General features: G+C 61.7%; 53 protein-coding genes and 1 tRNA gene (2 of these 54 running past the window's edge). 31 read left to right on the top strand and 23 right to left on the bottom strand.

Features of this window, described 5'->3' with window-relative positions; genetic code table 11:
* The 3 genes from JF539_RS00550 to JF539_RS00540 all read left to right on the top strand — a co-directional run.
* On the top strand, window positions 1-741 hold the 3' portion of the coding sequence (locus JF539_RS00550; protein ID WP_207138058.1) for a tetratricopeptide repeat protein. Its footprint begins 573 nt before the window's first position; the window shows 741 of its 1,314 coding nt (coding positions 574-1,314); its start codon lies off the left edge, out of view; it ends in the stop codon at window positions 739-741.
* Window positions 742-767: 26 nt separating this feature from the next.
* A complete protein-coding gene (locus JF539_RS00545; RefSeq protein WP_328809180.1) occupies window positions 768-1,439 on the top strand; it encodes an alpha/beta hydrolase in 672 nt (223 codons plus the stop codon).
* Window positions 1,440-1,542: 103 nt separating this feature from the next.
* Complete coding sequence (locus JF539_RS00540; protein ID WP_207138056.1) at window positions 1,543-2,196, top strand: hypothetical protein; 654 nt, start codon at window positions 1,543-1,545, stop codon at window positions 2,194-2,196.
* A 325-nt stretch (window positions 2,197-2,521) separates the two neighbouring features.
* Here JF539_RS00540 and JF539_RS00535 read toward each other — a convergent pair whose 3' ends face one another.
* Window positions 2,522-3,565 (bottom strand): M42 family metallopeptidase, encoded by a 1,044-nt coding sequence (locus JF539_RS00535; protein WP_207138054.1) that lies wholly within the window; start codon window positions 3,563-3,565, stop codon window positions 2,522-2,524.
* Window positions 3,566-3,879: 314 nt separating this feature from the next.
* Between JF539_RS00535 and JF539_RS00530 the strand changes: the two genes are divergently transcribed.
* The gene (locus JF539_RS00530; protein WP_207138052.1) at window positions 3,880-4,965 is read left to right on the top strand and encodes a patatin-like phospholipase family protein; all 1,086 of its coding nucleotides are present in this window, start codon (window positions 3,880-3,882) and stop codon (window positions 4,963-4,965) included.
* A 139-nt stretch (window positions 4,966-5,104) separates the two neighbouring features.
* Window positions 5,105-6,136 (top strand): penicillin-insensitive murein endopeptidase, encoded by a 1,032-nt coding sequence (mepA, locus tag JF539_RS00525; RefSeq protein WP_207138050.1) that lies wholly within the window; start codon window positions 5,105-5,107, stop codon window positions 6,134-6,136.
* A 21-nt stretch (window positions 6,137-6,157) separates the two neighbouring features.
* Here mepA and JF539_RS00520 read toward each other — a convergent pair whose 3' ends face one another.
* Window positions 6,158-6,799, bottom strand: coding sequence for a TetR/AcrR family transcriptional regulator (locus JF539_RS00520; RefSeq protein ID WP_207138048.1), 642 nt, complete (start codon window positions 6,797-6,799; stop codon window positions 6,158-6,160).
* A 251-nt stretch (window positions 6,800-7,050) separates the two neighbouring features.
* On the opposite strand from JF539_RS00520, the gene JF539_RS00515 reads away from it, so the two are divergent.
* A complete protein-coding gene (locus JF539_RS00515) occupies window positions 7,051-8,007 on the top strand; it encodes a homocysteine S-methyltransferase family protein (RefSeq protein WP_209016937.1) in 957 nt (318 codons plus the stop codon).
* 42 nt (window positions 8,008-8,049) lie between these two features.
* Here JF539_RS00515 and JF539_RS00510 read toward each other — a convergent pair whose 3' ends face one another.
* Entirely contained in the window at window positions 8,050-8,574 is a 525-nt protein-coding gene (locus JF539_RS00510) for a GNAT family N-acetyltransferase (RefSeq protein WP_207138037.1), read from the bottom strand.
* Window positions 8,575-8,809: 235 nt separating this feature from the next.
* On the opposite strand from JF539_RS00510, the gene lepA reads away from it, so the two are divergent.
* Window positions 8,810-10,615: a translation elongation factor 4 gene (gene lepA / locus JF539_RS00505; protein ID WP_207138035.1), complete on the top strand. Its 1,806-nt coding sequence runs from the start codon at window positions 8,810-8,812 to the stop codon at window positions 10,613-10,615.
* Window positions 10,616-10,769: 154 nt separating this feature from the next.
* Window positions 10,770-11,354 carry a PhnA domain-containing protein gene (locus JF539_RS27540; RefSeq protein WP_207138032.1) on the top strand — a complete coding sequence of 195 codons (585 nt, stop codon included), beginning with the start codon at window positions 10,770-10,772 and terminating at the stop codon, window positions 11,352-11,354.
* Between the two features lie 17 nt (window positions 11,355-11,371).
* Here the strand turns inward: JF539_RS27540 and JF539_RS00495 are convergent, their stop codons facing one another.
* From JF539_RS00495 to JF539_RS00485, 3 genes are all read right to left on the bottom strand, one after another.
* A complete protein-coding gene (locus JF539_RS00495) occupies window positions 11,372-11,971 on the bottom strand; it encodes a short chain dehydrogenase (RefSeq protein WP_207138029.1) in 600 nt (199 codons plus the stop codon).
* On the bottom strand, window positions 11,968-12,330 hold the full coding sequence (locus JF539_RS00490) for a MerR family transcriptional regulator (protein WP_207138027.1): 363 nt from the start codon (window positions 12,328-12,330) through the stop codon (window positions 11,968-11,970). The genes JF539_RS00495 and JF539_RS00490 overlap by 4 nt, the downstream gene beginning before the upstream one ends.
* Window positions 12,331-12,391: 61 nt before the next feature.
* Window positions 12,392-13,228: a LysR family transcriptional regulator gene (locus JF539_RS00485; RefSeq protein WP_207138025.1), complete on the bottom strand. Its 837-nt coding sequence runs from the start codon at window positions 13,226-13,228 to the stop codon at window positions 12,392-12,394.
* A gap of 104 nt (window positions 13,229-13,332) precedes the next feature.
* On the opposite strand from JF539_RS00485, the gene JF539_RS00480 reads away from it, so the two are divergent.
* The gene (locus JF539_RS00480; protein WP_207138023.1) at window positions 13,333-13,737 is read left to right on the top strand and encodes a tautomerase family protein; all 405 of its coding nucleotides are present in this window, start codon (window positions 13,333-13,335) and stop codon (window positions 13,735-13,737) included.
* A gap of 165 nt (window positions 13,738-13,902) precedes the next feature.
* Here JF539_RS00480 and JF539_RS00475 read toward each other — a convergent pair whose 3' ends face one another.
* Entirely contained in the window at window positions 13,903-14,040 is a 138-nt protein-coding gene (locus tag JF539_RS00475) for a hypothetical protein (RefSeq protein ID WP_207138021.1), read from the bottom strand.
* Window positions 14,041-14,174: 134 nt separating this feature from the next.
* Between JF539_RS00475 and JF539_RS00470 the strand changes: the two genes are divergently transcribed.
* The 4 genes from JF539_RS00470 to pheT all read left to right on the top strand — a co-directional run bounded on the left by JF539_RS00470 (window position 14,175) and on the right by pheT (window position 19,762).
* Window positions 14,175-15,107, top strand: coding sequence for a LysR substrate-binding domain-containing protein (locus tag JF539_RS00470; protein ID WP_207138019.1), 933 nt, complete (start codon window positions 14,175-14,177; stop codon window positions 15,105-15,107).
* Window positions 15,108-15,453: 346 nt separating this feature from the next.
* Window positions 15,454-16,536 (top strand): phenylalanine--tRNA ligase subunit alpha, encoded by a 1,083-nt coding sequence (pheS, locus tag JF539_RS00465; protein WP_207138017.1) that lies wholly within the window; start codon window positions 15,454-15,456, stop codon window positions 16,534-16,536.
* A 39-nt stretch (window positions 16,537-16,575) separates the two neighbouring features.
* Entirely contained in the window at window positions 16,576-17,286 is a 711-nt protein-coding gene (locus JF539_RS00460; protein WP_209016936.1) for a hypothetical protein, read from the top strand.
* Window positions 17,287-17,344: 58 nt separating this feature from the next.
* Window positions 17,345-19,762 carry a phenylalanine--tRNA ligase subunit beta gene (gene pheT, locus JF539_RS00455; protein ID WP_207138013.1) on the top strand — a complete coding sequence of 806 codons (2,418 nt, stop codon included), beginning with the start codon at window positions 17,345-17,347 and terminating at the stop codon, window positions 19,760-19,762.
* 33 nt (window positions 19,763-19,795) lie between these two features.
* Here the strand turns inward: pheT and JF539_RS00450 are convergent, their stop codons facing one another.
* On the bottom strand, window positions 19,796-20,134 hold the full coding sequence (locus JF539_RS00450; RefSeq protein ID WP_207138011.1) for a hypothetical protein: 339 nt from the start codon (window positions 20,132-20,134) through the stop codon (window positions 19,796-19,798).
* 218 nt (window positions 20,135-20,352) lie between these two features.
* Here JF539_RS00450 and JF539_RS00445 point away from each other — a divergent pair, with 218 nt between their 5' ends.
* Window positions 20,353-21,009 (top strand): nucleotidyltransferase family protein, encoded by a 657-nt coding sequence (locus JF539_RS00445; RefSeq protein ID WP_207138009.1) that lies wholly within the window; start codon window positions 20,353-20,355, stop codon window positions 21,007-21,009.
* Window positions 21,010-21,024: 15 nt separating this feature from the next.
* Here JF539_RS00445 and JF539_RS00440 read toward each other — a convergent pair whose 3' ends face one another.
* The 5 genes from JF539_RS00440 to msrA form a co-directional block, all read right to left on the bottom strand.
* The gene (locus tag JF539_RS00440; RefSeq protein WP_207138007.1) at window positions 21,025-21,699 is read right to left on the bottom strand and encodes a DUF2161 domain-containing phosphodiesterase; all 675 of its coding nucleotides are present in this window, start codon (window positions 21,697-21,699) and stop codon (window positions 21,025-21,027) included.
* Window positions 21,700-21,736: 37 nt separating this feature from the next.
* Window positions 21,737-23,644 carry an aminodeoxychorismate synthase component I gene (gene pabB / locus JF539_RS00435; protein WP_209016935.1) on the bottom strand — a complete coding sequence of 636 codons (1,908 nt, stop codon included), beginning with the start codon at window positions 23,642-23,644 and terminating at the stop codon, window positions 21,737-21,739.
* 80 nt (window positions 23,645-23,724) lie between these two features.
* A complete protein-coding gene (locus JF539_RS00430; RefSeq protein ID WP_209016934.1) occupies window positions 23,725-25,215 on the bottom strand; it encodes a methyl-accepting chemotaxis protein in 1,491 nt (496 codons plus the stop codon).
* A complete protein-coding gene (locus JF539_RS00425; RefSeq protein WP_209016933.1) occupies window positions 25,212-25,535 on the bottom strand; it encodes a hypothetical protein in 324 nt (107 codons plus the stop codon). The genes JF539_RS00430 and JF539_RS00425 overlap by 4 nt, the downstream gene beginning before the upstream one ends.
* 345 nt (window positions 25,536-25,880) lie before the next feature.
* Window positions 25,881-26,537 carry a peptide-methionine (S)-S-oxide reductase MsrA gene (msrA, locus tag JF539_RS00420; RefSeq protein WP_419247670.1) on the bottom strand — a complete coding sequence of 219 codons (657 nt, stop codon included), beginning with the start codon at window positions 26,535-26,537 and terminating at the stop codon, window positions 25,881-25,883.
* A gap of 874 nt (window positions 26,538-27,411) precedes the next feature.
* On the opposite strand from msrA, the gene JF539_RS00415 reads away from it, so the two are divergent.
* Window positions 27,412-27,501: transfer RNA gene (locus JF539_RS00415), tRNA-Ser, on the top strand.
* Window positions 27,502-27,604: 103 nt separating this feature from the next.
* Window positions 27,605-28,894, top strand: a complete 1,290-nt coding sequence (locus tag JF539_RS00410; protein ID WP_207138003.1) for an Hsp70 family protein — start codon at window positions 27,605-27,607, stop codon at window positions 28,892-28,894.
* Window positions 28,895-28,918: 24 nt separating this feature from the next.
* Here the strand turns inward: JF539_RS00410 and JF539_RS00405 are convergent, their stop codons facing one another.
* Window positions 28,919-29,437 carry a glycine cleavage system protein R gene (locus tag JF539_RS00405; protein WP_207138001.1) on the bottom strand — a complete coding sequence of 173 codons (519 nt, stop codon included), beginning with the start codon at window positions 29,435-29,437 and terminating at the stop codon, window positions 28,919-28,921.
* Between the two features lie 449 nt (window positions 29,438-29,886).
* On the opposite strand from JF539_RS00405, the gene JF539_RS00400 reads away from it, so the two are divergent.
* The 8 genes from JF539_RS00400 to cobM are packed head-to-tail and all read left to right on the top strand — an operon-like array spanning window position 29,887 to window position 36,728.
* A complete protein-coding gene (locus JF539_RS00400; RefSeq protein WP_207137994.1) occupies window positions 29,887-30,138 on the top strand; it encodes a DUF6732 family protein in 252 nt (83 codons plus the stop codon).
* On the top strand, window positions 30,138-31,283 hold the full coding sequence (locus JF539_RS00395) for a sirohydrochlorin chelatase (protein ID WP_207137992.1): 1,146 nt from the start codon (window positions 30,138-30,140) through the stop codon (window positions 31,281-31,283). The genes JF539_RS00400 and JF539_RS00395 overlap by 1 nt, the downstream gene beginning before the upstream one ends.
* Window positions 31,284-31,304: 21 nt before the next feature.
* Window positions 31,305-31,961, top strand: a complete 657-nt coding sequence (locus JF539_RS00390) for a precorrin-8X methylmutase (protein ID WP_207140720.1) — start codon at window positions 31,305-31,307, stop codon at window positions 31,959-31,961.
* The gene (locus tag JF539_RS00385) at window positions 31,951-32,199 is read left to right on the top strand and encodes a hypothetical protein (protein WP_207137990.1); all 249 of its coding nucleotides are present in this window, start codon (window positions 31,951-31,953) and stop codon (window positions 32,197-32,199) included. The genes JF539_RS00390 and JF539_RS00385 overlap by 11 nt, the downstream gene beginning before the upstream one ends.
* Complete coding sequence (cbiE, locus tag JF539_RS00380; protein WP_207137988.1) at window positions 32,196-33,395, top strand: precorrin-6y C5,15-methyltransferase (decarboxylating) subunit CbiE; 1,200 nt, start codon at window positions 32,196-32,198, stop codon at window positions 33,393-33,395. The genes JF539_RS00385 and cbiE overlap by 4 nt, the downstream gene beginning before the upstream one ends.
* A complete protein-coding gene (gene cobI, locus JF539_RS00375) occupies window positions 33,392-34,117 on the top strand; it encodes a precorrin-2 C(20)-methyltransferase (protein ID WP_207137986.1) in 726 nt (241 codons plus the stop codon). Before cbiE ends, cobI begins: the two co-directional genes overlap by 4 nt.
* Window positions 34,087-35,958, top strand: a complete 1,872-nt coding sequence (cobJ, locus tag JF539_RS00370) for a precorrin-3B C(17)-methyltransferase (protein WP_207137984.1) — start codon at window positions 34,087-34,089, stop codon at window positions 35,956-35,958. The genes cobI and cobJ overlap by 31 nt, the downstream gene beginning before the upstream one ends.
* Entirely contained in the window at window positions 35,955-36,728 is a 774-nt protein-coding gene (gene cobM, locus JF539_RS00365; protein ID WP_207137982.1) for a precorrin-4 C(11)-methyltransferase, read from the top strand. The genes cobJ and cobM overlap by 4 nt, the downstream gene beginning before the upstream one ends.
* Before the next feature lie 281 nt (window positions 36,729-37,009).
* Here cobM and JF539_RS00360 read toward each other — a convergent pair whose 3' ends face one another.
* Window positions 37,010-37,396, bottom strand: a complete 387-nt coding sequence (locus tag JF539_RS00360) for a hypothetical protein (protein WP_207137973.1) — start codon at window positions 37,394-37,396, stop codon at window positions 37,010-37,012.
* Between the two features lie 293 nt (window positions 37,397-37,689).
* On the opposite strand from JF539_RS00360, the gene JF539_RS00355 reads away from it, so the two are divergent.
* Window positions 37,690-38,289 carry a Crp/Fnr family transcriptional regulator gene (locus tag JF539_RS00355; protein WP_207137971.1) on the top strand — a complete coding sequence of 200 codons (600 nt, stop codon included), beginning with the start codon at window positions 37,690-37,692 and terminating at the stop codon, window positions 38,287-38,289.
* A gap of 34 nt (window positions 38,290-38,323) precedes the next feature.
* On the opposite strand, the gene JF539_RS00350 is transcribed toward JF539_RS00355, so the two are convergent.
* Both JF539_RS00350 and cobA read right to left on the bottom strand, forming a co-directional pair.
* Window positions 38,324-39,643, bottom strand: a complete 1,320-nt coding sequence (locus JF539_RS00350; protein WP_207137969.1) for a cobyrinate a,c-diamide synthase — start codon at window positions 39,641-39,643, stop codon at window positions 38,324-38,326.
* Window positions 39,633-40,499 carry a uroporphyrinogen-III C-methyltransferase gene (gene cobA / locus JF539_RS00345; protein ID WP_207137967.1) on the bottom strand — a complete coding sequence of 289 codons (867 nt, stop codon included), beginning with the start codon at window positions 40,497-40,499 and terminating at the stop codon, window positions 39,633-39,635. Before cobA ends, JF539_RS00350 begins: the two co-directional genes overlap by 11 nt.
* A 211-nt stretch (window positions 40,500-40,710) precedes the next feature.
* On the opposite strand from cobA, the gene JF539_RS00340 reads away from it, so the two are divergent.
* Window positions 40,711-41,490 (top strand): cobalt-precorrin-6A reductase, encoded by a 780-nt coding sequence (locus JF539_RS00340; protein WP_209016932.1) that lies wholly within the window; start codon window positions 40,711-40,713, stop codon window positions 41,488-41,490.
* Here the strand turns inward: JF539_RS00340 and JF539_RS00335 are convergent.
* Entirely contained in the window at window positions 41,477-42,196 is a 720-nt protein-coding gene (locus JF539_RS00335) for a WecB/TagA/CpsF family glycosyltransferase (protein WP_209016931.1), read from the bottom strand. The two genes, JF539_RS00340 and JF539_RS00335, sit on opposite strands and share 14 nt — an antisense overlap.
* A gap of 440 nt (window positions 42,197-42,636) precedes the next feature.
* Here JF539_RS00335 and JF539_RS00330 point away from each other — a divergent pair, with 440 nt between their 5' ends.
* Window positions 42,637-44,724, top strand: a complete 2,088-nt coding sequence (locus JF539_RS00330) for an exopolysaccharide transport family protein (protein ID WP_207137965.1) — start codon at window positions 42,637-42,639, stop codon at window positions 44,722-44,724.
* Window positions 44,702-46,012: a UDP-phosphate alpha N-acetylglucosaminyltransferase gene (locus JF539_RS00325; protein WP_207137963.1), complete on the top strand. Its 1,311-nt coding sequence runs from the start codon at window positions 44,702-44,704 to the stop codon at window positions 46,010-46,012. The genes JF539_RS00330 and JF539_RS00325 overlap by 23 nt, the downstream gene beginning before the upstream one ends.
* 13 nt (window positions 46,013-46,025) lie before the next feature.
* Here JF539_RS00325 and JF539_RS00320 read toward each other — a convergent pair whose 3' ends face one another.
* Window positions 46,026-47,192: a glycosyltransferase family 4 protein gene (locus tag JF539_RS00320; RefSeq protein WP_207137961.1), complete on the bottom strand. Its 1,167-nt coding sequence runs from the start codon at window positions 47,190-47,192 to the stop codon at window positions 46,026-46,028.
* Between the two features lie 74 nt (window positions 47,193-47,266).
* On the opposite strand from JF539_RS00320, the gene JF539_RS00315 reads away from it, so the two are divergent.
* Window positions 47,267-48,358 carry a glycoside hydrolase family 5 protein gene (locus JF539_RS00315; protein ID WP_207137959.1) on the top strand — a complete coding sequence of 364 codons (1,092 nt, stop codon included), beginning with the start codon at window positions 47,267-47,269 and terminating at the stop codon, window positions 48,356-48,358.
* Here JF539_RS00315 and JF539_RS00310 read toward each other — a convergent pair.
* Window positions 48,355-49,359 carry a glycosyltransferase family 4 protein gene (locus JF539_RS00310; RefSeq protein ID WP_207137957.1) on the bottom strand — a complete coding sequence of 335 codons (1,005 nt, stop codon included), beginning with the start codon at window positions 49,357-49,359 and terminating at the stop codon, window positions 48,355-48,357. The genes JF539_RS00315 and JF539_RS00310 overlap by 4 nt on opposite strands.
* 183 nt (window positions 49,360-49,542) lie before the next feature.
* On the opposite strand from JF539_RS00310, the gene JF539_RS00305 reads away from it, so the two are divergent.
* Both JF539_RS00305 and JF539_RS00300 read left to right on the top strand, forming a co-directional pair.
* Window positions 49,543-51,030, top strand: coding sequence for a lipopolysaccharide biosynthesis protein (locus JF539_RS00305; RefSeq protein WP_207137955.1), 1,488 nt, complete (start codon window positions 49,543-49,545; stop codon window positions 51,028-51,030).
* Between the two features lie 220 nt (window positions 51,031-51,250).
* A complete protein-coding gene (locus JF539_RS00300; protein ID WP_207137953.1) occupies window positions 51,251-53,086 on the top strand; it encodes a serine aminopeptidase domain-containing protein in 1,836 nt (611 codons plus the stop codon).
* Here the strand turns inward: JF539_RS00300 and JF539_RS00295 are convergent.
* The 3 genes from JF539_RS00295 to JF539_RS00285 form a co-directional block, all read right to left on the bottom strand.
* On the bottom strand, window positions 53,054-55,501 hold the full coding sequence (locus JF539_RS00295; protein ID WP_207137951.1) for a glycoside hydrolase family 2 protein: 2,448 nt from the start codon (window positions 55,499-55,501) through the stop codon (window positions 53,054-53,056). The genes JF539_RS00300 and JF539_RS00295 overlap by 33 nt on opposite strands.
* Complete coding sequence (locus JF539_RS00290) at window positions 55,502-56,518, bottom strand: DUF1839 family protein (RefSeq protein ID WP_207137949.1); 1,017 nt, start codon at window positions 56,516-56,518, stop codon at window positions 55,502-55,504. It abuts the gene before it with no gap.
* A 120-nt stretch (window positions 56,519-56,638) separates the two neighbouring features.
* A protein-coding gene (locus JF539_RS00285; protein WP_207137946.1) for an acyl-CoA dehydrogenase family protein crosses the window boundary here: on the bottom strand, window positions 56,639-56,849 show its 3' portion. The gene runs 971 nt beyond the window's last position; 211 of the gene's 1,182 nt are visible here — the last part of the coding sequence; the start codon falls outside the window, past its right edge; its stop codon occupies window positions 56,639-56,641.

Genomic DNA, 56,849 nt, shown 5'->3' with positions numbered 1-56,849 from the left:
GCCCAGTCGCATCTGGAAAAAATCGTCGAGCTTTTCCCGGACAACAAAGTTGCCCGCTATCAGCTTGCCGCCGTGCGCGGCGACAATCTCGACATCGCGCCCGAAGATTACGTGAAAACCCACTTTGACAGTTTCTCCTCAACATTCGACGAGGTCCTCGGCCGGCTTGGATACAAGGCCCCGGAGCTTGTGGCCGAGGAGGTGGTCAACCATGCAAAGGCCAACGGGGCGCCGTTTCAGGACGTGGTCGACCTGGGCTGTGGAACAGGTCTCTGCGGCCCGCTTGTCCGGGACCATTGCACGCGATTGACGGGCATCGATCTTTCCCCCGGCATGCTGAAGAAGGCAGGCGGGCTGAAGGTCTATGACTTCCTTCTGGAAGGCGAACTGGTTGCCTTTCTGAAAGCCGATCTGCCAACCCAGTTCGATCTCGCGCTCTGTGTCGACACTCTTTGCTATATCGGCGACCTTCACCCCTTCATGACCGCCCTTGCCCAGGCTCTCAAGCCGGGCGGGCTGCTCGTTGCCAGTGTCGAGCATCTGGAGAACGACCCGGAGACGGACTACCGCGTCGACGCGACCGGCCGCTATGCTCATTCGCCGGAGTATCTGCGCCGCTGCTCGGAAACCGCCGGGTTGATCTATGTCGAGGAAAAACGCGCCGTTTTACGTCATGAACTTGGGGAGAAAGTCCACGGGCTTGTTTTTCAGCTTCGAAAACCTCACACAGACAGCGCCTGATCCTCGAACCCCCGGCAGACGAAATCGTGACCCTACCCCTGAACGGACCCCGGCTGGCACCGGCGTCCGGTGAGCCCGCCAGACAGCTTGTGGTGATCCTGCACGGATACGGCGCGGACGGGGCCGACCTGATCGATCTCGGCCGCGCCTGGCAGAGTGTTCTTCCCGACGCGGCCTTCGTCGCCCCGGACGCACCGGAAGCCCTGCCTTTCGAGATGTTCGGCGGACGGCAATGGTTCGCCCTGGAGACGCGTACGCCGGCAGAGTACCGGATCGGCGCGGAAGCCGCTCAAGCGGACCTCGACCGCTTTCTCGACAACGAGCTTGAGAAACTGGGCCTCGATGAGCGGTCCCTGGCACTTGTCGGGTTCAGCCAGGGTGCGATGATGACATTTCAGGCCGGTCTCAGACGCAAGATCCCGCCTGCAGGGTTGCTCGGCTTTTCCGGACTGCTCCCCGGCGCCGAACGGCTTTCGGACATCATGACGGAAAGCCCCGTTCTGATCGTGCATGGCACGGAAGACGATGTCGTTCCCTGCTATCACGCCGAAGCCGCTTACAACGCACTCAGCCGCGCCGGTGTGGAAACGGAGCTTCATGAGGTTCCGGGCCTCGGTCATTCGATCGACGAACGCGGCATGGTTCTGGCCGGCCGGTTTCTCAAGGCCATCTTCCATGGCCGTGACGGCGACATCTAGATGTGGAGCCTCAATAGGTTAATCGCCTGTTAACCGGCTTGCATTATGGTAGGCGGACTTTTTCAGGACCAGGAAGGTCCGTTGACTGCCAGGAAGCAAGACCATGCAGATCTCCATCGAGACGACGACTCAAAGCACGAGTCTCTATTCGGCGTCCATTTCCAGTTCCGATACCGAACGAGAGCATCGCGGCCCCAAAGGCCACGGGCATGCGCACGGCCACGGTCATGGACGCGGGCATGAAATCGGCCGCGGCAACGGGCATCACAAGGACGCCCAGGGCTCGCCCGCCGTCAGCCTCCTGGAAGCCGCCAGCGACAAGGCCGAAAAGGATGCGGTGGTCATCGCCGCCCTTCAGGACGCCGTCGCCAAGGGCAAAGGCGAAGACGGCGACGACGACAAGCCCGGCGCGCTGGCGACCGTCGAGGATTACCAGAAAGCCGCCAGCCAGCTGAAAGCCGCCCTCGGTGAAGACGACGACACGGGATCCGCTGCTTCCATTTCGTATGAAAGCGCGACGATTTCGACGACCACCATCGAGGCGGAAATCGGCGGTGAAACGCTTACCGCGCAGTTCGTCTCCTTCGAGCGGGTGTCCTACGACAACGACACCGGCCTGTCCGTGAGCACCGCCAGCGCCTCGGACATCGAGGGAACCTTCGGCAACGGGTCGTTCAGCTACGAAAGCAGTTCCGTCAGCGAACTTTACGTGGGAACCGGCGAGCAGGTGTCGAGCCTGTTGGGTTTGACGGCCTAGGACCGCCGAAACCAAACATCGCCTGCCGTCCCGGCCTTGTGCTTGTGGCCGCTAACTTTGGCTCCCTTGCCGCTATCGCCTCTCAGCGTCATCCCGGCCCAGCGGAGCGCGAGCCGGGATCTGAAGCCAAACCCCTTTGCGTTTGCTTTGGTTTCCCCATCCGCATCTTGGCAGCCCGTCCGGGAAGACTGTGGAGAGTGGGAAACTAACGGCCAAAGTTAACGCCAATTAGCCCTAAGCCGGGGCCAATCGATTTCCTTTACAAACTGCCCCGGCAGAAGGCCGGGGCTGCGCAAGGTCGGGGAGGCCGGTGATACAGCCGACCTCAAGCCTTTTTCAGATAAGCCACCAGAATGTCCAGGGCCGCCTGGAGGTCGGTCTTGTGGATCATCTCCGTCACAGTGTGAATGTAGCGCGTGCCGACAACGATCCCGACCGCCTTGGCGCCGGCGGCAGCCTGTTGAGCGGCGGCGCCGTCCTGGCCTCCGGCGGCCAGCATGGTGCGCTGGAACGGGATCTTTTCCTTTTCCGCCAGTGTCTCGATTTCCTTGACCAGCTCACGGTCGGCGATGAAGCTTGAATCCTTCACGTGAAGACCGAAGCCAGCACCCTGAACCGTGGTGCGGTCCTGTTCGGGAACGCCCGGCGTATCACAGGACAGCGTCGTGTCGATGCCAAGGCCGATATCCGGCGCGATCGCGAAGGACGCCGTGCGCGCACCGCGCAGGCCCACTTCCTCCTGACAGGTGAAGGCGACATGGATTTCGGCTTCGTGTTTCGACCTGCCGAGGCCTTTGAGCGCCTCGATGCCGAGCCAGCAGGCAATGCGGTTGTCGAGCGCCTTGGAAACGACCTTGTCGCCGATTTCAATCAGCGGCTCGTCCATGGTCACCATGTCGCCGACCCTGACGATGTCCTTCGCCTTCTCGCCGAGGCCGAGATCGACGACGAAGTCCTTCGGCTCGGGGACCTTCTTGCGTTCTTCGGGAGAGGAAATATGGATCGGCTTGCCACCCGGGTTCATCACTCCCTTCAGATCGCCCTCGTCGGTGGTGACCAGAACCCGGCGGGAAAACAGGTTGCGCGCATCGAAGCCGCCGACCGGCTGGACATGCAGGAATCCCTTGTCGGTGACATGAGAGACCAGAAAACCGATCTCATCCATGTGGCACAGAAGCATGATCTTTTTCGGATCGCCCTTCTTCGGCGCCTTGCGGCTGTCGCGCCGGCACAGGAGCGAGCCCATCGGATCGACTGTCACCTCATCGAACAAGCCCTTGATCTCGGTCTCAATCAAGTCGCGCACGCGATGTTCGTGGCCGGGTACTCCCGGAGTTTCGCAAAGACGGCGAAGCAGATCGATATTCATGAATGGTTCCGTTTTCGTATTTAAGTCGCAGCGATCCTATTCTGAAACCGCCCTCGGGATAAAGGGCTCTCAGCGGAGCGCTCCACGGTCAACCATCCCTGTCAAAAATGACAGAGGACAGAATTCCGGTTAACGACTTGGATGCCAACTTTGCAGATTCAGCAACGACTTTGTTTTTCTGCCATTGCCATGTCGCATTTGGTAGCAAACATTTAATCACCGCATAATCATTAGAACCAGAGCGAGGATGGGGGGCTTAACTCGCCATTCAAAAGCTCTGCCCTTCCAGAATTGACCAGTTCCGGGGACGAACCATGGCCCAGAAAAAGCGTTTCATTCTTTCCATTGACGGCGGCGGCGTGCGCGGCCTGATACCTTTGCGTGTACTCGAAGCCCTTGAAAGCCGGCTGAGCATTCGAGGCGTCGATCTGCCGATGCACCAGGCCTTCGACCTGATGGCCGGCACCTCGACCGGCGGCCTGATCGCCGCGGGCCTGAGTGCGCCGCGCCCCGGCGGAACAAGCGGTGAAGCGGCCGCGACCATTGCCGAATTGCGCCTGTTCTACGAGCGGGAGGCGCGCGAGATCTTCAAGCATTCCATCAGCGCAAGGCTCGCCCGCGCCGTCACCAATCCACTTGGGCTTTTCGACGAAACCTACGATGCCCGTCCTCTGGAAAAGCTGCTCAAGGAGCGCTTCGGCTGGACCTCGATGGCCAGTGCGCTCACAAAACTGGTTCTGACCGCCTATGACATCGAACAGCGCCGCGCCGTCTTCATGACCAACGGTCTGGAAGAAAACGGCAGCCGGCCGGACGATTACTACTTCTGGCAGGCCGTGCGCGCGACCACGGCGGCCCCCTCCTACTTCGAACCGGCGCGGATCGAGAACCTCAGCCGGAAACGCGAGGAAGCGCTTGTCGACGGTGGCGTCTTCATGAACGACCCGGCGATCGCCGCCTATCTGGAAGCCCGCAAGCTCGGCTGGGGCGAAGACGAGATCGTGATCCTGTCGCTCGGCACCGGACGGGCGCCGGAACGGTCCTTTTCCTATCGGGACGCGGTCGGCTGGGGTGCGCTCGGCTGGATGCAGCCTTCCAAGGGCGTTCCGATCCTGTCGATCTTCTCCGACGGTCAGACCCAGACGGCGGCCTACCAGGCGAGCCACCTGTTCAACGAACTGCCAGGCGTCACCTATCACCGCCTGGATACGACGCTAGCGCCGGAGGCCGAGGACATGGACAATGCCCGCCCCGGCAATATCATCGCGCTGAACGGTGCTGCCGACCGGATCATCCGCGACAACACGGTCCTTCTGGATAACCTGGCCGATTTGTTGACATCTCAGCTGGAGAGCGAAGAAGCGGATGCGCCGGCAGCCGAATTGGTGCATGCTGCTTGAGACTTTTCCGCCGGCCTTTGCCGGCGGAAAACCCGAAGGCACCGGTACATGAGGGTTCCAGGTGAACAATCGGTCCAAACCGGCGCGGACAGGCGCATCTGACACCGGAAAGAGATTTCTCGCCGGACTGGTTTGCGTCATGGCCTTTGTCTTTTGCCTGCCCGAAGGCGTCGCGGCCACCCTGCCCGTTCCCCAGTCCAAGCCGGGCGACTTCCGGGGTACGATAGTTGAGGCCGCACCGGAAAACGAACCTGTGGCCGGCGTTCCCGTACCAGCCAAGAAACGAGCTGTGCCAGAGGGGTATATTGCCGAAAAGCCGAAGCTGGTGCTTTACGCCAATCTTCCTGCCAAGGACTATTTCGGCGCCGCCGCCGGACCCGCGCCATTGAAGGCGCGTTCGATCGGCTCCTATGCCAAGGGCTGTCTGGCCGGAGGTGCCGCCCTGCCGGTGGACGGCCCCAACTGGCAGGCCATGCGGCTGTCCCGCAACCGCAACTGGGGCCATCCCGCGCTGATCGACTATCTGAAGGATCTGGCCGCCGATGCACCCAAGGTGGGCTGGAACGGCCTTCTGGTCGGCGACCTCGCCCAACCGCGCGGCGGGCCCATGCTCTCCGGCCATGCCAGCCATCAGATCGGCCTCGACGCCGATATCTGGCTGACGGAAATGCCGGAAAAACGTCTGACACCGGAAGAGCGCGAGAAGATCTCCGCGATCTCCATGCTGATCGGGCCCCTGGATGTCAAAGGCGCCGACCGGCGGGTCGACCCCAAGAAATGGTCCGACACCCACGCCCGGCTGATCCGCCGGGCCGCGTCGGACAAGCGGGTCGCGCGGATCTTCGTCAACCCGACGATCAAGAAGGCGCTTTGCAAGTTCGAGACGGGCCGGGACCGCGCCTGGCTGCGCAAGGTTCGCCCCTGGTGGGGGCACCATTATCATTTCCACGTCCGGCTTTCCTGCCCGAAAGGCAGCGTCGGCTGCAAGGACCAGAACCCGCCGCCGGCCGGCGACGGCTGCGGCCAACACCTGACCTACTGGCTGTCTGACGAACCCTGGGTTCCCAAGAACCCGCCCAAGCCGGGTGAAAAGAAGAAGGTGGTCAAGAAGCGCCCCATGGCCCTGTCCGCCCTGCCGAAGGACTGCCGGACGGTTCTGGCTGCCGATTAGAGCGTCGGACCACAGAGACCCCTATGCTCCGGCGGCGGCTCGCGAAAGCTGGGCATCGGGCAGGAACATCGCTCTCATCATGTTGCGGAACAACAGCACCTGCTGAGGCAGAACACTTGGAACCGCCAGCGCTTTCGACATGACGATGCCGCCTTCGAGAATGGTCGACACCATGTCGGCCAGGGCATCCAGATCGATCTCCTCCTTGGGTGGATACCGCTCCGCGATTTCGTCGAGCGCGGCGCGGAAACGCGCGCGCCACGACAGAACCGCCTTGCGGTTCAGTTCGCGCACCTGACGATCGAACAGCCGTTCCTGGTAACAATAGGTGGCGACAAGGCAGCCCGGATGACCCGCGGGCAGATCCTCGACCATGCGCGCAAGCAGTTTCAGACTGGTCAGAAAGGCCTGGAGAGGATCGTCGGCGAGTTCCTTTCCCTGATCGAAGAGCCGGTCGAACAACCGTTCCTCCTCCTCGATATACTCTTCCAAAAGGGCCCTCGCCAGTTCGCCCTTGTCCTTGAAATGATAGAAGAACCCGCTCTTGGTTATTTTCACTTCGGCGCAAAGCTCCTCGATTGAGGTCGCTCCGAACCCTTTTTCCAGAACCGCGTTCCGCGCGGCTTCGATGATCCGCTTTCTCGCGCCGGTATTCCTGTCCATTTTCCTGTCTCCCGGAGCCTTCTTCCGACCTTCGCGGAGTGCACTGCATCATCTTCCGCTGCGAAGCTCAGCTGATAACGGAGCGATCCGGGAAGAAGTGTGACCGACATCACTTCCCGTGATCTTATCCCGCCAACTATACCGCAAGTACTGTAGACCCCGCCGGCTCAAACCAACACATTCCGGGCACTTCGCGTTTACGCAAAGAGAACGCGGGGGATTTTTTCTCTTTCACAAGATTGGATAAAAAGTTGAGTACGTCACAGAATCTACTTCCCCATCTGTCCGACAAGATATTTCTGACCGATGGCGGGATCGAGACGAGCCTGATTTTCCTGGAGGGCATCGACCTTCCCTACTTCGCCTCTTTCACGCTTCTCGAGACGCGGGATGGACGCGCGAAGCTTCTCGACTATTACCGGCCCTACGCGAAAATCGCGGCCCTGAACGGCACCGGTTTCGTTCTGGAAAGCCCGACATGGCGCTCGAATCCGGACTGGGCGGAGAAGCTTGGATACTCCGCCGAAGCGTTGGATAACGCCAACCGTGACGCAATCGGAGCCATGAAGGAGCTTGCCCTGGAATTTCAGACCGGAGTCAGCCCGTTCGCCATCAGCGGCTGCATCGGCCCTCGCGGCGACGGGTATGTCGCAGGAAACGTCATGAGCACGGGTGAAGCCTGCGACTACCACGCCCGGCAGATCGAAGTCTTCTGCGAGAGCGGCGCGGACCTGGTCACCGCGGTCACAATGACAAATGTTCCGGAGGCCACAGGCGTCGCGATCGCCGCCAAGGCCATCGGCATTCCCTGCGTCATCTCGTTCACCGTCGAGACCGACGGCCGCCTGCCGTCCGGTGTCGATCTCGGCGACGCCATTCAGGCCGTCGACGCTGCGACGGACGGTTCGGTCGCCTACTACATGATCAACTGCGCGCATCCCGCACACTTCGCCGAGGTCCTTGACCAGGGCGGCGAATGGGTCAAGCGCATCTGCGGGATCCGGGCGAACGCCTCGCAGATGAGCCATGAAGAACTGGATGCCGCCGAAGAGCTGGACAGCGGCGATCCGGAAGACCTGGCGATCCGATATGCCGCGATACTGGACGCCATGCCCTGGGTCCGCGTCGTCGGCGGCTGCTGCGGGACCGATCACAGGCACATTTCGGCAATCTGCACCACCTGCTGCGGGCACAGCCAAGCAGCATAGGCAGCGGTGTGATCCCCCGCCGTTTGATCGGGCAAGGCTCGTTCAGTCCGGTCGGCCGGCGGGGGCTGCAGCTTCGGGGTTCAAGACCCTGGTCAGAAAAACCAGATCCAGCCAGCGGCCGAATTTGGTGCCCGCCTGCGGCAGGCGGCCGGAGACTTCGAAGCCGAGTTTTTCATGCAAGGCAATGGATGCGTCGTTTGCGCCGTCGACCACGCCGACCATCAGATGAAAGTTCCGGGCTTCCGCGATCTGGACCAGATGTTCCAGCAAGCTGCGCCCGATGCCCTGGCGACGGGCTGAAGGGGCGACGTAGACCGAATGCTCGACCGTGAACCGGTACCCTTCCCGCGGGCGAAACGGTCCGTAGCTTGCAAATCCCAGCACGCTGTCGCCATCTGCGGCGACCAGTACGGGAAGGTCCTGTTTTTGCCGGTCTTCGAACCAGGTCAGGCGCTCGTCGAGCGTTTCCTCTTTACTTGTCCAGGCAGCAGTCGTGTCCCGGACCGCACCATTGTAAATGGCGAGGATCGAAGGAACGTCTTGCGGGGCGGCGTCGCGAACAACCATAAAGTTATCCATCGTTATTTTTTACAATACACAGATACCATGCCCGGTGATTCATTTCGAGCGAACATTCGCCGGGAAACCATAGATTTACGACATCCCACCCGGGACAGTCTCCTGCTCGCCCATTTGCCGTATGCGGCACCGCAACCGTCAACGGACGAAAACCACCAGATTTCCGCCGTGCCGACGCGCAATTTTCTGGTGGAAACCGAAATGCGGTGGTAAACGGGCGGCCATGACGACGCAGAAGCTTTCCAACATCAGAAATTTCTCCATCGTTGCCCATATCGATCACGGCAAGTCGACCCTGGCCGACCGGCTGATCCAGATGACCGGCACGATGACCGACCGCGAGATGACCGAACAGGTGCTCGATTCGATGGATATCGAGCGCGAGCGCGGCATCACGATCAAGGCCCAGACCGTACGCCTGATCTATAACGCCAAGGACGGCCAGCAGTATACGCTGAACCTGATCGACACGCCGGGCCACGTGGACTTCGCCTATGAGGTGTCCCGCTCGCTGGCGGCCTGTGAAGGCTCGCTTCTGGTGGTGGACGCCTCGCAAGGGGTGGAAGCCCAGACGCTCGCCAACGTCTATCAGGCCATCGACAACGACCACGAGATCGTCACCGTCCTGAACAAGATCGACCTGCCGGCGGCGGAACCGGACCGGATCAAGGAACAGATCGAGGATGTGATCGGCATCGACGCGTCCGAGGCCTGCATGATCTCGGCAAAGACCGGCCTCGGCGTGGACGACGTGCTGGAAGCCATCGTCGAGAAGCTGCCCGCGCCTGAAGGCGATCCGGAGAACACGCTGAAAGCCATGCTGGTCGACAGCTGGTACGACACCTACCTCGGCGTCATGGTTCTGGTGCGCATCATCGACGGCTCCCTGAAGAAGGGCCAGAAGATCAAGATGATGGGAACAGGCGCTTCCTACGACGTCGACCGGGTCGGCGTCATGACGCCGAAATTCCTGCAGGTCGACGAACTGCACGCCGGCGAGATCGGCGTGATCACCGGGTCGATCAAGGAAGTGGCCGACACCCGCGTCGGCGACACGATCACGCTCGACAAGAAACCCTGCGCCGAGCCGCTGCCGGGCTTCAAACCGGCCCAGCCGGTCGTGTTCTGCGGTCTCTTTCCGGTCGATGCCAACGACTTCGAGGACCTGCGCGCCGCAATGGGCAAGCTGCGCCTCAACGACGCCAGCTTCTCCTTCGAGATGGAAACCTCCGCCGCGCTCGGTTTCGGTTTCCGCTGCGGCTTCCTCGGGCTTCTGCACCTGGAAATCATCCAGGAGCGGCTGTCGCGCGAATTCGATCTGGACCTGATCGCCACCGCGCCTTCCGTTGTCTACCAGATGACCATGACCGACGGATCGGATATCGACCTGCACAATCCGGCTGACATGCCGGACGTGGTCAAGATCTCCGAAATCCGCGAGCCGTGGATCCGCGCAACCATCATGACGCCGGACGAATACCTCGGCGGCATCCTGAAGCTGTGCCAGGAACGGCGCGGCATCCAGGTCGAGCTGTCCTATGTCGGCTCGCGGGCCATGGTTGCCTACGACCTGCCGCTCAACGAAGTGGTCTTCGACTTCTACGACCGGCTGAAGTCAATCTCCAAGGGCTACGCCTCCTTCGACTACCAGATTTCCGACTATCGGGCCGGCGATCTGGTCAAGATGTCGATCCTGGTCAACGAGGAACCGGTGGACGCGCTGTCTGTGCTGGTGCACCGCAGCCAGGCGGAGCGCCGGGGCCGGGCCATGTGCGAGAAGCTGAAGGACCTGATCCCGCGGCACATGTTCAAGATCCCGATCCAGGCGGCCATCGGCGGCCGGGTGATCGCGCGCGAGACAATCGCCGCGCTGCGCAAGGACGTGACGGCGAAGTGTTACGGCGGCGACGCCACCCGTAAACGCAAGCTTCTGGAAAAGCAGAAGGCCGGCAAGAAGAAGATGCGCCAGTTCGGCAAGGTCGAGATCCCGCAAGAGGCGTTTATTCAAGCCCTGAAGATGGATGAGTGAGACGCGGTCCGACTTCGCCCGACGCAAAGGTCCGGTGGACCTTTGCGAGCGTCGAACGCACGCTAGAGTAAGGCCCGAAGGGCCGTCGAGCGGGCTGACCCACTAGAGACCAGATCGAACCGTCCAGCCCACGCTTCAAGCAGAAAGCAAGACCATGACCGTTGAACAGGACGTCCGCGACCGCGCGGGAGATATCTGCGAACTCAGCGGCGCAACCGACGCCCTCGTTCTCCTGGAGGTCGGCCCGGACGCGGACGGAACGGCGGCCACGTCGATCCTCGTCAGCACCGAATGCGCCGATCAGATCACCGGCGCGACAGAGATCGATCCGAGCCAATGGCACTGCCTCAACGAGAGCGCCTGGAGCCAGGTACCCCCCGTTCAGGTTACCGCCTACCGCCTTCTTTCAAGAATGCCGGGAGAAGCCTGGGCCCGAGATCTTCTCGACATGCTTTACCTGGAAGACGAGGTTCTCGCCTGGGCGAAGGCCGGGCTGGACGCTCCCGCATCCGCCGAGGACGCCGAAGTCGTTCACAAGGACACCCATGGCGCCGTGCTCAGTTCCGGCGACACGGTCACCCTGATCAAGGACCTGAAGGTCAAGGGCGCCAATTTCACCGCCAAGCGTGGCACCGCCGTGCGCAACATCAGCCTGGTCGCCGACAACCCGGCGCAGATCGAGGGCCGGGTCAACGACCAGCGGATCGTCATTCTCACGGAATATGTGAAGAAGGCCTGAGCCAGGCAGCCTGAGCGTCAGTCCACCGGCACCATCTGTCCGGTCAGACCGCCTTCGATGCATTTGGCGTAGGCGAGGCCGACGCGTCTCGACGACACCGGGTCGTGTCCCGGAAAGATCGCGCCGTAGCGGTCGGCGGAGACTTCGAGAAGGCCGGGGCTGACGACATTGATCCGAAGGCTGCGCGGCATGTCGATGGCGGCGGCTTTGACGAAGCCTGCCAGTGCGCCATTCGCGGTTGCCGAACCGGACCCGACCCGGATCGGATCCCGGTCCAGAATACCGCTGGTCAAGGTGAAGGATCCGCCGTCGTTCAGCGCTTTCAGGCCCTTTAGAACGAGATTGATCTGGGTCAGCACCTTGTTCTTCAGACCGAAGAGATACTTCTCTCCGGTCATTTCGGCGAGGCGGCCGAATTCGACTTCGCCTGCCGCGCAGACGACCGCGTCCAACGGCCCTGCTTGGCGGTAAATCGCCTCGATGCTTGCCTCATCCACCAGGTCGACCCTCAAATCGCCGGACGTGCGGCCCGCGGTGATAACCTTGTGGCGGCCGGACAGTTCGGCGCAAACCGCCTGCCCGATCGCGCCCGCGGCGCCGATGACGACTATGTTCATGGTTGGTCTCCTTCGATCCTGTCATAAGCCGCGAGTTTCACGGCAAGCACATCCGCGCACCGGTCGAGGTCGTCCCGCCGCCGCCGCAGGCGCTTTTCATGCTCAAGAAGCACGGCCCTGCGTTGCGGCAGGGTTTGCGCTCCCTGCCGGTAGAGCAACGCGAAATGCTGCATTTCCTGCATCGGCATGCCGGTCTTGCGGAGCCAGTACAAAAGGGTCAGCCACTCGACGTTCTCAGGTGAAAAACGGCGCAACCCATCCGGCCCGCGCGCGATTGCCGGGACGAGACCGGTTTTCTCGTAAAAGCGAATGGTATCGGCGCTGAGGCCGCTTTTGCTGGAGGCTTCCGATATCCGCATGAGCGCTTCTTTCCCGTTGAGAAGAAGACTTTAGGAGCCTGGAGCAACTCCAGGTCAAGTCTTATGAATGATGCTGAAACGCCTTCAGGATCGCCGACGCAATATCGTCCTCGCGGCAAAACAAGACCATCATCGTTTTCGGCAGATCGGGCAGCGCATAGAGACCGCCGACATCGCGGCTGCCGGGCGGGATGTTGCGGCGGTCGAGGCAGGCGATGCCGAGGCCGGCGGAAACGGCGGCCTGGACGGCACCGACGCCCGTGCCGGTGAAGACGTCCTCGAAGTCGATGTTTGCCTCCTTCAGGCCCCGGAGCGCAAAACGTCTCAACGCGCAGCCGTCCGGCAAGGCGACGAACGGAAAGGGATCGCCCATTTCCCAGTGAAAGTCCCGCGACGCCGTCCAGACGAGATCGTCCTCGAAAGCGACGCGTCCCTGAACGCCGACATCCTCCGAGCGGATCATGACCGCCGTGAAAAGGCCGGCCCGGAAATCCCGGTAGAGCAGATCCGACAGGCCGACGGACACATGAAGGCGATACTCTGGCAGGGATTGCCCGAGTGCCGCGACGATGCCGGGCAGGCCGGCGCCCGCGGCATGATCGCTGATGCCGAGAAGAAGCTGCTTTCGGGTTTCCGCCCCCAAGGCGCGCGACGCGACCCGGTCGTGCAGGTCGATGAGGCTGCGGGCGTCGTTCAGAAAGCGGGCCCCGAAACTGGTCAGCCGGACTGAACGCGGCGAACGGCTCAGGAGCATATCCCCCAAGCGGTCTTCCAGTTTCTTGATCTTCAGGCTGACGGCGGACTGGCTGGCACCGGTCAACTGCCCGGCTTTGGTGAAGCTGCCGGTTTCGGCGACGCGCACAAAGACGCGCAGAAGGTCCATGTCGAGATCGCTCATCTCATCATTTGTAATTCGAATTTTTGAAATATCAAAGATTTGTTTTTCTAATTTAAGGACCCGCCGTATCGTTCTCCCATCAACCCCGACCGATGGAGGACGACATGCCGCTTACCCAGGTATCCCTGATGAAGGGATCGAAGAGCCCCGCGCAGAAAGCCGCGATCCTGGACGAGATCTACCAGGCCATGCGCGAGACCTTCGACGTGCCCCAGGACGACAAGTTCATGACGATCACCGAACATGCGCGGGAGGATTTCTTGTTCGGCCGCCACTATATGAACATTCCCCGCTCCGACGATCTCATGATCATCCAGCTGACCGTCAGCGACACCCGCAGCCAGGAGAAAAAGAAGGCCCTGTTCGCGCGCATCGTCAAGGGACTGGTGCATGAGGTCGGCGTTCGAGCGGAGGATGTCTTCATCAATCTGGTGGAGACCAAGACCGAAAACTGGTCCTTCGGCAACGGCATCGCGCAATACGCGGACCGGGTCCCGGTGGCGGTTTGAGATGCCCGGCACCTGCCGAAGAGAACTGACACAAGTTTCTTCCCGCCTCTCCACTTGTCGTCCCGGTTTGGCGTAAGCCAAGACCGGGACGACAAATTCAAGCGGATCATTGCATGATCACAACATCCCGTGAAACGCGCCCCTTTTCCGACCGGGCTTAACCGATCACCGCCTGTTAAACGGCAAATCCGCCAGTTCCCTCGGGGTCATGCGCTGGATCGCCGGGTGGGACAGCGGGTCGGTCCGGTCGTAAGCACCTTCCGGACGGGCTCTGAACTGGCGGCGCATAAACAGTTTCATCATGAGGTTCAATCTCCTTTTTATTGTTTTTCTCATGGCCAAATTCCTTTTTTTGAATTTAGCTTCCCGTGAAAGATAAGGCTTGTTTCCGGCTTAAAAAATCGACTTCTTCTGAATTTCAATTTAGACTTTCTAATATGAAAAACCTGAACCGCATTCATCTCGCGGGCCTTCGGGCCGTCGAAGCCACCGGCCGGCTCGGATCGCTCAAGGCGGCGGCGGAGGAACTCGGTGTGACGGCGGGCGCCGTCAGCCAGCAGGTGCAGAAGACCGAGGCCCAGCTCGGGGTTCAGCTGTTCGAACGGCGCAACAGGCTGCTCGTGCCGACCCCGCGTCTTCTGGCGATGCAGCCGCATCTGACTTCGGCGATGACCTCTCTGGCCACCGCCATTGCGACGACGGAACGGGGCCGGGAAGACGCCCTGACCATTTCCGTCGCACCGGTCTTTGCGGGCAAGTGGCTGGTCTGGCATTTGAAAAGCTTCAACAAGGCCCATCCCGGTATCCGGGTCCGGGTCGAGGCGACGGTCGATCTGGTCGACCCGGACACCAGCGATGTCGATCTGTGTATCCGGGTCGGACGCGGCCCCTATCCCGGCCTGAAATCAGAACGGCTCTTGAGCCAGCGCGTCTTCCCGGTCTGCAGCCCGGCGCTCGCCGAGCAATTCAGGGAACCGGCGGATATCGGCAAGCTGCCGGTCATCCGCGATCGCGGCCAGGTCTATTCCTGGCGGACATGGCTGGATCTCTTCGGCCTCGACGAGGCGATCCTTCAGGACGGTCCGACCTTTTCCGACGGCTCCCTGTGCCTCGACGCGGCCATTGCCGGCCAGGGGGTCTTTCTCGCGTGGGAAACGCTGGCGGTCTATGCGGTCCAGGCCGGACAGGTCGTCGCCCCCTTTCCGCAGAGGCCGGCAACCGGCCTGTCCTACTGGCTGATCAGCGGCCGCAGCGCCCCCGGGACGAAGGCCAAAAAGGCTTTCGGCGACTGGCTGAAGGAGGAATTGCACCGTTCCATCGGCCGGGCGGAAGGAGCGGATGCAATGGCAAGCAGGGCTCTTGAGAGCTGAGTGCGCCGACACTTGCCGGAAACTGCCTCTTTTCCGCTTGCCATCCCCCCCTTGTGGGGTAAAGTGCGCGCCATGATCTTGAGCACAGCACATATCGGCCTTTCCGGTCCGCTCGTCCGCGCCCTTCGCGTGCGCGCTGCCGTGCGTGTGTTCGACCGCCAGGGCCCCGCCTGCGGACGATTTACGCGTTAACGCGGCCTCCTTCCGGCTCTTTCCGATCACACGGGATCTCACGCAATAATGCGTTTCAGGCCGTGGCATTCGGCGGCATTATTCGCTAAAAGACCCCGACTTTCTGTTTCGACACCCCTGCGCGCGTTTCGCGCGAACCTGAACCCGAGCACGCATGTCCAATCTCGACACACTTGAATCCGATCTTTTGGCCGCCATCGAGGGCGCCGAAACCGAAACCGCCCTGGAAGAGGTCCGGGTGCAATCCCTGGGCAAGAAGGGCAAGATTTCCGAGCAGATGAAAACGCTCGGCAAGATGACACCGGACGAGCGCCAGGTCATGGGACCGGCGCTGAATGGCCTCAAGGCCAAGATCACCGATGCCATCGCCGCCCGCAAGGAGGTTCTGGCGGCGGCCGCGCTGGAAAGCCGCCTGGCCAGCGAAAAGGTCGATGTTACCCTGCCGCTGCGCCCCTCCCCCGCCGATACCGGACGTATCCACCCGGTCAGCCAGGTAATCGACGAGCTGACCGCGATCTTCGCGGACATGGGCTTTTCCATCGCCGAGGGCCCGGACATCGAGACGGACGAACTGAACTTCACCGCGCTCAACTTCCCGGAAGGCCACCCGGCGCGCGAGATGCACGACACGTTCTTCTTCAACGAGAAGGAAGACGGCGAGCGGCTCCTGCTCAGGACCCATACCTCGCCTGTCCAGATCCGGACCATGCGCAATCAGGAACCGCCGATCCGCGTGATCATTCCGGGCCGTACCTACCGCTGCGACAGCGATCAGACCCACACGCCGATGTTCCACCAGGTGGAAGGCCTCGTCATCGACAAGGAAAGCCATTTCGGTCACCTGAAATGGGTGCTGCAGGAATTCTGCAAGGCCTTCTTCGAGGTGGACGACATCAAGATGCGTTTCCGTCCGAGCTTCTTCCCCTTCACCGAGCCGTCAATGGAAGTCGACATCCAGTGCGACCGGTCGGGCGGCGAAGTGAAGATCGGCGAGGGCGAGGGCTGGCTGGAGATTCTCGGCTGCGGCATGGTGCATCCGAACGTGATCCGCAATTGCGGTCTCGATCCGGATGTCTACCAGGGCTTTGCCTGGGGCATGGGGATCGACCGGATCGCCATGCTGAAATACGGCATGCCGGACCTGCGCGCCTTCTTCGACGCGGATGTGCGCTGGATCCAGCATTACGGCTTCCGCCCGCTCGACCTGCCGACCCTGTTCGGCGGTCTGTCCAGTTAACTTACCGGATCCGTTGAGGGCCAGCAGTCCATGTCTTTCATGACCCGTTTCATCCTTGCCGCCACGTTCTGTCTGATGGCTGCCCTTCCAGCGGCCGCGCAGAGCGCTGACGGAAACGCACCGGCTTCCGTCGGAGCCACGGAGCAGTCACCCTCGTCAACAGCCCCAACATCCGACAGGGACGCGCGCGTGAAGGTGCCGACATCCTTCATGGAAGCCTGCGCTGAAAAGATCGAGAGCCGCGGCCGGCTCCGGTTCTGCGACACCTATTTCCGCGACAAGCTCGGTACGGAGGCGGATGCGCTGCTCTATCTACGCGACCGCATCACGCGGCTCAGAGCCAATCACGAGGCAAGCTCCGCCGAAAAATACCAGAGCTTTCTTCAGGCCATCTACATCGTCGCCTTCCTGACCATCGCCTCGATCGTGCTGATCGCCGGCGACCGGCGCATCGGCGGCACGGCGAAATGGGCCGCCCTTGCCAGCAGCGCGGCGCTGTTGGTGATGGTGGTGATCGTGGCCATGGGCTGGCTCGGCAAATACCGCGCCGAGTACGCGGCTCAGGTGGAGCTTGGCATTCTGCGCGACAGGATCGAGACGGAAGCCGCCCAGGCGATTGCCACCAACCAGCAGATCACGCCGGAGATGGTTCGCCGCTGGACGGAGGATTTCAGCGAAATCGGCCGCCGCTTTGCCCACAATTACTCGGACGCGACCGTCATTCCCGAAGTCGACCGGCTCGGCAACTGACGTCCATCGCTCGTTTCGCCGCCCTGAAGCGCGGCCTCAAGTTTGAAGAGATCGAAAAATGAAATTCACCCTTTCCTGGCTCAAGGACTACCTGGAGACCGATGCCGGCCTGGAAGAGATCGTCGAACGTCTCAACATGATCGGGCTGGAAGTCGAGGAAGTGACCAACCGCGCCGACCGGCTGAAACCGTTCCGGATCGCGAAGGTCCTGGAAGCCGAACAGCATCCGAACGCCGACAGGCTCCGCGTTCTTAAAGTCGATACCGGCGAAGGCGACCCGATCCAGATTGTCTGCGGCGCGCCGAATGCCCGCGCGGGCCTGGTCGGCGTGCTCGGCAAACCGGGCGACTATGTTCCGGGCCTCGATGTGACGCTGTCCGTCGGCAAGATCCGTGACGTGGAAAGCTTCGGCATGATGTGTTCCGAGCGCGAGCTGGAACTTTCCGACGAGCATACCGGCATCATCGACCTGCCCGGGGACGCGCCGGTCGGAATGGCCTACGCCGAATGGGCGGGGCTCGACGAGCCGGTGATCGAAATCAGCCTGACCCCGAACCGGCCGGACTGCACCGGCGTCTACGGCATTGCCCGCGATCTGGCCGCGGCCGGGCTCGGCACCTTGAAGGAACGCTCCCACGAACAGATCCGCGGCAGCTATGCCTGCCCGGTCGGCGTGACGCTCGATTTCGGCGACACCAAGCCGATGTGCAAGGCGTTCGGACTGCGCATGGTGAAAGGCGTCAAGAACGGCCCCTCGCCGAAGTGGCTCCAGGACCGGCTGACCGCCATCGGTCTCCGCCCGATCAACATCCTGGTGGACATCACCAACTACATCACGTTCGACCAGGGGCGTCCGCTGCACGTCTTCGATGCCGACAAGGTCAAGGGCAATCTGGTCGTCCGCCGTGGCAAGGCCGGCGAGACGCTTGAGGGCCTGAACGGCAAGTCCTACGAACTCGACGACACGATCTGCGTAATCTCCGACGACAACGGTGTGGAGAGCCTGGGCGGCATTCTGGGCGGCGAACCGTCCGGCTGCACCGAGGAGACCGTCAACGTACTGATCGAATCGGCTCTGTGGGACGAGGACGCTATCGCCGCGACCGGCCGCAAGCTCGGCGTCAACACCGATGCCCGCTACCGGTTCGAGCGCGGCGTCGATCCGGACTACATGATGCCGGGTCTGGAGTACGCGACCCGCATGGTTCTTGACCTCACCGGCGGTGAACCGTCCGAGGCGATCCAGGCCGGCTCCGTGCCGGACCACAGCAACATCGTCGACTTCCCCTATTCCGAAATCAAGCGTCTTTCCGGCGTCGATGTGACCACTGCCGAGGCCAATGTCACCCTGAAGGCGCTCGGCTTCTGGATTTCCGGAGCCGGCGACACGGTCAAGGTGGCCGCGCCAAGCTGGCGGCCGGACATCGAAGGCAAGGCCGACATCGTCGAGGAAGTGGTGCGCATCATCGGTCTCGACCGAGTTCCGCTGACGCCCCTGCCGCGGATCGGAACGGTCGGCCAGAAGGTGCTGACGCCCGGACAGATCCGCCGCGACAAGGCCCGCCGGGCGCTCGCCGTGCGCGGTTTCAACGAGGCGGTCACCTGGTCCTTCATCGCGAAGGAGCATGCGGAGCACTTCGGCGGCGGCAATGCGGCGCTGGCGCTGGCCAACCCGATCTCGACCGAAATGTCCGACATGCGCCCCAGCCTTCTGCCCGGACTGCTCCTGGCCGCCCAGCGCAACGCAGACCGCGGTTTCGGCGATGTCGCCCTGTTCGAGGTCGGCCAGGTGTTCCTGGACGATACGCCGGAAGGTCAGAAAACCGTCGCCGCCGGGGTCCGGCGCGGCACCGCGAAAATGATGGGTGCCGGACGGCACTGGTCGGGCGCCTCGGACGACGTCGATGTCTTTGACGCCAAGGCCGATGCCGAGGCCGCGCTTGCCGCCATCGGCGCGCCGGTCGAGAAGCTGCAGGTCTATACCGACGCTCCGGACACGTTTCATCCCGGGCGCTCCGGCTGCCTGAAGCTCGGCCCGAAGAATACACTTGCCGTGTTCGGCGAAATTCACCCGCGCACTCTTGCGACGCTCGATGTCGAGGGACCGGTGGTGGGGTTCGAGATCTTCCTCGATGCGCTGCCGCAGCCGAAAAGCAAGGGCGGCCGCTCCAAGGGCGCTCTGAACGCGAGCCACCTGATGCCGGTGCGGCGCGACTTCGCGTTTCTGGTCAGTAAGGACATTTCGGCCGAAACGCTGCTCAAGGCCGCGCGCGGCGCGGAGAAGAGCCTGATCGCGGACGTCACCCTGTTCGATATCTACCAGGGCCAGGGCGTTCCGGAGGATCAGAAGTCCGTTGCCATCGACGTTCTTCTCCAGCCGCGTCAGAAGACCCTCACGGACGAGGAAATCGACGCCGTGGCGAAGAAGATCGTCGCCAACGTGGAAAAGGCGACCGGTGGCGTCCTGAGAGGATAGGTCACCGGGCCGCCCGGCCGCTGGCTGCGGAGGTCAGTTGTTGTTGAAACTCGGCCGGTGCCCGCATCGTTGAACGAAACACTTGGCGTTGTCCCGGGAAGGCACGTAGTCGTTTCTCAGGATTTGTCCTCGTTCACAGAAACTCCGGTCGGCCACATAGCGGTCGAAGGTGTACTGGCCGGTTGCCAGAACTGCGGCGCCGCGCTGCTTGATGGTCGACTGGACCTGAGCGCAGGTCATTTTGCGGGTATCGGGCCGGCCGGACTGCGCGTGGGACGGCAGGGTGACAGCAGCAATCACGGCACTTCCTGAAAGGAGCGTGATCGCGAGCCTGCGCATCGCGGGCCGAATAGACTGAGACGTCTGTTCCATGAGGTATCCTCGACCTTGTCGTGTTCCTTGAAAAAGGGGTTCCGGTCAAAGCGCAACCCGTTCACCCTCTCCATTCTAGATATGAGTCGATCCAGTTTAAAAAAGGATTTGCCTAGCACACAACTCCGTGAAGCCACCAACTCGGACAATAGCCAGCAATGGTGAGTCGAAGCTTCCACGAGTGAGGAAACGGCAAGCGGGCACGAAGGGAGCCTTTTATGACGTCAACGGCCGCCAACAACAGACCGTTCGGCGCGGATGCCCGTCTGGGCGATCCATACGCGGCGAGCGAAGAGGAACGGCTGGCGAGACTGCAAGACCTCCTGCAAGGCGTTCCCCATGTCATGGACATCCTGATGGCCGTCCTGGATGTGAGCCTGCCGGATGCCTGGCTGGTCTCGGGCGGGATCTATCAGACCGTCTGGAACATCCTCACCAACCGCCCGCTGTTCCACGGGATCAAGGATTTCGACGTCATCTATTTTGATGGAACGGATCTTTCCTACGCGGCGGAGGACAGCGTCATCAGCAAGGTCAATGCCGCATTGCCTCAACTGACCAACCTGCTGGAAGTGCGCAACCAGGCCCGCGTTCACCTGTGGTACGAGGAGCGTTTTGGAAGGCCCTACCGGCCGCTGGACTGTTCCATGGACGCGCTGACCACCTATGCCGCGCGTACCCATGCGGTGGCTGCCCGGCTTGGCCCGGACGGCGGGATCGTACTCCATGCCCCCTTCGGCCTCGCGAACCTGTTCGGCATGCGGCTGGTGCCGAACCATGCGCTAAACAATCGGGAGACCTACGAGGAAAAGGCGGAGCGGATGAAAAGGCTCTGGCCGGAGCTTGAGATCGTTCCCTGGACGGCAACCGGATAACGCACGCGCAACCGCCTAACCGACCTCCTCCTTGTGGTCCTGAAGGGACTCCAGCCCCTTGGGGGTCAGGGCGTAGACGCCTCGCTCGACGCGCTCGAACCAGCCGTAGTGATCGTCCGCCATCATTCTCGTTGCACGGCCGATCCCGGTCGACTTCGCCACATCGGCGCCACGGCTCGGTCCGTTGTCCTTCAGATGCAGTGCGCATCGGATCGCATCCTGCCGATAGGCCGTCACCAGTGTAACCCGCGTCGACCCGCCGGTGTTGGGATCGCCGACGCGGCGGGAAAACTCTCTCAGGAGCCGTTCCTTGCGCCGCCTGGACTTGCGCGGCGCATAGGGCGCGGGGTCGAGATGCACCTCAACCAAACCATCGGAGAGCCTCACGGTGATCACTCCAAGTCCCAGCCGCCGGGCGAGCGCAAGATTGTTTTTGAGAGACTGCTGAAACCGCCGTCCGGAGCCTCGCGCCACGGCGACATAAACGGCATCGGTGACCGATTGACGCTCGACGGCCTGGTGGAACAGGCCCAATGTGAAACCGGTCTTCAGTTCCACGATCACCGGGTCTTCCTCGCCGCGCCGGGCAACCACATCCGCGGCGCCGACTTCCGCCTTCACCTCATATCCCTGTTTTGTCAGGAATGCCTTCACCGGCGGGTAAAGATCGGTTTCCAAAATGCGCGTCATCCCGGCATCCTAGAACATCGTGCCATAATACCAAGGCTCATTGCGTAAACCCGATCCGGCCGCTCACAAGCCCGCGCACCGAATTGCCGACGTAAACTGCCTCCGCCGTTTCCAGATCCTCCCGCGTCAGATCCGCCTCGAAGGCAAGCCCGCGTTCCAGGAGCCCTTCCCGGAATGTGCCGGGGAGCAGCCCGTGGGACAGCGCCGGGGTCAGCAGCCTGCCGTCTTTCCGGACAAACAGCGTGGTGTAGCTGCCCTCGGTGAGATAGCCGTTCTCGTTTTCAAACAGAACTTCGTCGCAACCGGTCTCGCTCTGGTAGCGGGTCCGCGTGTCGTCGTAAAAGGCGCGGTTGGTGGTCTTGTGAAACAGGAAGCGGTCGGTGGACAGGGTGGTTTCCCGGGCCAGTACGAGTTGGAAAACGCACTCCCGGACCGGGGGCGTCATCTTTGTGGACGAGATCGAAACGCCGCCGTCAGCGTCAAGCAGAAGCCGGACCCGTTGCGGGCTTCGATACCGCGCGGCGTTCAAGGCGAGCGCTTTCCCGATCTTCTCGCTATCGACGCGGAACCCGAAATAGCGCGCGGAGCCCTGCAGCCGCCGCAGATGGCGCTCCAGCAGGAGATGGCCTTCACCGGGAAAAAAGGCCAGCGTTTCGATCAGCTGGAAATCCGCCACCGCCTCGCTCATGAATTTCAGCTTCAGCACGCATTCGTCATATTCCGGCGCTGCCCCGCTGTCGAAGACGACGCCGGATCCGGTGCCCGCTTCGCCCGTCCCGTCGTCGCGCAGCACCAGGGTCCGAATGGCCACGTTGAGACGGAAATCGCCGCCCGGCGCCAGATAGCCGATGGATCCAGTGTAGACGCCGCGCGGGCCCGTCTCCAGGTCATGGGCAATCTGCATGGCGCTCAGCTTCGGCGCGCCGGTGATCGAGCCGCATGGAAAGAGGCGCTCGACGATCTTCGCGAAACCGGTCTCTTCCGGCACCTCGGCCTCAATCGTCGAGGTCATCTGGTGCAGGCTCTTGTAGCGTTCCACCTCGCACAGTTTCGTCACCCGGACCGATCCGGTTTCGGCGATGCGCGACAGGTCGTTGCGCATCAGATCGACGATCATGGTGTTTTCCGAGCGCTGCTTGGGATCCTTTTGGAGGTCCCGCGCGATCCGGTTGTCTTCCGATCCGGTGCGGCCTCTGGGCGCCGTCCCCTTCATCGGCCGTGTCCAAAGCCGGCGCCCACGGCGTTCCAGAAAAAGCTCCGGAGACAGAGACAGGACCGTGCGATCCTCCGTTTTCACGAAGGCGGCGAATTCGACCGGCTGCCGGTTGAGCAGATCCAGGAACAGGGCCTCCGGCGGGCCCGACGATTTGAGGCGCGCGCGCATGGTCAGGTTGACCTGGTAGATATCGCCCTTCGCCAGATGGGTCCGGACCTTGTCGAACGCCTTGCCGTATGCGGCCCGGTCCATGTCGAAATCCGGCCGCTCAACCATGGCCGTCTGTCCGTTCGCGGCTCTCTTCAAAAGCCTCTTTGTCTCTTCCAGATCGATTTGCCGGCATTTTTCGTAAAGACCGAACCAGACAAGCGGGTCTCCGGTTTCCCGGAAACGCCGGCGGAGCTTTTCCTCGAAGGCAAACCCCAGTTCATAGGCTAGAAAGCCGGCGCAATAAAAGCCGGCCGCCTGCGCCTCCTCCAGCCGGGCGAGACTGGCGGCAACCTCTTCCAGGCGCGTGCAGGCGACAACCTCGGAAGGCTCTTCGAACAAGGTCGCGGAGCGCTGCCTCAACACATCTACAAGCAGGACCGTTCCGGGTTTCAGGGCGCTATCAGGCATCGGGGTGTCGCGGGTCCGGAATGTCGGCAACAAGGTGTCGATCGCGAGATCTGAGGATTTCAGGCCGGACCGGCGGCCCGTAACGGGCGGCTCATGGCATCCCGACGCCATCCGGTCAAGTCCGCGTCCACCGGACAAACAAAAAAGCCGGCTGCAACCCAGCCGGCTTTTGTTTCGCATACCGCGCCGGATCAGGCGGCGGCAACGTCCTGAAGGAAGGTGTCGATTGACTGGCGCATGTCGTCGGTTTCCCTTTCGAGAACTTCCGTCGCTTCGCTCATCATCGATGCCGAACTGCTGGTCCGCTCCGCGGATTCGCGCACACCGCTGATGTTGGACGCCACCAGGCCGGTCCCGTCAGCGGCTTCTGCCACGTTGCGGGAAATTTCCTGTGTCGCCGCACCCTGCTGATCGACCGCAGCGGCAATCGCGGACGTATAGCTGTTGACTTCATCCATCGTGGCGGCGATGGCCCCGATCGATTCCACGGCGCCTTTCGTTTCCGCCTGGATAGCGGAAATCTGAGCGCCGATTTCCTCGGTCGCCTTGGACGTCTGGGTGGCCAGTTCCTTGACCTCAGCGGCAACGACCGCAAAGCCCTTGCCGGCCTCGCCTGCGCGCGCCGCCTCGATGGTCGCGTTCAGGGCCAGCAGGTTGGTCTGCTCGGCGATCGCCTGGATGAGCGTGACCACCTCGCCGATCCTGTTGGCGGCTTCGGCGAGACCGGCGACCTTCTGGTTGCTGGTCTGGGCGTTTTCGGTTGCCTGAACGACGACCGCCGTCGTCTGTTCGACCTGGCGGGAAATCTCCGCGATGGAGGAAGACAGCTCTTCCGCGGCGGAGGCAACCATCTGCACGTTCGAGGATGCCGTTTCCGATGCCCCCGACACGGACGAGGCCTGGCCTGTGGTGTCGCGGGCCACGGCGCCCAGATCCTCGGCGGATGTGCGCATCTCAAGCACCTTCTGACCGACACCGTCCAGCTTCGCGGCGATCTCGCTCTGGAACGCGGCAATACGCTCGCTGATCCTGACCTGCTTTTGACGCTCCTTGTCGTCTTGCTGGGCATTTTCGGTCTGAAGGCGCATGGCTTCGGATTGAGAGGCCTCGGCTTCCTCCCGGGCGCGGTCGGAAGCCTCGAAGGCCTTCGCCAGACGATCCGTCATCCACCACAGCGCGCCGACTTCCATGACCACGATCAGGGCGTGGAAAATGACCCGTCCCAGATCGGACCCGTCCGGGAACACCGCCCAGGGCATCGCGAAATTCAAGACCAGATGATGTACGGCGACTACAGCGGCATAGGCGACCAGGGCGCGCCAGTCGACCCAGCTCGCCAGGATGGCCAACACCGCGAAGAAATACATATGGCCGTCGAGCTGATAGGAGCTTTGCGCATCCGGTGTCGAAAGGGCGGCCACGAACAAGGCCACGAGCCCGGCCAGCGACATGGATGTCGCCAAACGTGTTTCCAGCCCCTGTCCGAATTTGACCCACGAAGCGGTCGCGGCGACGCCAAGCAGCAAGGAGGCTCCACAAACCGTCACGAAGGAGACATTGCCAACCCACCAGGCCGTTCCGATCACAAGCAGAACGTTGAGCCATATAAAGTAAATAAGGATCTTGGCGAATTGTTCGCGGAGCTTGTCCAGCCCCGAAATCTGAGACGTCATTTCACTCATATGGCATTCTCCAACGAAACCCCGGTCAAGCGTGCGCATGCGGCCGCGACCGCCGACGAGGCGACAAATCCGGCTCCCGACTGGTAGAGCCTGTCAATGAACTGCTGATTCTTCGATTCGGTCAGAACCACCCAGGAGCCGCTTCTGACGAAAATGATCCGCCCTTCCGACCGCGCGACAACTTCCATCGCGGTGTCGCCCCAGGGTTTCGCGAATACCGCAACGACCCCACCGCCTCCCGGCAGAAGGGATCCCAGAAGCATCAACGCGCAGCAGCCGACGAAATAGGCTGCGGCAAACGCCTTGGTGGAACCGGACATTAGATCGAACCTCAACGCTCATGCGTAGTAAGTCCTTACGCGATAAAACTTTAAATTTTGCTGAATTCGGATTTATTTCACGAAGTAAAAAAACCTAACAGCCTCAGGTTTCATCACAAATCAAATAAAATGAAAGTTACACTCAACAAATGACGCAGTCGCACAAATTTTATATTGCGCCGCAAAAATTTTTGTCTCAAGCGATGCGCGTGTGACTTTTCAGCGACCGGTCCGCGAATCGGGTCGGTCCTCATACGGCATGGTGCGCATGAGATCTGCTTTGGCGTTGCCTGACGAAAGAGGCGTTGTCGCGCACCACGGCAGCGGAGAAGCCCGGCCGGGCCCCTATGCCTCCTGCCGGGGCGCGCCGGGACAGGAAATGCCGGTCCCGCCAATGCCGCAATATCCGGCCGGATTTTTCGCCAGATACTGCTGATGGTAATCCTCGGCGAAATAAAACGTGTCGAGCTGCCGGATTTCCGTTGTGATACCGGCGGGAACACCCCCGGCTTTCAAGGCGGCCTGATAGGCCTCTCTGGAGGCCTCCGCCTGTTCAAGATCGGCCTCGGACGGGACATAGATCGCCGAGCGATACTGGGTTCCCGTGTCGTTGCCCTGACGCATGCCCTGTGTCGGATCGTGGCTTTCCCAAAAGACCTTCAACAGGTCCTGGAAGGTTATGGTCCCGGGATCGTAGACCACCAGAACCGCCTCCGTATGGCCGGTGCGGCCCGTGCAGGTTTCATGGTACGTGGGGTTCGGTGTATGGCCGCCCGCGTAGCCGACCGCGGTCACGTAGACGCCGGGCAACTGCCAGAACAGCCGCTCCGCGCCCCAGAAACACCCCATGCCGAACAAAACGGTTTTCATGGTCTGCGGATAGGGGCCGGTCAGTGCTCGGCCGTTCACGAAATGAGGCTCCTCCGGCAGGATCGCCTGCGCACGCCCAGGCAGGGCTTCCTCCCTGGCCGGCAGTGTGAACTTCTTGGTCAGCATGGTCATGAAAGACATGGCAGGTCTCCGCAGATATCGTGATGCACCGTTCAATGCAGCTCAAAGATACATTTGGCGCACGGGGACCCTCATGCCAAGTGGCAATGCCAACCCTGCTTCCCGGGCTTGCGGTCTCGACACCCAGAGCGCGTCGCGTTCAACCGGAAATATTCTGATCGCTTTTTGCGCTGGAATCTCTGGTTTCAGACGTCGACAAGCGGTCCCGGATACACGCGATTTTCTCTAGACATACTGGACGCGCTGGCTCCGGCGCCGCGCGCCAAACCACAGGCACAAAAGTCCGAGAGAAGCGAAAACCGCCCAGACCGGCCAGGTCAACACGGTCTCCAATCCCGGTTCCCAGAAGGCCAGGTGAAGATTTCCCTGCATATATGCCCTCGATAGCTCAAGCGTCGCAGGCGAAACATTCGCCCAGACTTGGCCAAGCGAGGCCAAGTACAATTGAGACTGAGCAATCGACGTGCTGGCATCTGCGATACCCGCAATAATTGCGATCGACAAAAAAGCGTATCCGAACACACGGAATAAAAATTTAAAAACAGCTATCATGGTTTTGCTTCCGGCATTGTCTCGTTAAAACTTGATCGCCATCACCAAGGCTGCGGCATTATATGTTCGCCGTCTCTGGGCCCTTTAATTTCTAGATTTGTACGCGAAAACAACTAATCAATAATTGATCTACAACACATTCCTGTGAGTTTGTGGGCAAGGGTCAGCGTATCAGACCGGGCCGAGGCAATTCCACGTCCAACAGGTTAAAATCCACAACCCGGAACGAGGGTAAAAAAAACTCGCCCAAGAGCTTGCGCTCCACCCCGCCATGAGTATATTGCGCGGCACTCAAGCGGGTCCCGCTTGGAATGGACAGGTGGCCGAGTGGCTGAAGGCGCACGCCTGGAACGCGTGTATACGGGCAACCGTATCGAGGGTTCGAATCCCTCTCTGTCCGCCATATTCTCCGCTGTCGAACCCAGCCCGAAATCCCACTCCTCTTCAACCGGATCCCACTGGCGGGACAGGCGGTTCGCAGCATCGTTCCGACAAGGACCCTTGCCATGATTTCGACGATCGGACTGGATTTCGGAACATCGAACACTGTCGCGGTCGCGGCGGACGCCGGCCAGACCCGGGCCGTCACCTTCTCGGACGATACGGACAGCTTCACCTCGCTCGCGACCGCCTTGAGCTTTCTCGACCGGGGCGCGGCGAAGGCGCCCCATCCGGAAGCAGGACCCTGGGCGATCCGGCAGTTCCTGGACGGGTTCGGCGACGTGCGCTTCATCCAGTCCCTGAAGACCTTCGCCGCGAGCGCCGCGTTCAAGGGAACCGGCATCTACGGGGTTCCTTTCAGTTTCGAGGAGCTGATGGCCACCTTCCTGCGCTGCGCGTTCGAGCGCGCCGGTACGGCTTTCGACCCCGCCTCGACCCGCCTCGTCGTCGGCCGGCCGGTGGAATTCGCCGGACACAATGCCGACGAGGCCCTTGCCATGGCGCGCTACCGCAGGGCTTTCATGAAACTCGGCTTCAACGACATCCTGTTTGTCATGGAACCGGTGGGGGCGGCGTTTTCCTACGCCCAGTCGCTGGAACGCGACACCACGATCCTCGTCGCCGACCTGGGCGGCGGTACGACCGACTATTCGCTGATGCGTTTCGAGATGCATGCCGGCCACCTGAAGGCCACGCCGCTCGGACGCGGTGGTATCGGCATCGCCGGCGATACCTTCGATTACCGCATCGTCGACAATGTGGTTCTGCCGAAACTCGGCAAGGGCTCGACCTATAAAAGCATGGGCAAGGAACTGGAGATCCCGCCCAATCTCTTTTCCAATTTCGCCCGCTGGCACATGCTGTCGGTCTTCAAGACCTCCGACGATTTCAAGGAGATGAAGAAACTGCTGCGCTGGTGCCTGGAACCGGACAAGATCGAACTCTTCATCGATCTTGTGGAAGAAGACCAGGGATATCCGCTCTACAAGTCGGTTTCCGACACCAAGGCTCAGCTCTCGAGCGAAGATGAAGCGGAGCTGACGTTTGCGCCACTCGGCGCGGATTTCAGGGCCACTGTCACGCGCGCCGAGTTCGAAGGCTGGATCGCGCCGGATCTGAAAAAGATGGACGCCGCCCTCGAGGCAACGCTCAACAAGGCGGGTCTTTCAGAACAGGATATCGACCGGGTGTTCATGACCGGCGGCACCTCCTTTGTTCCCGCTGTCCGGAAGCGGTTTTCCGCCCGCTTCGGCGAAGACAAGATGGCAGGCGGCAACGAACTCACGTCCGTTGCCAACGGCCTTGCCCTGATCGGCGCGCGCGACGACATGCAAGACTGGGCGGTTGCCGCCTGACCCACTGCGTGGCCGCCCGTGCACTCAATCGACCAGTTTGATATCCGCCATCAGGTCCGCCGCCGTTTCCTGGAGCGCTTCGCTCAGGCGTGACGGGGCCAGTCCGGCTGGAAGGCGCAGATCCGCGGTTGCCTTGAAAAGGGCCTCTCCCTGCATGGAGCCCTGAACGACCTCGGTCTCGAGATGTTCGATGCTGACACCCTGTTCGCTCAGCACGCGCGTGATGTCGCGCAAAATGCCCGGGTGATCCTGGGATACGAGATCGAGCTGGGCGGAGGCCCCTTGCGGCTCTCCCACCTCGGACCGGTCAGACCGGAACGTGATGGAAATGCCATCCTCCGACAGGGCCTGGAGCCTGGCGGTGAGATCGTCCGCCTGAGCCGCATCGATCCCGACGCGGACGATGCCTGCGAACTCGCCGCCCAGGCGCGCCATGGAACTCTCGATCCAGTTGCCGCCGAGGCTGGCGATGGTTTCGGCGACCCGCTCGACAAGGCCCGGCCTGTCCTTTGCGATGACCGTGAAAACAAGATGAGTTTGCATGAAAGTCCGCTCGCGGTTTAGCCGAAAGTGATTTGCCTATTTTTTAGACTAATACCAACTGCCTTTCTCCGAAAGCGCGCAGGGCAGAAAATCCCGTCGCAGATCTCCCATGCATGAACCACCCGGCGGCGCGCCTGCTCACGCCCCTGGGTGCGGCCCGCGAAACCGGAAAGCCGGCGCAACCGGATTGAACCAAAGGATGTCGCTTTCCCGCTTGATCCGTCCGGACCGCTCTCCTAATGTGCGCCAACCTGACGGCGTCCCTTGGAGGGACTGAAAGCCATTCCGGATGCGGTTGACCCAATCAGGGAACCAAGGCCGGAGCTGTCCAAGGCATCTGCCAAAGACCGGACGAGAAATCCGGGCTTGTGTTTGTGCTTGTGCTTGCTTTCGTCCCCCTGCCTCGCCTTCAAAACCCGACGCAACGCGGCAATCCTCTGGGGAGACCGATGATCCAACGCATGATGTTCTTTTGCTCCGCGAGCCTTCTCACCGGACCGGCCTTCGCCCATGGCGGACATTTGGGTGAACTTGCCGGGCACTCCCACTGGGTCGGGGCCGCGGCCCTTGCCGGAGCGGCACTCGTCGCCGGTCTGGTCGCGCTCAGGGACCGCAAAAGAAAGAAATCCGAAGATCCGGAAGACAAGGAACAGGCCGAGGACGCTTCCGGAAACGACCAGACGGCCGGAGACCCCGCCTGATGGTTGAAAAACTCGGTCTGATGATCTGCGGTCACGGCAGCCGCAACAAGGGTGCCGTCAAGCAATTCGCGCAGCTCGCCGAAGGACTGACAGCGCGCTTTCCCGACTGGCCGGTCGAATACGGCTATCTGGAGTTCGCCAACCCGGTCATTCATGACGGACTCAACAGACTGCGCGAGCAGGGCTGCACACATGTTCTGGCGGTGCCGGGCATGCTGTTCGCCGCGGGTCACGCCAAGAACGACATCCCGTCCGTCCTCAACACCTATCAGGCCATGCATCCGGAGATGAAGATCTCCTACGGCCGCGAGCTTGCCGTGGACATGCGCATGGTCAAGGCCGCCGCCGCCCGCATTCAGGAGGCGATCGACACCGCCGAAAGCGACGTTCCGCTGCACGAGACCCTGCTGATGGTCGTTGGCCGTGGTGCATCCGACCCGGACGCCAATTCCAACGTCACCAAGATCACGCGCCTCCTCTGGGAAGGCTTCGGATTCGGCTGGGCGGAAACCTGTTATTCGGGCGTGACCTTTCCGCTGGTCGGGCCGGGCCTGGAGCATGCCGCCAGGCTCGGCTACAAGCGCGTCATCGTCTTCCCCTATTTCCTGTTTACCGGCGTTCTGGTGCAACGGATCTACAACACCGCAGACGAAGTGGCCGCCGAACATCCGGAGATCGAGTTCCTGAAGGCCGGCTATCTCAACGACCATCCGCAGGTGATCGACACGATGGCCGACCGGGTCCAGGAGATCCTGCAGGGCGCCAATCTGATGAATTGCCAGATGTGCAAATACCGGGAGCAGGTGCTCGGTTTCGAGGCCGAGGTCGGTCTGGCACAGGAAAGCCATCATCATCACGTGGAAGGGCTCGGCGCGGAAGCCGAATGCCGATTGTGCGAGGAAATCTGTACCGGCGCATGCGAGAAGCAGGTACAGGCGGGTGGACATCATCACCATGACCATGGGCACGCTCACGGGCACCACCACCATCCTCATGATCACGGCCACGATCATCCTCATGATCACACACATGGCCACACACATGGCCACACCCACGATCATGCGCACGACCATGACCACCATCATCACCCCTATCCGCATGCGGATCATCCGCACGGACCGAAATCGCTGAACCGGCAGGGGTGAGGCCGAGGCGTGAGCAGCGACATGGATCCGGCCTACAGCTACGAAAAGGACCCGGCGGCCATCTACCGGCGGTCTTTCGCCATCGTGCGCGAAGAGGCGAATCTCGATCGCCTGCCGGACAACCTGAAGCCGGTCGCAATCCGCCTGATCCATGCCTGCGGGATGACCGACCTGCCGCAGGATCTCGTCTGGTCCGACGATCTGGGTGAAGCCGCCCGGACTGCCTTTGCCAGACCGGCAACCGTGCTCTGCGACGTGGAAATGGTGGCGCACGGGATCATTTCCTCAAGGCTGCCGGACCGCTCGAAGGTTGTTTGCACCTTGAACGATCCTTCCGTCCCGGACCTCGCCGCAAGGCTGGGCACGACACGTTCCGCCGCTGCGTTGGAGCTTTGGCGGGACCATCTCGAAGGCGCCGTCGTTGCCATCGGCAATGCCCCGACCGCGCTCTTCCATCTTCTGGAAACGATCGCTTCTGGCGGGCCGAAACCGGCGCTCGTTCTGGGCTTTCCCGTGGGCTTTGTCGGGGCGGCGGAATCCAAGGAAGCACTGAGCGCGAACCTGTACGGCGTGCCGTTCCTCGCGGTCACGGGCCGTCGAGGCGGGTCGGCGATGGCGGCGGCCGCCGTTAACGCTCTGGCCGCCGGCCTGCCTGAGGAAAACCACCATGGCGGCTGACGGGGACAGCAAGGGTCTCAAATCGGTTCGCGGCCAAAAGCCATTGCGCTCGCGCGGCTTTCTGTCTCAACCAGGAGGAGCGGCCGCCGCCCTATCCGGGAGAACAGGCGGCTCGGAGGCTCCCAAGAAACATCACCTCTCCCGTGGCGGCCGTCAGATCACCGCTTTCACTGACAGCAAACCACAGGCGCTCGAAGACAAGCCGCGCATCAAACCCTACAGGCTGGAAGACAAATGACCGCGCCCTGGCTGACCCTGATCGGAATTGGCGAAGACGGCGTTCTGGCACCGGGCGGTGCGGATTGCCTGGCTCGCGCGGACATCGTCTACGGCGGCGCCCGCCACCTGACGCTGGCCGGTGACCTCCAGGCGGAAAAGAGACCCTGGCCCTCTCCTTTCGCAACCGTTTTCGCTGACTTGAAAGCGCTGACCGGCAGAAGGATCGCGGTTTTGGCGACAGGCGATCCGATGTGGTTCGGTATCGGCTCCTCCCTGCTGAAGCATTTTTCGGCTGCCGAGATGACGGTCTTGCCGTCGCTGTCCGCCTTTCAGCTTGCCGCGTCACGTATGGGCTGGGCGCTGCAGGACTGCGATTGTCTATCGGTGCACGGCCGCCCGGTGGATCACCTGCGCGCGGCACTCTATCCGGACGCGCGCCTGCTGGTTCTGACGAGCAACGCGGACGCCGTACGCCAGATCGCCGATCTTCTGGCCGACGAAGGCTATGGCGGCACAGAGATGACGGTTCTCGAGCATCTCGGCGGTGGCAAGGAACGAAGGGTCAGCGGCACGGCGGAGAACTGGACGGAAAACGTCGCGGATTTTCATACGCTCGCCCTGGAGGCGGTCGCCGACCCCGGTCTCAGGATCACCGCAAGGGCGCCCGGTCTTGCCGACGACGCCTTCCGCCACGACGGCAAGATGACGAAACAGGAAATCCGCGCGGTCACGCTAGCCGAACTCAAGCCCCATCCCGGAGCCCTTCTCTGGGACATCGGTTCCGGCTGCGGCTCGGTTGCGATCGAATGGCTGCGCGCGGCGGCCAGAACCCGCGCCATCGGGCTGGAGCCTCACGGCGAACGCCGCCTCATGGCAGCGGAAAACGCCGTGGCGCTCGGGGTGCCGCACCTGGACTTGAAGGACCTGAGCGCTCCGGCCGGACTTGAAGGCCTGCCGCAGCCGGACGCGGTTTTCATCGGCGGCGGCCTGACGGAACCCGGCCTTGTCGACACGGTTCTGACGGCTCTTCCTTCCGGCGGACGGCTGGTCGCCAATGCCGTGACGCTGGAAAGCGAGGCCGTGCTCTTGAAGCATTACCGGTCATTGGGCGGCGGCTTGCGGCGGCTGTCCGTGCAGCGGGCCAGCGCCGTCGGCGGCATGACCGGCTGGCGGCCCGCCATGCCCGTGACCCAGTGGAGTTTGACCAAGCCATGAGCGGAACCCTTTACGGCGTCGGCCTCGGGCCCGGCGACCCGGACCTGATGACCCTGAAGGCGCACCGGCTGATTTCCACCGCCTCGGTGATCGCCTATCCGGCACCGGACACTGGCGAAAGCTTTGCCCGTACCATTGCCGCCGGTGCCATTCCCTCAGGAGCCCGGGAAATCCCGATTGTCGTGCCGATGCGCACGGACCGCTTTCCGGCGCGGGAAATCTACGACAAGGCCGCACAGGACATCGCGGCGGTTCTTTCGAGCGGAGAAGATGTCGTCACCCTGTGCGAAGGCGATCCGTTCTTCTACGGCTCCTTCATGTATCTCTTCGAGCGGCTTTCGGACCGTTTCCGAATCGAGATCGTGCCGGGCGTGACCTCCCTGACCGCCTGCGCCGCGCAGTTGCGCCGGCCGCTGACCTCGCGCAACGACGTCATGACGGTCATCCCCGGCCCGCTACCCGACGATGACATCCGGCAAAAGATCGAGGCCGCGCAGGCCGTCGCCATCATGAAGGTCGGCCGCCATTTCGCCCGCCTCAAGGCGCTGCTCGCCGACATGGGGCTGATCGAAAAGGCCGGCTATGTCGAGCGCGCGAGTTTACCTGAGCAAAAGGTCCACCGGCTGATTGACGTTACGGCGGAAACAGCGCCCTATTTTTCCATGATCCTCATCTACAAGGGAGACGAAGCGTGGACGCTTCCCCCATCCTATTCGTCCTGAACCAGGCCGGTTTCGAGACCGCCGAAGACGTGGCGAAGCGCTTTTCGACCGCGCGCATTCACGGCCTCGCGGGCCGGGTTCCGACCGCCGACACCCAGTTCAACGAGACGGTGGAGCATCTCCAGCTCCTGTTCAGGTCCGGGCATCCGATCGTCGGCTTCTGCGCCAGCGGAATCCTGATCCGCGCGCTCGCACCGCTTCTCACGGACAAGCGCAATGAGCCGCCGGTGATCGCCGTGTCGGAAGACGGCTCCAGCATCGTTCCGCTTCTGGGCGGCCATCGCGGCGCCAACGAACTCGCTCGGATCCTCGCCAAGTCGCTGGGCGGTCACGCGGCGATCACGACCGCCGGGGACGTAAGGCTCGGTATTGCGCTCGACGTTCCGCCCAAGGGCTGGCAGCTCGCCAACCCGGACGACGCCAAGCCGGTCATGGCGGAACTTCTCTCCGGCGCAACGCTGCGCATCGAAGGCAGCGCTGAGTGGCTGGAAGAGGCGAACCTGCCCGTCTCCGACGATGCAGCGATCACGCTCGCTTCGACGGAACTTCCAGACGAAGGCGGTCCGACCCGCCTGGTCTATCATCCGCTTAAATACGCCGTCGGCGTCGGCTGCGCCCGGCATTGCGAGCCGGAGGAGCTGATCGAGCTGGTCGAGACCTGCCTGGCGGAAGCCGATATCGCCAAGGGGGCCATTGCCTGTGTCGCCACCATCGACCTGAAAGCCGACGAAGACGCGATGAATGCGCTGGCGGCACATCTGGACGTGCCGCTCCGCCTTTATTCCGCCGAAGAGCTGCAAAGGGAAACGCCCCGGCTGAAGAACCCGTCCAACGTGGTCTTCAAGGAAGTCGGCTGCCACGGCGTTTCGGAAGGCGCGGCTCTGGCCTCCTCCGGCGCCTTCGGCACGCTGGTCTTCGAAAAGCGGAAGACCGAGAACGCCACCTGCGCGATCGCCCGCGCGCCCCAGCCGATCGATCCGCAAACCGTCGGCCGCTCACGGGGGCATCTTTCGGTCGTCGGCATCGGTCCCGGCAAGGACGAATGGCGCACGCCGGAAGCATCCCGGCTGATCGCCGAGGCAACCGACGTTGTTGGCTACTCGCTCTATCTGGACATCGTCGAAAAACACCTCACCGGAAAGACCCGCCACGATTTCCCGCTTGGCGCGGAGGAAGACCGCGTGCGCTTCGCACTGGAGGAAGCCGGCAAGGGCAAGAACGTGGCACTGATATCCTCGGGCGATGCCGGGATCTACGCCATGGGCACGCTTGTCTACGAGTTGCTCCACCGCAACGCGGAGTTCGGTGGAGTTTCCGATGCGGCCAAACGGGTCAGCATCACCAACGCGCCCGGCATTTCGGCGATGCAGGCCTGTTCCGCCCGGATCGGCGCACCGCTCGGCCACGATTTCTGCGCGATCTCGCTTTCCGATCTTCTGACCCCGTGGGAAGCCATCGAACAGCGCCTGAAAGCCGCCGCCGAGGGAGACTTCGTCATCGCCTTCTATAACCCCGTCTCCAAGCGGCGCCGCACCCAGCTCGCCGCCGCCAGGGAGATCCTGCTTCAGCACCGGCCGGAAACGACGCCGGTGGTTCTGGGAACCAATCTCGGCCGGCCGGACGAAACCCTGCGCGTCACGTCTCTCGACAAGCTGGAGGTCGACGATGTCGATATGCTGACCACGGTTCTCGTGGGCTCGTCGAACTCGCGGGCGATCATGAAAGGCGACGGCAGCATCTTCGTCTACACCCCGCGCGGCTATGCCAAGCGCATCGACGCGCCCAAGTCCGGGGACGGCGCCCTTCAACAGGACAACGCAGCAACGAAAGAAACGACATGACCGTTCATTTCATCGGCGCCGGACCGGGCGATCCCGATCTCATCACCGTGCGCGGCCTGCGCCTCATCCAGTCCTGCCCGGTCTGCCTGTACGCCGGGTCGCTCGTTCCGGAGCAGATCGTTGCCGCGGCACCGGACGGTGCGCGCGTGATCGATACCGCGCCGATGACGCTCGATGAAATCATCGAGGAGATCAAAGCCGCGCACGACAAGGGCCAGGACGTTGCCCGTGTCCATTCCGGCGATCCTTCGATCTATGGGGCGACGGCGGAACAGATGCGCCGCCTCGATGCACTCGGGATAGAATACGACGTGACCCCCGGCGTGCCCGCCTTCGCGGCGGCCGCTGCCGCGCTCAAAAAAGAACTCACCATTCCCGAAGTCGCCCAGACCGTGATCGTGACCCGCACGGCCATGCAATCCTCCGCCATGCCCAACAACGAGGATCTGGACACGCTGGGTAAAAGCGGCGCGACGCTGGCCATTCATCTTTCCGTGCGGAACCTCCGCGAGATCGAGCGCCAGCTTACGCCCCATTACGGTCCGGACTGTCCGGTCATCGTCGCCTACCGGGTCGGCTGGCCGGATGAATCCTTCATTCACGCCACGCTTTCGACGGTTGCCGAGAAGGTCCGCGCCTCCAAGATCACGAGAACCGCGCTGATCTTCGTCGGCCACGCGTTGAGCCCGGCCGAGGATTTCCGCGACAGCGCGCTCTACGACGCAGACCACGTTCACGTGCTGAGACCGAAGAAGAAGGCGAAGGGGTGAGTTGGTCTTCGAGCCGGGAGGGCTGAAGAAGGGAACAGTAGCGCAAAACGCTCAGGTGTCACCCCCGACTTGATCGGGGATCCATTTGCTTTTCCGCGTGTGACGACGCCGAGTGTTTATCCGAGCGTTGCCGCGATGCCGTCCGAGACAACTGGAACTCTGGAAATGAGTGGGTCCCCGATCAAATCGGGGATGACCACAGAAGGTGGGGCTCGCCAGCGGACCAAACTCAGCCCGATGCGCTCAACACCCGGACGCCAACGTAGCCTTCGAAAACCAGCTCAATGATTGCCGTGCTGGTGATGCCCCGTTTCCGTCCCGTAGCCACGGAGCTTGTTGTAGAGCATGGCCTGGTGGCGGGTCAGGAGGGGGGCGGTTTCCAGATGGGCGCTCAGATGGACCATGCGTAACTGTCCACGAAGTCTTTCGGCATCCTTCAGCAGCCCTTCCAGATCCGCCGGCGAGGAGACCGATTTGCCTGCGAACGCCTCCTCCAGACGTTGCTCCGCCTCGACATAGAGCTTTCCAAGCCGCTGCGCCTCCGCCTGCATCGCGGCGAAGATCTCTTCGATCCGCTCCCGCGTCTCCTGCGGGAGGTTCAGCTCATCGGCGGCGTCCAGAACGTGGGCGGGGCCGGGGTAGCCGTTGAGCTCGGCGGGCTTCGCCAATCCCCAACCACGCCCGGCGAGCAGGTCGTCGACATCCTTTTACGAGAGCGACTTGATTGCGCGGGACTGTTGCCCGGCATACGGGGCCTGTGACGAGGCGGCCAATGCTTCGACAGCAAAGAAAAGGGACGAGAAGCAGAGGCAGATTGTTACGACGGGCACGGCCCTGCACAGGATTGTTTTTTTCACGCTTGCTTCTCGCAGGTCGATGGGGTTTTGCGACAGAGTGTCGCAAAATTCGCATCATTCGCATATGATCACGATCATACAGGCGAAAGGATCCACGCTCCTCGATGATCGATCTGAACATCAAAAACGCTTTCGACCTGGCAGGGCTGCGGGCAACGCGCCTAACGCTTGGAAAGAACGACGCCCTGTTCCGCGCGGGCGACCCCGTGGTCCGAATGCATTACGTCGCCGAGGGACAGATCGTGATGCTGCGTACTCTGGAAAACGGGCAGGAACTGGCGGTGCAGCGGGCCGGACCCGGAAATCTTTTCGCGGAAGCGTCGCTGTTTTCAGACAGCTATCATTGCGACGCCGTCTGCGTCACGCCGGTCGTCTGCGAGACCTACGACAAGCAGGAGATCCTGCGCGCTCTCGAGGTGCCGGAAGTGGCCCTTTCGGTGCTGAAGGCCTATTCGCTTCAAATCCGGGACCTGCGCTCCCAGATCGAGCTCCGGAACATCAAGCGGGCGGATCAGCGCCTGCTGACCTATCTGAACACGCTGTCCCCGGACAAAGACGGCTGGCGCGAGCCGGGCCTTTCCTGGAAGGACGTTTCCCGGACCCTGGGGCTGACCCACGAAGCCTGTTACCGCGCGCTCGCCAAACTCGAGAAGGAAAAGCGGATCGAGAGGGCGGCCGGACGGTACAGGCTGGTTTATCCCTAAAGCTGGCCGGGAGATTTTGCGCAGGCCTTCGCCGTCAGGCCGCAGCGATAACGTGGGCGAAGGAGCCCATCACGTTTTGAGACTGGAGCCCCATGGCATCGAGCGCATTCCCCTCCGCGTCCTCGGCCTCAAACAAGCGGTCCTGCCCGTTCTCACCGACAATCGAAGCGTAATGGAATTCGTGCGCGGAAAGTTCACCCACCCAGGGGAGACCTCCACGGGCACGAACCTTTCGGTAACCGAGGTGACGTTTTCGCGTCTTGAAGGACGTTTCCAGCGGCAACAGACCGAGCATCCCATGCCGGCTGCCTTCCGCGTCGATCAATCCTTCGCCGAGGGTCATGTAACCGCCGCACTCGCCGTAGATCAGCTTGCCGGACGACGCCGCCGCCGTCATGCCGGATTTGAAGACGGGGGCGGATGCAAGCCTTGCCGCGTGAAGTTCCGGATAGCCGCCCGGCAGAAAAACGGCATCGGCCTCCGGCACCGGCGCCTCGTCGGCGAGCGGTGAAAAAAAGGTGAGCTCCGCGCCATCGTTCTTCCAGTGCTCCAGAAGATGCGGATAGGTAAAGGCGAAAGCGACGTCGCGGGCGACGGCGATCTTCTGGCCGAGCGGTGCGGGCAGTTTGAGGAGCCCCGGCTCGGGCGAGGTCAATTCACCGGCCAGTCCGGCGAAAGCATCCAGATCGAGGCTTTGCGTGCACATGGTTGCGGCCTCCTCCAAAAACGCCTCAAGCGCCTCGTGTTCCTGTGCCTGAACCAGGCCGAGATGACGTTCGGGCAGACGGAGCGCTTCCGCGCGTGGCATAGCACCGAGAACTGGCACCTCCAAGGGAGCCAGCGCCGCGCGCAGCATCTTTTCATGCCGTTCGCTGCCGACGCGATTGAGGATGACGCCGCCAATGTTCACGTCGCCCCGAAACGTTCGGAAACCGTGGACAAGTGCTGCAACGGAGTGCGCCTGTTTAGCGCAATCGACGATGAGCACCACCGGAAGACCAAGCAACACGGCAAGGTCGGCGGCTGAGCCGCAGCCGTTGGCCGCCCCGTCGAAGAGGCCCATGGCACCCTCGACGATGAGACAGTCGCTGCCGCCGGCCCGGTCCGCCGCCAGAGCACGGATCGTCGCCCCGTCCATGGCCCAGGCATCCAGGTTGATGCAGGTGCAGCCTGACGCCGCCTCGTGAAACTTCGGATCGATGTAGTCCGGACCGGATTTCGCTGAAACGGCGGCTGTTCCCCGGTTTTTCAGGGCTCTGAGCAGCGCCAGTGTCAGGGTCGTCTTGCCAGCCCCGGAGCCTGGAGCGGCAATCAGAATGCCCCGCCCCTTGCGCCCGGCCCGGTTATCCGGCATCGGCCGACCGCCGCGCGGACCGCAGGTCCAGGGGATCGGACACCAGCACCCGGCCGGAAAGCGCTCCGAGCCAGTCGAGCCCATTTCTCAGGCGCACAACCTCGCCGACACAGACAATGGCCGGGGGTTCGATGGCAGCGGCAGCCGCGTCAGAGGCGCATGTGCCAAGTGTGGTTTCCAGAACCTGCTGGCTGGTCAGGGACGCATTGCACACGATGCCCACAGGCTCATCCACAGACCGTCCACCGGCAATCAGTTTGCCGGCTATCGTCTCCAGGTGTTTCATGGCCATGTACATGACGATGACCGGCGACCCCTTGGCGAGCCCCTCCCAGTCGAAGGCGCCCGGCGTCAGGCCTGTCTGATCGTGGCCGGTCAGGAAAGTGACGGCCTGATTGCAATCGCGGTGGGTAACCGGGATGCCCGCGTAGGCCAGACCGCCGATCCCGGCCGTGATCCCCGGAATGACCCGGAAGGGCACGCGGGCCTCTACAAGACCCAGAGCCTCTTCCCCGCCCCGTCCAAAGACGAAGGGGTCACCGCCCTTGAGCCGCAGAACCCTTTTGCCCTCGCGGGCATAGTCGATCAGCTTCAATGTGATGTCGCGCTGTTTCGGGCTCGGCTTACCGCCCCGCTTGCCGGCATAGTCGGTGATCGCGCCCGGTCTCACCCAGTCGAGAATGCTTTTGTCGACCAGGGCATCGTAAACGACGACGTCGGCCTGGCGCAGGCCGTTCAGCGCGTGCAGCGTCAACAGGCCGGGGTCGCCAGGGCCCGCGCCGGCAAGCCAGACCCAGCCGGGTTCGAACTCCGGCAAGCCACCCGGCAGGCTGTTGTCTCGTTCTGTGCCTTTCATGAGACCTGTTTACCCGGCATCTGTTTTCCCGCCAAGCGAAACGGCGTAACAAACTGGAGCATTTCCGACATTTCGGCTCAAAGCCGGGAAACATCGGCTATAGAGAAGTCATGCCGAAGGTAAGGCCGATAGAACTGCCGCTCGGCGGCCCTTTGCCCGCTGCTGCGGGTCCGAAAAAAGCGCTGCCGGCGAAACAAGGCGATTGGAGACCGTGGCTTTGACACTTGAGGGAAACCATATCCTCCTGCTGTGCGGAACCCATGAAGCCCGGCTGCTTGCCGGATGCCTGGCGCGCGATCATGCTGACACACGTGTGACGGCCTCTTTCGCCGGCGCCATCCGCGACCTGCCCGATCCGGGCGTTCCCGTCCGCGTCGGCGGGTTTGGCGGGGCGGCCGCGCTCACCGCCTATCTGCGGGAAGAAGCCGTTTCCCTTTTGGTCGACGCGACCCATCCCTTTGCCGCGCAGATAAGCCGCAATGCCTGGGAAGCATCCGAGGCGGCCGGCACTCCCCTGATCCGCCTCGAACGGCCGGCCTGGAGAGCCGGTCCGAGCGACATCTGGCAACCGGTGGCCTCAATCGAAAAGGCCGTTGCCGCGCTGCCGGGCGGAGCGCGCGCCTTCCTGGCGGTTGGACGCAAGGAGATAGAGCTGTTCTACGGGCGCACTGACATTTACGGCCTTGTGCGGGCGATCGAAGCCCCGGTCACGCCCCTGCCCGGCCATTGGGACCTGGTCCTGGAGCGCCCGTCCAGCGCCTGCGAAAAGGAAAGGAGCCTGCTGGTAGACCGCGGCATCACGCATGTGGTCACCAAGAACAGCGGAGGAACCGGTTCCTTCGCCAAAATAGAAGCGGCGCGCGACCTGAGGCTTCCGGTTATCGTGATCGAACGCCCACGCCTTCCGGCGACTCAAACGGTTTCGAACGTCCGTGAGGCACTGGACAAGATCAACATCGTGCTGAGCAGTCAGTCTCCTAAAGAGACCTGACCGGTTTGGTGACACTGCCCTTGAACTTCAGCTTCAGGATTTCAATGAGAAATCTCGGTATTCCGAAGACATAGCGGCGAAACAGGCGGCGCGGTTCCTGAAGCAGACGGAACAGCCACTCGAGACCGACTGCCTGAACGATCTTCGGCGCCCGGATCACGGTACCGGACATGAAGTCGAACAACGCGCCGACGCCTACTGTCACGGTTGCATTCAGGCGGTACCGGTTCTGGACAATGAACGTCTCCTGACGCGGATTGCCCATGCCGACGAGAAGAAGGTCGGGCTTTGCCCGGTTGATGTCCTCACAAATCGCGTCGCAATCGTTCAGGTCGAAAAACCCGTTCCTCCAGCCGACGATCTTGTGGTTCGGATAGACCGATTCAATGTACTTCCCGGCCAGCAAAACCTGGTTCTCCCGAGCCCCCAGAAGGTAGATCCGCAACGGCACTCCGATTTCGGAAAGCACGCTTGGAATGAGGTCAGTACCGTTAAGATTGTCCGGAAAATTGCTTCCGTACAACAGACGGTTGGCCAGGGATATGCCAATACCGTCGTTGAACACGGTCATGTGGCTGAGGATTTCGGCATAGGCCGGATCATCGAATGCCGTCATTGCCGTATGCGCGTTGCAAATGGCGATATCGAGCGGTGTGCCCGACTTCACAGACGAGCGAAAAAGCTCGACGGAATCGGGTTTGGTCAATCCGGTTATCGTAACAGGCCCAATTTTTATTGATTCTTTTTTCAATACCAGACCCTACACCACATCATACAATCGGAAAGTTCCGACACGGCACCACTGTCAGGCTTCTTCTAGTTCACTTAGAACAAGAAACAGTTAAATGGAACTCAATTTGATTTATCTCACATATGTTTAATCAAAGTATGGCCGCAAACGCAGCAGGCTTCGAGATGTGTTTTCCGTTTACATTAAGACATTCCTAAAACCGGATTTGGGTATTGCCCGCAGGGTCGCCACCACACATTTGCGATGCGTTAATTATAATCGTTTACCCTAAACTCGGCTTTCCCCGCTTCTGTCGGAACGCCTTCCGAATTTGCTCTGTGGCCGCTTTCGGACGCAAGCGCTGAAATGACGGCGGCGTTCCCAACCGCTCAGCAGGACTCTCTAAAGACGGCAGCATGGTTGATATCTCAGACATTCCAAGGATTTTGCGGCGGCATATTCCCCTGCTGCTGATCACGCCGCTCGTCTTTGCCGCACTTGCGCTTTTCTATCTTGCCTTGAAAGCCCCCGTGTACCGATCGAGCGCCGAGCTGCTCGTGCGGCCCGAGGGCCTTCAGGTTTTGGTAAACGATCCGGTCAGCACCGCGAACAATCAGACCTTGCAGGGAATGGATCTCGACAGTCAGAGTTTTGTGATCCTTTCGGCGGCTGTCCTGAACCAGGTGGCCAACAATCTCAATCTTGACGATTCAAAGAATTTTTTCAGGCCTGGTATCAGGGATCTGCTGTTCGGCGGGTCCTCGTCCGGCAGCCGGTCTTCGACGGAAGCGCGCAACGCCACTCTCGACGCCCTGCGGGAAGTCGTTCAGGTGGTCCGGCAGGGAAATTCCTTCGTTTTCCAGATCCATGTCAGCCATCCCGACCCGGAGCTTACGGCGCTGATCGCGAATGAAATCGCCGAAGTCTATATCCGGGAAACCCAGTCCACGCGCGCAGCCGCACTCAGCCGCGCCAGTTCCACGTTGAGCAAACAGGCGGAACAGCTTCGGGCCCGAGTGGAGGCCGCGGATGCGGCGGTGGAGGCCTACAAGGCCCGGCAGGGTCTGATCAGCACAGCCGGCGGCTCTGTTGTCGATCAGCAGATTGAGGCCCTGAACACGCAGATCACATCGTCGCGGGTCGAGCTCGAGCAGACAAAATCTCTTTACGAGCAGCTGGCGAACCTGACCTTGTCCGACGTGGAAGCCGGGGCGATCCCGCAGGTTGCGGAAAGCTCCGTCTTGAACTCCTTGCGGGTTCAATACGCCCAGGCCACGCAACAGGAGGCGGAAGCCGCGGCAACGCTGGGGGCCAATCATCCGACCTTGCGCGAGCTGCGCTCGCAGGTCGCCAGCACGCGGCAACAGATTGGTTCCGAGCTGCAGCGCATCAAGGCCAGCGTGGAAAGCCAGTACGAACAGGCCAAGTCCACGCTGGCGGCACTGGAGAAACAGTCCCAGTATCTGCAGTCGCAGAACACGGCCCAGGGCAAGGCGCTCATCGAATTGCGACAACTGCAGAGCGAAGCCGACGCCAGCCGGGCCATTTACGATTCCTTCCTGAAACGCGCCCAGGAGCTGAAGGAACTCCCGGAACTCGACACAAACACCTCCAGAATCCTTTCCGCGGCCCAGGTTCCGATCAAGCCGAGCGGGCCGAAAAGCGTCATTGTCCTTGCCGCATCCCTGCTCTTCGGTTTTGCCGTTGCAGCTTCCGGCGTTGTCGGCCTGGAGATTTTGAAGGGACCGAAGGCTTCCGAGCGCATGCTTATTTCCACGACCGGCGCGCCCGTGCTGGCGAGCCTGACCCCTCCGCAATCGGGAAAAGGCCTCGCGCGAACGCTTCCACGATGGCTCACGGGACGGCCGCGAGCGCATCCCGACGAGGAGACCATCGCGCGGACGCGCATCGCCTATACCCTCCGGCAGTCCTTTCTGGACAACCGCCCCGCCAATATTCTGATCCTGTCCGTCGGCGAGACCGGTGAAACATCGGATTTTGTCCGGTCTGTCGCCGTCGAGTTGCACGACATGGGCGAAGAGGTCCTCTTTGCCCACACCACCGCAGCAACGAATGCGCCCCCCCCGGCCGCCGACCCGGCGCAATCGCCTCTTGCCTCCAAAAGCTCAAGAATCGGGTCTCTCAATCACCTGTCCGCAAAGCTCTCCGGCAACGGGAACGCGGAGCCGAAGGCCGGCGAGCGGAGCGAGCCCGCGGCACGCGGGAGGACGCTGGCAAGCTATCTGAAAGTGGAGCAGATCGATCCGCGCAGGAAATACGCTTCCAGCGGCGACCTCGATTCCGCGAATGAAGACTACCTTCTGGTCAACGCGGGCAACATCGATTCAAGCCCGATGCTGCCCATTCTTTTACGCCATTGCGACGGCATCCTGCTTGTCACCGCAATCGGCACCACGCACTCGAGTGAACTCGAGCATGCTCTGGCCTATCTGGAACCCTGGCGCGACCGGATCATCGGACATGTTGTCGTCAAGTCCGCCTGATCGATTTGGACCTCGCGGGCTCGGCATCGGCCGGCCTGACGCCGCAATCGACCGGGACCGGTACCGGCTCTGGCTGTTCGCCATCTATGCGGTGGCCGTCGGCACCCTGACCTTCAACTTTTTTCTCGCCTTCACGAACACCAACCTTTTCCGCATTTCGGAAACCCATGTCATCCTGGGAGAAATGCTGCTTTTGGGGATCGCCCTGCCACTGGCGCTCAGCCGCGATGCGGCGCTCTATGTGATCCTGTTCCTCTATTTCAGCTTCATGGCCTTCATCCTGGCCTTACGGCCGGAACTTGACCTCAAGGCGATCCGGGACTTTCTGATCCCGATCGTTTTCTATTTTGTCGGGAAGAAGTTCCGGACCATCGAGGATGCCGACCGCCTGATCTGGATTGCCACGTTCGTCGTGATCTTCGTCGGCCTGTTCGAATTCATCTTTCTCGATATCTACACCCGGGTAATCGATATTTTTCAATACTACGTCGCGCGCGGTACGCTGGCGGCGGACTCCAATTTCGTGGAAGGGTCGAACCTCTTCATTTCGAGCACGCGTATCGGCGGCCGGAATTTCTTCGGCTTTCTGGGCAATCTGCGCGCTTCCTCGGTGTTTCTGGAACCGGTTACGATGGGCAACTTCGGCGCCTTCCTCTGCCTTTGGGCCTTGTTCCGGGCCGGAATGCGTCACCGCGCGTGGCTGTTCGCAGCCGGTTTCGTCGCCATTGTCCTGCCGGATGCCCGCTTCGGCATGTTTGTCTGCGTCGCGCTCTTCGTGGCTGCGCCGGCTGCCTTCATCGTTCCGAGAATTCTGTGGTGGAGCGTGCCGCTGATGATCACTTTCGCACTGGCCATCTACGGCGCGTGGACCTCGCAGATCATCTGGAATGACAATTTCACCGGCAGGCTTTTACATGCCAGCCAGTTGATCCAGGAGATCACACCGGATTCCTTCTTCGGCATTCTCGCCTATGGGCCGGAACTGGCGGACAACGGTTTTGCCTATTCGATCGTACAGATCGGGGCTGTCGGACTTCTGGCGCTGTGGACGCTTTTTGTCTTCGCCCCTTACCAGAACCCGAGGGCCATCCAGTTCAAGGCTCTGGCGATCACCTATATCTCGCTGCTCATGACCGTTTCGAATTCCTTCTATTCGATCAAGCTGGCCGCCCTTTTCTGGATCGTCGCGGGGGCCGCCGACGCGATGAAACTTCCGGACAAGGCACCGGGAAACCCCGCACCCAGCGAAGCCGCACCGAATGCGCCGATGCCTGACCGCGTTCTTTAAGCAGACAAGCGGGTCAGCGTGACAGCGCCTCACGATACAGATCGTCGTACGCACGGGCAACGAGCGGCCAGCCGAAGCGCTCAACCGAATTAACTGCCCGGTCTTTCAGATCGGGCTCCGCGGACAGGTCGGAATAGGCAGCCACGATCGTCTCGAGCGTTTGCCGGCGATTGTCGAAGTCTGCAAGACGGACCACGTCAAGTTCCCGCGAAAGGGCAACGAAGGCCTCGTTCTGTTGAACCACCGGGACAAGTCCGGCGCTCAAAGCCTCGATCAGGACCAGACCGAAGCCTTCGTAATCCGACGCGCTCACGAAAAAGCTGCATGTGCCGATCAGGCTACGCAAGGCCTCCAGGTTCAATCCCACATGCACCGTCACACTGTCCGACAACGCGAGGGCCTCCACCCGCGCCTCAAGGTCCCCTGCGCTGATGTCCGACTCCATGCCGGCGATCTCCAGGCGCCATTCCGGGTCCTCGGCCGTCAGGTCCGCCATCAGGTCAATCAGCCGGTCCAGGCGCTTGTTTTCAGAAAACCGTCCGAGGGCGAGCAGGCGTTTTTGGGGACCCGGCGAAGCCGCATTGTGAAACTTTTCGATATCGGCACCGTTTTCGATCAAACGCACCCGGCCCGGTGCGATCCTTCTAAAAAGCTCGAGATCGCTTTGACTGCAGCAGGCAAGCCCCGCATACCGGCTCGCGGAAAACCGGGTCAGCGTGTTAAACCAGACCGCCTTCAGAGCGGCGAATTTCTTCGTATGGAAGAAGCCGCCGTGGGTTGTTGCGACCATCTTCTTGCCGTGCCAGATCTTCGAGAGTGCGAGAGCGTCGAAAAAGAAATCCACCGCGTGCACGTGCACCAGGTCCGCGTCCCGGATTTCGCTCAGGACAGATGGCGCGATAGGATAACGGCTGCTGCCGGAAAAAGGGATCCGGTGAACTTCGACCCCGTCGATCATTTCCTTTTCGGGAAGGACGCGATCCGGCTCCTGAAACAGCCGGTTCAAGGTGATCACCTTCAGCCCGGCGAAGCGCCCGGCCTGTTGCGCCGCGAGGTTCTTGACCACATCCTCCAGCCCACCCACGTTCGGCGCGTATTGCCGGACCACGTGAACGAGCCGGACATCCGAAAAGCCGCCTCGACAATCGGCGTCCTTACTGTGACAAATAGGCGTGTTCATATAGGGTATCCGGCACAAGGCTGCTTCATGTCTGATCGCGGCACGATAACATCAGTCATTTCAACAAGATCTTTATGACCGGACAATCTTCGACATTTCAGGCATTTCCCACCGCCAACCAGCGCACCGTCTTTCCGTGCCTTGCCATCCTTGGGCTCGCGCTCCTGCTTGCCATGGTGTCCCCATCGAGAGGTCAAGACAGCGTTTGCCTCAGGGGCGTCAACATTTCCGGAGCCGAGTTTGGCGGACCCGACGGCAAGGCCGGGACCGACTACACCTACCCTTCCGATGCGACGCTGGACTGGGCGGCCGCCCGGAACATGGCGGTCATCCGCCTGCCCTTCCGCTGGGAACGGCTGCAAACGCGTCTCAACGGCGCGCTCGACCAGGACGAACTGTCCCGGTTGAAGGACACCGTCGAACGGGCGAACCGGCGCGGCCTGACCGTCATTCTCGACCTGCACAACTACGCGGAATACCGCGGCGAGAAAATCGGTCAAAAAACCGACACGGGCAACGTTCCGCCGGAAGCCTTGGCGGATTTCTGGCGCCGGCTCGCCTCCGAATTCTCCGGCAACGAAAAAGCCGTCTACGGGTTGATGAACGAGCCGGCCGGCATCACGGCGCAATCCTGGTTCGAAGCGGCACAGGCGGCCGTGACCGCGATCCGGCAAACGGGGGCCGACAATCTCGTGCTCGTGCCCGGCACGATCTGGTCCGGCGCCTCCCACTGGTTCGAGGAGCAGGACGGAGGATCCAACGCGGACCTGTTCGAGCGCCTGTCCGATCCGGCAAACCGGTTCGCGTTCGAGTTTCATCAGTATATGGACGAGGATTTCTCGGGCACAAAAGCCGACTGTCCCCGCGTGAGCGATGCTGTCGCCGCGCTGAGCTCCGTGACCGAGTGGCTCAGGCAGCACGATTTCAAGGGTTTTCTGGGCGAATTCGGCGGCACGTCGGCGCCGGATTGCCTGAGCGGCCTGATGGAGATGGCCGGCTTCGTCAATGAAAACAGGGATGTCTGGATCGGCTGGACGGCCTGGGCCGCCGGAGACTGGTGGGGCGACTATCCGCTGTCCCTTCAACCGGTCGGCCGCATCGACCGGCCGCAGTTCAAGGTGCTCGAGCCGTTTCTTGCCGGCGGCATCGGCTGCGGCCGTCCTTAGGGCGTGCCCGCCCCGTACATTTCGGCGTGCGCTCTGGCAATGGCGGGCCAGGTAAAGTCGGCCTCCGCCATCGAGGCCGTCAGGAGCACCTCTCCGGTCTCCTCCGATACCAGAACTTCCTCGAGGTCGGTCCATCGGTCGAAGTCGAACGTCGCCTGTCTCATCCAGTCCGGCGTCTTTTCGGAATAGCGGGTCACCACCTGGACGCCATGCTCCAGACAGGCCAGGGCCGATCCGCGCTTGTCTGAAATTCCATCCGGATAAGGCAGAACGGCGAACCTGGCATCCAGAAGAGTTCGCGAAACCGCCGCCTCGTCGAGGTTCACCTTCAGCTCGACGTTCAACTCTTCCGTCCTTCGCTTCAACTCCAGAAAATAGTCTCCTTTGGGATCGAGCGAGGCGCCCATCAGGACCGCGCGTCCCGCCCAGCCCCGCTGTCTCAACAGAGCGACCTTGTCGAGGTATGCCTCGATGCCCTTTCCCTCGATGAGAAAACCGAAGTGTATGAGATCGACGGTCCGGTCCTGAAACGCCCTCGGTTCGTCGACGGGCGGAATGTTGGATCCGATCGGAATGACCTTGAGTTTTTTCGGAAAGTTCAAAAAGAACCGGGCAAACCGGCCTTTTTCCCAGTCGCCGGAAAAGACGAAACCGGCCCGGCGCAGAACATAGGGAACGAGATAGAGTTTCCGGACCGCATGAAAAATCGAAAATTCGTGGAGCGTGACGAATAGCCGGCCTTTGCCGGACAAAAACGCGAAGACAGAGAACCAGGGCGAGCGGCCGGCTGTTATCGACGGGTACTGGACATGCACCGCGTCATACCCGCCTTCTGCACATTTCCGGCGCAGGTGGCGAATGCTGTCCACGCTCCAGGAACGCAGGTTTTCAACCTCGACCTCGTGGCCCAGGCTCCGCAGCGCAGCCGCCAGACAATAGGTATAGTCGCTCACGCCGCACCGATCGGCGCCCTCCGCAGCAACGATGAACAGGATTTTCAAGAAAGCGACCCGCTTCTAAAACACAGAAACCTAGCGGTATTCCATTTGTGTTACGATTCTTTTTAGAGAATGGCCTGTAGAAGCAATCCAGGGAATGGGCCCGTTATTTCCAGCTTTTCAGGCGTCACGTTCGGCAAGCCGATCCCCAACTGTCCTGCGAAAAGTTTCTAAGAGCGGCATCGGATGAAATCGTTAATCAGCGCAGGCTTTTTCGTTTCAGCGGCCGGAATAACGTCCCTCGCCGCAGGTCTCGTCAGCTCCATCGCAATTGCAAGAATCCTGGGTGCCGAGGGAACCGGACTGACGGCCCTGGCGCTTTGGGTGGCGCTCACAGCCTTCGCCGTGGCGAACCTGGGAATACCGTCGACGATCCTGCGCTACATCTCCAGAATCGGCAAAGACGAAAGCGAAACGCGAGGCTTTCTCAGAACTTTGTACGGGCCTTATGTCGTTTCCCTGACGCTTTTCACCGGCGCCTTCTTTCTCTATGCGTCCTGGGAATTCTACGAGGTCAATCTCAACACGGCCTTTGTCTGGTTTTTCGCGGGCCTGATTTTCCTGGCCTATTCTCACGGACTTCTCGTCATCGTGTCCGATCACGGGCTCGGGCACTTCCACAGAACCGCCTGGAAAACCGCCGCCGGATGCGCGCTGCAGATTCCCGTGACAATCGCAGGCGCCCTCCTGTTCGGTCCGGCCGGTGCCATGTTCGGCTATCTCGCGCGCCATCTGCCGCAAATGTTCGGACTGTCCAAATATCTTCGTGGCGGCGCTTCGGAGCCCGTCGCAATTTCAGATCAGATGCGCCGGTACAGCCGCAGCATCTGGGCCTCCGAACTGCTGGACCAGCTCGTCAAGACACGCATTGAGTTTATCTTCATCGGCTGGTTCTTCAGTATCACGGAACTCGGTTTCTTCGCGGCGGGCATCACCTTTTCCAGTCTGATCCTGCAGCTTTCCGTCTACCTTGCCGCCGGTCTGACCCCCGGCTTCGGCAAGCTCTACGACGACGATGCGATGGATCAGCTCCGGCTTTCCTACGACCGGACGCTCAGATGGCTGACCATGCTGCTTTTGCCCATCAGCCTGGGCGGGGCGGCCATCATGTCGGAGCTGATCCCCCTGGCCTTCGGGCAGGACTTTACGGCCACCGTGCCGATCGCGGAAATTCTCGTCCTGTTTTCCCTGCCGCAAGCGCTTTCCTCGGTCCCGCTGGCGGCAATGCTTGCCCTGGAAAACGATCGGAAACTTCTGTTCATCAATGGAGTTACGGTTCTCGTCCTTGTCGCCCTGAACCTGACCCTGACGCCAATTTTCGGCGGGATCGGAGCGGCCTGGATCAGAGGCGTGGTCGGGCTCTCCAGCTTCCTGTGGCTGATCCATCACTGCCGTCATGCGCTCGGTTTCAGGATTTCCCTTGCACCCTATCTTCGAATTCTGGTTTCGGGTCTCGCCTGCGCGGGAGCCGCCTTTGTCATCCTGCGTGAGGTGCATGGCGTCCCAGGGCTCGCGATCGCCATTCCCGCCGGCGCCCTCGCCTATTTGATCGCGCTGCGCCTGACCAAAGCGATCCCGGGTGCGGAAATCGAGATCATGCGCGACCTTCTCGGCAAGGTCACGCCCGCACATCTGCGAAAACACGCTCTCAGACTCGTATCGATCCTTGGCTGAGAACAGCTGACGGCATGTTTTTGCAGCGGCCGAAATGCATTGGTGCGATTGGTACCGGCCCCCCCCTGACGCGGCCCAGCGTTTTCACGGAATCAACTCAATGTTTCTTTACCCTGAGATGCAATAATGCCGGGAAATGCCGGTGGTACACTTCACGCTGGAGTGCGCAAATCGGACAATCAACAAGACCTTTCTGCAAGGGAGGCTCAGGAGGTTCAACGTGGCTCTCAACAACACGCAGCCCATCGGTTTCAACGGCATTTGCGGACTGCTGACATTGCCGGTCACCGATACATGGAAGGACACGGGCGTTGTCCTGTGCCGGCCATGGAGCCGGGACGAGGTCAGTTGCCGGAAATTCTACCGGGTGTTGGCCGACAGCTTCGCCGCCAGGGGCTATCCCGTCATCCGTTTCGACTATCCGGGCCAGGTCGACTCGCTCGACATGGCGGAAAACGACGGCATAGACCGGTGGGTCGAGGCTGCGAATGAATCCGCTTCGGCGCTGAAAAAGCACTCGGGCTGCGAAAGGATCGTTTTTTTCGGGCTTGGCCTCGGGACTGTCATTGCTCAGATGGCGGCACAGACGCGACCCGATATAGCCGGGCTTATCCTTGCCGCTCCGGTCACCAGCGGACGGCGTTACCTGCGCGAGCTGGGACTCCATGCGAAGATGGCCTTTGAAGCGGAACTGCTGCCGCTCGACCTTCTCGATACGGACAAGGTGTCGCTCCTGGGGAACGTGCTGCCGGATAAATTTGTCAAGGACCTCGCGGAGGTGAAGCTCGACAAATCCCCGCTTCCGCGGAAGGTCCCCGTCCTCCTGTTCGCGCGCGATGGCGTATCCTCCGACCGGACCCTTGCCGATCACATCCAGTCCGAAGGTCTGGAGATTTCCGTTCACCCGTTTAGCGGCTACGACGATCTGGTCGGGAATATCCTTCAGTCCAGACCGGATTGGGACCTGATCTCTACCGCGACGGACTGGTTGACGAACACTCTCTCCTCCGGGAATTCGGAAATGCCGGCGAACCAGGCGGATCTCGGGCCGGGCCGGCTGGAAACCGGGCAGTTCCGGGAAGAAGCCCTCTTCGTCGGAGCGCATGAAAAACACCTATATTGTATCGTCACGAGCCCGATCGAGGCGGCAAAGACCGCCCCTGTCTTCATCTTCGGCAATACAGGCGGCTACGACCACCATGCCGGACGCGGGCGGGAATGGGTGACCGCCGCACGGAAGCTGGCTCAGCTGGGCGTGATTTCCGTGCGCTTCGACGGTGTGAATACTGGCGACAGCTACCCGGATCTGCCGGAAGGCCAGGAAGCCCTCTATTCGGAAACTCAGATTGAGGATTTTCTCGACCTGATCGACTATTTCGAAGGCCGATATCAAGGGCCGGTCACCCTGATAGGGCGCTGCAGCAGCGCCTATTCGGCGTTTCATGCGGCCGCCCGCGACCCGAGGGTCCGGCAACTCGTTCTCATCAACCAGCTCAAGTTCATGTGGGACCCGGACGTCCCTGTCGACCTGAAGTACATGGGACACCGGTCCACGGCGGATTATACGAAGCGGCTCACGAGCGCCCACACGTTCAAGCGCCTTTTTCGGGGCGAACTCAATTTCGCAACCGCGGGCCGCGGAGTGGCCAAGATGCTGCGCCAGCGGGCCGCTGAAAAACTCGCGGCGGTCTTCCCGCAACTGACAAAATTCGGTCGCCTGAAAGCCGAAGCCCTGAAAAAGTTCGAGGTCCTGAGAGAGCGCGACGTCAAGGTCCATTTCTTCTGCAGTGTCGGCGACGAGAGCGTCGATCAGCTCAAGGCGCATTTCGGCCCGGATCTCAAGGGCTTTGCCGCCTTCCCGAACATCTCGCTGACCACCGTGGACAATGCGGACCACAACCTGATGCCGGATCATGCCCGCGCCGAGATGTTCTCATTCCTGGAAAAAATCGCTCACCTGTCGGACACGGCCGGTCAGCCGCCCGCGGCTACGGGCGACGAACCGTCCTCCAAGGTGTTGAGATCAACCAGCCGTCACGCGGTTTCGGCCGTTTAAGGCGCTGAGGGTGGCCTTCGGCCCTCCTTCCGGCACAGCGCTTCCGGCCAGAGCCTCAAAGCGAACCGTCCTGCTGGCGCCGGGCGCCAGATGAAACCAGTTGTCGTCGACGCAACACCCCGGAACCTCGAGCCCCGCGAACCACAAAAACTGCTTCGAGGACAGCGCCAGGTCGCCCGACCGCCCATCGAAACTTTTAATGGAAATGTCCATGTCGAGCACCTGCCGGGCGGAGGCGTAAAGCTTTCTGTCCGGGAGGTGGCAGGCATCCGCCAGAACCGTGCCCGTTTCGGGATCCAGCATCCGCACCACGGTCACATCGTGAGAGAGCGGACCGAAACGGTAGGCGTAGGTGACGTCAAAAAAGGCCCCGATCAGATCGACGGCGTTGAAGGTCTCGGCGCTGTGCGGGGCAAGCACGATATCTTTCTGTCCGGAGACAACCTGAACCTCACCGTCGCGGAGGCAGGAGAGAGACAGTGTTACCACCTTCTCCTCCGGGCGATCGTTGACCGCATGGATGGCCAGTCCGTTGGTGCCTTCGTCGGTCACGGAGACCTGCAGCGGCCGGAAAGCGCGCTTCACCGCGTAATAGGCCGGTTTCGGCCGTCCCGCCGCATCGATCAGGCCCCAGCCCGCGCCCATGGCCAGATCCTGAAATGTCCAGACCAGAGCCCCCTGGCAGCTTGAGCCCGCCCGGCGCCATTCGGCGAAGGTCTGTTCCATCGCCTCGCCGGTCACGGCGCGTCCCAGGTCCAGGTAACGGTCCGGATCGCCGCAGCGCAGAGAAGCCGGGTCGAGGCCGTAAAGCGTCTTCAGGTAGTGATCGCGGACATCCTCAAAGTCCCATCCCGCTCCCCGGTCGCGCGGCACACGCGCCTTCCAGCGCGGATCGTGGCCCGGTTTGACCGGCAGGCCCTCGTCGAGGCTCTGCTGCGCCGGGATGTTGGAAAAGGCCAGGCACTCGCCGGCGAAGCGGATGTTCGCCCGCCGCGCATCTTCCAGCGGCCTCAAGTACGCACCGACGCCGTAGTAGTGAGCGATGCCCTCATTCGGCGAAAAAGGCAGAACGCCGCCGCAGGGCGAATTCGGAGCATAGGGCACATCCGCGCGGAACTCCCGTGCCAGAGCCGGCAGGATCTCCTCGCAGAGCGGGCCCTTCCAGCGGCTTTCCGGCAGGCCCATCATGGCGCCCTGCTGATAGATCTCGCTACCACCGCACAGGACAGCGAGCGAGGGGCAGCCCGTGGTCTCCGTCAACCTGTCACGAACTTCGGCGCGGACCTCTTCGACAAAGGCGGCGTCCTTGACCGGATAGTCGTAATTGGCGAACGGGAAATCCTGCCAGACCAGAAGGCCCAACTCGTCGCACAGTTCGAAGAACGCCCGGCTTTCGTAAAGCATGGTGCCGCCGATGCGCAGCATGTTCATACCGGCGTCGCGCGCCGCCTCCAGAAGCGGGTGGTAACTTTCCCTGCCGCTTGGCAGGTTCAGGAGATCGGCACTGGTCCAGACGGCCCCTCGGCAGAACACCGGAACGCCGTTGACCTTCAGACCGAAGCCCTTGCCGTCCGGTCCCCGATCCGCCTCCAGGCGGCGGAAACCTGTTTTGCCGAGGGAGAACCGATGGTGTCCTGAAAGGACTGTAATATCGTAGAGCGACGGCACGCCATGTGTATGCGGCATCCAGGCGTCGACCCGGTCGAGCCGGAGAGTTGCCGTGTGCGTCCCGTCGTCCCGCAGGCTCATTTCGGCCGAAGCGCCGGCGCAATTGAGAACGGGTACGTCTTCGATATCATCGAACCTAGCAGAGACGACCAGCGTGCCCGATCCGTCCGGCGCCAGGTCCGCCAGAATGTGCTTTTCGGAAAGCCTCGCGTTCCCGGCCGGCTCGATGCGGATCGGCCGATAGGGACCGACGGCATGGATCTCCGGACACCAGCCCGGCATGTGGCCGAGAAGCGTGGTACGGATCAGGCGCAAACCCTGGGACGTGGCCAGTTGCGGCTTCCAGCGCGCACGAGGGCCTTTAGCGGCGAGATGCGGTTCCAGCGCGCGGAAACAGATTTGAAGCCTGTTCTGCCGGGCAAGAGACGCTTCAACCTCATAGACCCGAAACATGTTCCGGCTGTCCAGAATGCGCTCATCGTTGAGATAGACCTCGGCAACCGTCGCGAGTCCTTCGAAGCAAAGGCGATAGTCGCCGGGCTCGGCCGCGAACCGCGTCTCGTACCAGACATCCTTGCCGTGAAGCGGCAGGGGCGCGTCCGGATCGAAAAGGCCTGCGTCCGCCAATGCGCCGGCGGCGGTTCCAGGCACTCTGGCCGGGACGAAAGCCTCTTTTGCGGCGTCGGCCGGTTCGGAGCCGGGCTCCGCGACCGCCAGAGACCAGGTCATCCCCGCAAGGCCGGTCATTCAGGCACCGGCGACGACGCGCGAAAGGCGGGGTTCGCCGTTTCCATAGTGGAGATCGAGGAGGCCCATCAGCTTGTCCCAGGCCTCAACAGCCGGAACCAGCCCGTCTTCCAGGCCCTGGAACTTCTTGCGCATGACGGCCCTGGCCAGTTTGAACTGCACCACCTTGCAGGTGGCGGAGATGGTCTTGGCATCGGCAATACCCTGGTCCAGTTCTCCTCGCTCCTGGGCGGCAAGCCATGCGAGATAAGAGGAGAACAGCTCAAAGTTCGCGCCGAGCTGGCGTAGCGTGTTGAAGGCGTAGAGGTGGAAGAAGCCGAACTCCCGCTCGCTGATCGCGGCCACCTGCTCCGGGAACACTTTCGCGAAGGCGGCAATCGGGTTTGCGGCAGGCCGCCGGGCCAGATGATGGCGCAGCAACTGTTCCGAAACGTTCAGGATTTCCACTCCGGACGGCCGCGTGTCCGGGAATTTCACGAACTCCGTATAGGGCAGGAACGGCAGGTCCCTGACGTGATGTCCGCGCTGAAACACACCGTCGAAATCGTCACCCTCAAGCAGATGCAGTCCAAGGCCATGGTAATACTCCATGGTCCGCTTGTCGAAATCGATCCGGTTCGGGGCAATCGTTGTCTTGCCGTGCGCATCCCGGTAACCGACGCCATGGGTGTCCGGCAGGAAGTAACTGTCGACCTCGACCAGCGACAACCGGCCCCTTTCGATCTGATTCTGGATATGCGTCTCGACCCGGTCATAGATCGCCAGTTCGGTCACCTTCAGACCGTACAGGGCTTCGAGGTCTTCCAGGGGCACCTTGAAGAAGGTGAACTGATCGCCTTCGAAATCCTGCGTGAGCGAATAGGCAAGGCAGGCCTCCGGCGGAAAGCCGAGGGACGGCAGGACCTCGATCCAGACATCGAGATAGCAATTGGTTTCCGGCCAGTCGCGGTCCTGCGCATGCAACGGGCTGCGAACGTAGGTGGCCGCGTCAAGGTGTTTGAAGACAGCTTCACTCATAAGGCGGTTTTCCCCTCAGCCCCACAGTGCCAGGCGGCAGTGACCAAGACCCGGCTGGCGGGCAGAGGCGGCCGCCTCGTGGCGCCGCACAGGACGCGGCGCCGCCAGGCCTTGCGTGCATCAGCCCAGCAGGCTGGTGTCTTGCTTGTTGACCAGAAGCATTGTCGACGTGTTGCCGAGAATCCGGTCGTTGGAGATCATCAGCTGCGCGGAGTGGGCGTCGCGCAGATGACGGCCGAGGCTGTAGGGCGTGCCGTTCTTGTAACCGGCGATGCCGCAGATCAGCATGCAGTGATTGATGATGGTCAGGATCGTCTGGGACGTTCCGATC

The organism is Roseibium aggregatum (assembly GCF_017309185.1).
Lineage (GTDB): Bacteria > Pseudomonadota > Alphaproteobacteria > Rhizobiales > Stappiaceae > Roseibium > Roseibium aggregatum_B.
Note: the sequence above shows the minus strand (reverse complement) of the source record. Positions and strands in the feature narration are given on the sequence as shown.

Bases quoted from the DNA above. Each gene is read 5' to 3' on its own strand.
- JF539_RS00540 (WP_207138056.1), top strand. From the start codon at position 1,543: ATGCAGATCTCCATCGAGACGACGACTCAAAGCACGAGTCTCTATTCG.
- JF539_RS00535 (WP_207138054.1), bottom strand. From the start codon at position 3,565: ATGAATATCGATCTGCTTCGCCGTCTTTGCGAAACTCCGGGAGTACCC.
- JF539_RS00530 (WP_207138052.1), top strand. From the start codon at position 3,880: ATGGCCCAGAAAAAGCGTTTCATTCTTTCCATTGACGGCGGCGGCGTG.
- mepA (WP_207138050.1), top strand. From the start codon at position 5,105: ATGGCCTTTGTCTTTTGCCTGCCCGAAGGCGTCGCGGCCACCCTGCCC.
- JF539_RS00520 (WP_207138048.1), bottom strand. From the start codon at position 6,799: ATGGACAGGAATACCGGCGCGAGAAAGCGGATCATCGAAGCCGCGCGG.
- JF539_RS00510 (WP_207138037.1), bottom strand. From the start codon at position 8,574: ATGGTTGTTCGCGACGCCGCCCCGCAAGACGTTCCTTCGATCCTCGCC.
- lepA (WP_207138035.1), top strand. From the start codon at position 8,810: ATGACGACGCAGAAGCTTTCCAACATCAGAAATTTCTCCATCGTTGCC.
- JF539_RS27540 (WP_207138032.1), top strand. From the start codon at position 10,770: ATGACCGTTGAACAGGACGTCCGCGACCGCGCGGGAGATATCTGCGAA.
- JF539_RS00495 (WP_207138029.1), bottom strand. From the start codon at position 11,971: ATGAACATAGTCGTCATCGGCGCCGCGGGCGCGATCGGGCAGGCGGTT.
- JF539_RS00490 (WP_207138027.1), bottom strand. From the start codon at position 12,330: ATGCGGATATCGGAAGCCTCCAGCAAAAGCGGCCTCAGCGCCGATACC.
- JF539_RS00485 (WP_207138025.1), bottom strand. From the start codon at position 13,228: ATGAGCGATCTCGACATGGACCTTCTGCGCGTCTTTGTGCGCGTCGCC.
- JF539_RS00480 (WP_207138023.1), top strand. From the start codon at position 13,333: ATGCCGCTTACCCAGGTATCCCTGATGAAGGGATCGAAGAGCCCCGCG.
- JF539_RS00475 (WP_207138021.1), bottom strand. From the start codon at position 14,040: ATGATGAAACTGTTTATGCGCCGCCAGTTCAGAGCCCGTCCGGAAGGT.
- JF539_RS00470 (WP_207138019.1), top strand. From the start codon at position 14,175: ATGAAAAACCTGAACCGCATTCATCTCGCGGGCCTTCGGGCCGTCGAA.
- pheS (WP_207138017.1), top strand. From the start codon at position 15,454: ATGTCCAATCTCGACACACTTGAATCCGATCTTTTGGCCGCCATCGAG.
- JF539_RS00460 (WP_209016936.1), top strand. From the start codon at position 16,576: ATGACCCGTTTCATCCTTGCCGCCACGTTCTGTCTGATGGCTGCCCTT.
- pheT (WP_207138013.1), top strand. From the start codon at position 17,345: ATGAAATTCACCCTTTCCTGGCTCAAGGACTACCTGGAGACCGATGCC.
- JF539_RS00450 (WP_207138011.1), bottom strand. From the start codon at position 20,134: ATGGAACAGACGTCTCAGTCTATTCGGCCCGCGATGCGCAGGCTCGCG.
- JF539_RS00445 (WP_207138009.1), top strand. From the start codon at position 20,353: ATGACGTCAACGGCCGCCAACAACAGACCGTTCGGCGCGGATGCCCGT.
- JF539_RS00440 (WP_207138007.1), bottom strand. From the start codon at position 21,699: ATGACGCGCATTTTGGAAACCGATCTTTACCCGCCGGTGAAGGCATTC.
- pabB (WP_209016935.1), bottom strand. From the start codon at position 23,644: ATGGCGTCGGGATGCCATGAGCCGCCCGTTACGGGCCGCCGGTCCGGC.
- JF539_RS00430 (WP_209016934.1), bottom strand. From the start codon at position 25,215: ATGAGTGAAATGACGTCTCAGATTTCGGGGCTGGACAAGCTCCGCGAA.
- JF539_RS00425 (WP_209016933.1), bottom strand. From the start codon at position 25,535: ATGTCCGGTTCCACCAAGGCGTTTGCCGCAGCCTATTTCGTCGGCTGC.
- msrA (WP_419247670.1), bottom strand. From the start codon at position 26,537: ATGACCATGCTGACCAAGAAGTTCACACTGCCGGCCAGGGAGGAAGCC.
- JF539_RS00410 (WP_207138003.1), top strand. From the start codon at position 27,605: ATGATTTCGACGATCGGACTGGATTTCGGAACATCGAACACTGTCGCG.
- JF539_RS00405 (WP_207138001.1), bottom strand. From the start codon at position 29,437: ATGCAAACTCATCTTGTTTTCACGGTCATCGCAAAGGACAGGCCGGGC.
- JF539_RS00400 (WP_207137994.1), top strand. From the start codon at position 29,887: ATGATCCAACGCATGATGTTCTTTTGCTCCGCGAGCCTTCTCACCGGA.
- JF539_RS00395 (WP_207137992.1), top strand. From the start codon at position 30,138: ATGGTTGAAAAACTCGGTCTGATGATCTGCGGTCACGGCAGCCGCAAC.
- JF539_RS00390 (WP_207140720.1), top strand. From the start codon at position 31,305: ATGGATCCGGCCTACAGCTACGAAAAGGACCCGGCGGCCATCTACCGG.
- JF539_RS00385 (WP_207137990.1), top strand. From the start codon at position 31,951: ATGGCGGCTGACGGGGACAGCAAGGGTCTCAAATCGGTTCGCGGCCAA.
- cbiE (WP_207137988.1), top strand. From the start codon at position 32,196: ATGACCGCGCCCTGGCTGACCCTGATCGGAATTGGCGAAGACGGCGTT.
- cobI (WP_207137986.1), top strand. From the start codon at position 33,392: ATGAGCGGAACCCTTTACGGCGTCGGCCTCGGGCCCGGCGACCCGGAC.
- cobM (WP_207137982.1), top strand. From the start codon at position 35,955: ATGACCGTTCATTTCATCGGCGCCGGACCGGGCGATCCCGATCTCATC.
- JF539_RS00355 (WP_207137971.1), top strand. From the start codon at position 37,690: ATGATCGATCTGAACATCAAAAACGCTTTCGACCTGGCAGGGCTGCGG.
- JF539_RS00350 (WP_207137969.1), bottom strand. From the start codon at position 39,643: ATGCCGGATAACCGGGCCGGGCGCAAGGGGCGGGGCATTCTGATTGCC.
- cobA (WP_207137967.1), bottom strand. From the start codon at position 40,499: ATGAAAGGCACAGAACGAGACAACAGCCTGCCGGGTGGCTTGCCGGAG.
- JF539_RS00330 (WP_207137965.1), top strand. From the start codon at position 42,637: ATGGTTGATATCTCAGACATTCCAAGGATTTTGCGGCGGCATATTCCC.
- JF539_RS00325 (WP_207137963.1), top strand. From the start codon at position 44,702: ATGTTGTCGTCAAGTCCGCCTGATCGATTTGGACCTCGCGGGCTCGGC.
- JF539_RS00320 (WP_207137961.1), bottom strand. From the start codon at position 47,192: ATGAACACGCCTATTTGTCACAGTAAGGACGCCGATTGTCGAGGCGGC.
- JF539_RS00315 (WP_207137959.1), top strand. From the start codon at position 47,267: ATGACCGGACAATCTTCGACATTTCAGGCATTTCCCACCGCCAACCAG.
- JF539_RS00305 (WP_207137955.1), top strand. From the start codon at position 49,543: ATGAAATCGTTAATCAGCGCAGGCTTTTTCGTTTCAGCGGCCGGAATA.
- JF539_RS00295 (WP_207137951.1), bottom strand. From the start codon at position 55,501: ATGACCGGCCTTGCGGGGATGACCTGGTCTCTGGCGGTCGCGGAGCCC.
- JF539_RS00290 (WP_207137949.1), bottom strand. From the start codon at position 56,518: ATGAGTGAAGCTGTCTTCAAACACCTTGACGCGGCCACCTACGTTCGC.